The organism is Microbispora sp. NBC_01389 (genome assembly GCF_045040095.1).
Lineage (GTDB): Bacteria > Actinomycetota > Actinomycetes > Streptosporangiales > Streptosporangiaceae > Microbispora.
Genome location: NZ_CP109552.1, coordinates 2,183,929 through 2,238,927, shown reverse-complemented (window position 1 = coordinate 2,238,927; position 54,999 = coordinate 2,183,929). Strand labels below are relative to the sequence as shown.

Annotated in this window: 60 protein-coding genes, 2 tRNA genes and 3 pseudogenes (2 of these 65 cut by a window edge); 44 read left to right on the top strand and 21 right to left on the bottom strand. The window is 69.0% G+C overall.

What is annotated here, in order from left to right; genetic code table 11:
- A protein-coding gene (locus OG344_RS10095; RefSeq protein WP_405087986.1) for a hypothetical protein crosses the window boundary here: on the top strand, positions 1-272 show its 3' portion. 187 nt of this gene lie to the left of the window's left edge; 272 of the gene's 459 nt are visible here — the last part of the coding sequence; its start codon lies off the left edge, out of view; the stop codon is at positions 270-272.
- A 40-nt stretch (positions 273-312) separates the two neighbouring features.
- Here OG344_RS10095 and OG344_RS10090 read toward each other — a convergent pair whose 3' ends face one another.
- Entirely contained in the window at positions 313-684 is a 372-nt protein-coding gene (locus OG344_RS10090; RefSeq protein ID WP_405087985.1) for a winged helix-turn-helix transcriptional regulator, read from the bottom strand.
- A 96-nt stretch (positions 685-780) separates the two neighbouring features.
- On the opposite strand from OG344_RS10090, the gene OG344_RS10085 reads away from it, so the two are divergent.
- The 5 genes from OG344_RS10085 to OG344_RS10065 all read left to right on the top strand — a co-directional run bounded on the left by OG344_RS10085 (position 781) and on the right by OG344_RS10065 (position 4,805).
- Entirely contained in the window at positions 781-1,659 is an 879-nt protein-coding gene (locus OG344_RS10085) for an NAD(P)-dependent oxidoreductase (protein ID WP_405087984.1), read from the top strand.
- A 78-nt stretch (positions 1,660-1,737) separates the two neighbouring features.
- On the top strand, positions 1,738-2,289 hold the full coding sequence (locus tag OG344_RS10080) for an RNA polymerase sigma factor (RefSeq protein ID WP_405087983.1): 552 nt from the start codon (positions 1,738-1,740) through the stop codon (positions 2,287-2,289).
- The gene (locus tag OG344_RS10075) at positions 2,286-3,170 is read left to right on the top strand and encodes a hypothetical protein (protein ID WP_405087982.1); all 885 of its coding nucleotides are present in this window, start codon (positions 2,286-2,288) and stop codon (positions 3,168-3,170) included. The genes OG344_RS10080 and OG344_RS10075 overlap by 4 nt, the downstream gene beginning before the upstream one ends.
- A 151-nt stretch (positions 3,171-3,321) precedes the next feature.
- A complete protein-coding gene (locus OG344_RS10070; RefSeq protein ID WP_405087981.1) occupies positions 3,322-3,618 on the top strand; it encodes a hypothetical protein in 297 nt (98 codons plus the stop codon).
- A 236-nt stretch (positions 3,619-3,854) separates the two neighbouring features.
- Positions 3,855-4,805, top strand: coding sequence for an NBR1-Ig-like domain-containing protein (locus tag OG344_RS10065; RefSeq protein ID WP_405089067.1), 951 nt, complete (start codon positions 3,855-3,857; stop codon positions 4,803-4,805).
- Between the two features lie 26 nt (positions 4,806-4,831).
- On the opposite strand, the gene OG344_RS10060 is transcribed toward OG344_RS10065, so the two are convergent.
- Entirely contained in the window at positions 4,832-5,464 is a 633-nt protein-coding gene (locus OG344_RS10060) for a peptidoglycan DD-metalloendopeptidase family protein (protein ID WP_405087980.1), read from the bottom strand.
- 389 nt (positions 5,465-5,853) lie between these two features.
- Positions 5,854-5,926, bottom strand: a tRNA-Arg gene (locus OG344_RS10055).
- Between the two features lie 334 nt (positions 5,927-6,260).
- Between OG344_RS10055 and OG344_RS10050 the strand changes: the two genes are divergently transcribed.
- A complete protein-coding gene (locus tag OG344_RS10050; RefSeq protein ID WP_405087979.1) occupies positions 6,261-6,383 on the top strand; it encodes a hypothetical protein in 123 nt (40 codons plus the stop codon).
- A gap of 82 nt (positions 6,384-6,465) precedes the next feature.
- On the opposite strand, the gene OG344_RS10045 is transcribed toward OG344_RS10050, so the two are convergent.
- Complete coding sequence (locus tag OG344_RS10045; protein ID WP_405087978.1) at positions 6,466-6,981, bottom strand: DUF4142 domain-containing protein; 516 nt, start codon at positions 6,979-6,981, stop codon at positions 6,466-6,468.
- A gap of 230 nt (positions 6,982-7,211) precedes the next feature.
- Between OG344_RS10045 and OG344_RS10040 the strand changes: the two genes are divergently transcribed.
- The 3 genes from OG344_RS10040 to OG344_RS10030 all read left to right on the top strand — a co-directional run bounded on the left by OG344_RS10040 (position 7,212) and on the right by OG344_RS10030 (position 8,696).
- On the top strand, positions 7,212-7,625 hold the full coding sequence (locus tag OG344_RS10040; protein ID WP_405087977.1) for a ribonuclease domain-containing protein: 414 nt from the start codon (positions 7,212-7,214) through the stop codon (positions 7,623-7,625).
- Between the two features lie 9 nt (positions 7,626-7,634).
- Positions 7,635-8,015: a barstar family protein gene (locus OG344_RS10035; RefSeq protein ID WP_405087976.1), complete on the top strand. Its 381-nt coding sequence runs from the start codon at positions 7,635-7,637 to the stop codon at positions 8,013-8,015.
- A gap of 114 nt (positions 8,016-8,129) precedes the next feature.
- Positions 8,130-8,696: a hypothetical protein gene (locus OG344_RS10030; protein ID WP_405087975.1), complete on the top strand. Its 567-nt coding sequence runs from the start codon at positions 8,130-8,132 to the stop codon at positions 8,694-8,696.
- 44 nt (positions 8,697-8,740) lie between these two features.
- Here OG344_RS10030 and OG344_RS10025 read toward each other — a convergent pair whose 3' ends face one another.
- Positions 8,741-9,088 carry a hypothetical protein gene (locus OG344_RS10025; protein ID WP_405089232.1) on the bottom strand — a complete coding sequence of 116 codons (348 nt, stop codon included), beginning with the start codon at positions 9,086-9,088 and terminating at the stop codon, positions 8,741-8,743.
- Between OG344_RS10025 and OG344_RS10020 the strand changes: the two are divergent.
- Positions 9,002-9,187 (top strand): annotated as a pseudogene (locus tag OG344_RS10020) (hypothetical protein); the annotation flags it as partial. The gene OG344_RS10025 and the pseudogene OG344_RS10020 sit on opposite strands and share 87 nt — an antisense overlap.
- A gap of 685 nt (positions 9,188-9,872) precedes the next feature.
- On the opposite strand, the gene OG344_RS10015 reads toward OG344_RS10020, so the two are convergent.
- Positions 9,873-10,043, bottom strand: coding sequence for a hypothetical protein (locus OG344_RS10015; RefSeq protein ID WP_405087974.1), 171 nt, complete (start codon positions 10,041-10,043; stop codon positions 9,873-9,875).
- Between the two features lie 593 nt (positions 10,044-10,636).
- Between OG344_RS10015 and OG344_RS10010 the strand changes: the two genes are divergently transcribed.
- The 7 genes from OG344_RS10010 (at position 10,637) to OG344_RS09980 (ending at position 16,311) form a co-directional block, all read left to right on the top strand.
- Positions 10,637-11,638, top strand: coding sequence for a hypothetical protein (locus tag OG344_RS10010; RefSeq protein ID WP_405087973.1), 1,002 nt, complete (start codon positions 10,637-10,639; stop codon positions 11,636-11,638).
- 574 nt (positions 11,639-12,212) lie between these two features.
- Positions 12,213-13,055: a helix-turn-helix domain-containing protein gene (locus OG344_RS10005; RefSeq protein WP_405087972.1), complete on the top strand. Its 843-nt coding sequence runs from the start codon at positions 12,213-12,215 to the stop codon at positions 13,053-13,055.
- A 97-nt stretch (positions 13,056-13,152) separates the two neighbouring features.
- Positions 13,153-13,566: an ATP-binding protein gene (locus OG344_RS10000; protein ID WP_405087971.1), complete on the top strand. Its 414-nt coding sequence runs from the start codon at positions 13,153-13,155 to the stop codon at positions 13,564-13,566.
- The gene (locus OG344_RS09995) at positions 13,566-13,841 is read left to right on the top strand and encodes a hypothetical protein (RefSeq protein WP_405087970.1); all 276 of its coding nucleotides are present in this window, start codon (positions 13,566-13,568) and stop codon (positions 13,839-13,841) included. Before OG344_RS10000 ends, OG344_RS09995 begins: the two co-directional genes overlap by 1 nt.
- Before the next feature lie 146 nt (positions 13,842-13,987).
- Positions 13,988-14,827 (top strand): sigma factor-like helix-turn-helix DNA-binding protein, encoded by an 840-nt coding sequence (locus tag OG344_RS09990; protein ID WP_405087969.1) that lies wholly within the window; start codon positions 13,988-13,990, stop codon positions 14,825-14,827.
- 18 nt (positions 14,828-14,845) lie between these two features.
- Positions 14,846-15,664 carry a protein phosphatase 2C domain-containing protein gene (locus OG344_RS09985; RefSeq protein WP_405087968.1) on the top strand — a complete coding sequence of 273 codons (819 nt, stop codon included), beginning with the start codon at positions 14,846-14,848 and terminating at the stop codon, positions 15,662-15,664.
- A 143-nt stretch (positions 15,665-15,807) separates the two neighbouring features.
- Positions 15,808-16,311, top strand: a complete 504-nt coding sequence (locus OG344_RS09980; RefSeq protein ID WP_405087967.1) for a hypothetical protein — start codon at positions 15,808-15,810, stop codon at positions 16,309-16,311.
- A 34-nt stretch (positions 16,312-16,345) separates the two neighbouring features.
- Here the strand turns inward: OG344_RS09980 and OG344_RS09975 are convergent, their stop codons facing one another.
- Complete coding sequence (locus OG344_RS09975; protein WP_405087966.1) at positions 16,346-17,191, bottom strand: IS5 family transposase; 846 nt, start codon at positions 17,189-17,191, stop codon at positions 16,346-16,348.
- A gap of 1,126 nt (positions 17,192-18,317) precedes the next feature.
- On the opposite strand from OG344_RS09975, the gene OG344_RS09970 reads away from it, so the two are divergent.
- The 9 genes and pseudogenes from OG344_RS09970 (at position 18,318) to OG344_RS09930 (ending at position 24,197) form a co-directional block, all read left to right on the top strand.
- On the top strand, positions 18,318-18,731 hold the full coding sequence (locus OG344_RS09970) for a plasmid replication, integration and excision activator (RefSeq protein WP_405087965.1): 414 nt from the start codon (positions 18,318-18,320) through the stop codon (positions 18,729-18,731).
- Positions 18,731-19,000, top strand: a complete 270-nt coding sequence (locus OG344_RS09965; protein WP_405087964.1) for a hypothetical protein — start codon at positions 18,731-18,733, stop codon at positions 18,998-19,000. Before OG344_RS09970 ends, OG344_RS09965 begins: the two co-directional genes overlap by 1 nt.
- Positions 19,000-19,329: a hypothetical protein gene (locus tag OG344_RS09960; protein WP_405087963.1), complete on the top strand. Its 330-nt coding sequence runs from the start codon at positions 19,000-19,002 to the stop codon at positions 19,327-19,329. The genes OG344_RS09965 and OG344_RS09960 overlap by 1 nt, the downstream gene beginning before the upstream one ends.
- An 87-nt stretch (positions 19,330-19,416) precedes the next feature.
- Positions 19,417-20,844, top strand: a complete 1,428-nt coding sequence (locus OG344_RS09955) for an FtsK/SpoIIIE domain-containing protein (protein WP_405087962.1) — start codon at positions 19,417-19,419, stop codon at positions 20,842-20,844.
- Positions 20,841-20,996, top strand: a complete 156-nt coding sequence (locus OG344_RS09950; protein ID WP_405087961.1) for a hypothetical protein — start codon at positions 20,841-20,843, stop codon at positions 20,994-20,996. Before OG344_RS09955 ends, OG344_RS09950 begins: the two co-directional genes overlap by 4 nt.
- Positions 20,945-22,120: pseudogene (locus OG344_RS09945) on the top strand (replication initiator); the annotation flags it as partial. The gene OG344_RS09950 and the pseudogene OG344_RS09945, both read left to right, overlap by 52 nt.
- Positions 22,056-22,430: pseudogene (locus OG344_RS09940) on the top strand (replication initiator); the annotation flags it as partial. The pseudogenes OG344_RS09945 and OG344_RS09940, both read left to right, overlap by 65 nt.
- Positions 22,431-22,671: 241 nt before the next feature.
- Positions 22,672-22,848: a helix-turn-helix domain-containing protein gene (locus OG344_RS09935; RefSeq protein ID WP_117408901.1), complete on the top strand. Its 177-nt coding sequence runs from the start codon at positions 22,672-22,674 to the stop codon at positions 22,846-22,848.
- Positions 22,848-24,197: a tyrosine-type recombinase/integrase gene (locus OG344_RS09930; protein WP_405087960.1), complete on the top strand. Its 1,350-nt coding sequence runs from the start codon at positions 22,848-22,850 to the stop codon at positions 24,195-24,197. Before OG344_RS09935 ends, OG344_RS09930 begins: the two co-directional genes overlap by 1 nt.
- An 88-nt stretch (positions 24,198-24,285) precedes the next feature.
- Here OG344_RS09930 and OG344_RS09925 read toward each other — a convergent pair.
- Positions 24,286-24,375 (bottom strand) — tRNA-Ser (locus OG344_RS09925).
- 312 nt (positions 24,376-24,687) lie between these two features.
- A complete protein-coding gene (locus OG344_RS09920) occupies positions 24,688-25,251 on the bottom strand; it encodes a YceI family protein (protein ID WP_405087959.1) in 564 nt (187 codons plus the stop codon).
- 97 nt (positions 25,252-25,348) lie between these two features.
- On the opposite strand from OG344_RS09920, the gene OG344_RS09915 reads away from it, so the two are divergent.
- Together OG344_RS09915 and OG344_RS09910 are read left to right on the top strand one after the other, a co-directional pair.
- Complete coding sequence (locus OG344_RS09915) at positions 25,349-25,846, top strand: MarR family transcriptional regulator (protein ID WP_327048937.1); 498 nt, start codon at positions 25,349-25,351, stop codon at positions 25,844-25,846.
- Between the two features lie 216 nt (positions 25,847-26,062).
- Entirely contained in the window at positions 26,063-27,034 is a 972-nt protein-coding gene (locus OG344_RS09910; RefSeq protein ID WP_405087958.1) for a thermonuclease family protein, read from the top strand.
- A gap of 28 nt (positions 27,035-27,062) precedes the next feature.
- Here the strand turns inward: OG344_RS09910 and OG344_RS09905 are convergent, their stop codons facing one another.
- Positions 27,063-27,563 carry a SigE family RNA polymerase sigma factor gene (locus OG344_RS09905; RefSeq protein WP_405089066.1) on the bottom strand — a complete coding sequence of 167 codons (501 nt, stop codon included), beginning with the start codon at positions 27,561-27,563 and terminating at the stop codon, positions 27,063-27,065.
- Positions 27,564-27,837: 274 nt separating this feature from the next.
- Here OG344_RS09905 and OG344_RS09900 point away from each other — a divergent pair, with 274 nt between their 5' ends.
- Positions 27,838-28,788, top strand: coding sequence for a hypothetical protein (locus OG344_RS09900; RefSeq protein WP_327048935.1), 951 nt, complete (start codon positions 27,838-27,840; stop codon positions 28,786-28,788).
- A 3-nt stretch (positions 28,789-28,791) separates the two neighbouring features.
- The gene (locus OG344_RS09895; RefSeq protein WP_405087957.1) at positions 28,792-29,679 is read left to right on the top strand and encodes a MauE/DoxX family redox-associated membrane protein; all 888 of its coding nucleotides are present in this window, start codon (positions 28,792-28,794) and stop codon (positions 29,677-29,679) included.
- A 103-nt stretch (positions 29,680-29,782) separates the two neighbouring features.
- Here OG344_RS09895 and OG344_RS09890 read toward each other — a convergent pair whose 3' ends face one another.
- The 6 genes from OG344_RS09890 to OG344_RS09865 form a co-directional block, all read right to left on the bottom strand.
- Positions 29,783-30,964 carry an ATP-binding protein gene (locus tag OG344_RS09890; protein WP_117408895.1) on the bottom strand — a complete coding sequence of 394 codons (1,182 nt, stop codon included), beginning with the start codon at positions 30,962-30,964 and terminating at the stop codon, positions 29,783-29,785.
- 374 nt (positions 30,965-31,338) lie between these two features.
- Entirely contained in the window at positions 31,339-32,307 is a 969-nt protein-coding gene (locus tag OG344_RS09885; protein ID WP_405087956.1) for an ankyrin repeat domain-containing protein, read from the bottom strand.
- Between the two features lie 217 nt (positions 32,308-32,524).
- Positions 32,525-32,974 (bottom strand): hypothetical protein, encoded by a 450-nt coding sequence (locus OG344_RS09880; protein WP_405087955.1) that lies wholly within the window; start codon positions 32,972-32,974, stop codon positions 32,525-32,527.
- A gap of 22 nt (positions 32,975-32,996) precedes the next feature.
- Positions 32,997-34,559 carry a radical SAM protein gene (locus tag OG344_RS09875; RefSeq protein ID WP_405087953.1) on the bottom strand — a complete coding sequence of 521 codons (1,563 nt, stop codon included), beginning with the start codon at positions 34,557-34,559 and terminating at the stop codon, positions 32,997-32,999.
- A gap of 2 nt (positions 34,560-34,561) precedes the next feature.
- Positions 34,562-35,104 carry a hypothetical protein gene (locus tag OG344_RS09870; protein WP_405087952.1) on the bottom strand — a complete coding sequence of 181 codons (543 nt, stop codon included), beginning with the start codon at positions 35,102-35,104 and terminating at the stop codon, positions 34,562-34,564.
- Entirely contained in the window at positions 35,101-35,931 is an 831-nt protein-coding gene (locus OG344_RS09865) for a prolipoprotein diacylglyceryl transferase (RefSeq protein WP_405087951.1), read from the bottom strand. Before OG344_RS09865 ends, OG344_RS09870 begins: the two co-directional genes overlap by 4 nt.
- 176 nt (positions 35,932-36,107) lie before the next feature.
- Between OG344_RS09865 and OG344_RS09860 the strand changes: the two genes are divergently transcribed.
- The 5 genes from OG344_RS09860 (at position 36,108) to OG344_RS09840 (ending at position 41,114) form a co-directional block, all read left to right on the top strand.
- Complete coding sequence (locus tag OG344_RS09860; protein WP_405087950.1) at positions 36,108-36,944, top strand: M15 family metallopeptidase; 837 nt, start codon at positions 36,108-36,110, stop codon at positions 36,942-36,944.
- A gap of 330 nt (positions 36,945-37,274) precedes the next feature.
- On the top strand, positions 37,275-37,502 hold the full coding sequence (locus tag OG344_RS09855) for a hypothetical protein (RefSeq protein WP_150933782.1): 228 nt from the start codon (positions 37,275-37,277) through the stop codon (positions 37,500-37,502).
- 69 nt (positions 37,503-37,571) lie between these two features.
- Positions 37,572-38,447: an NUDIX hydrolase gene (locus OG344_RS09850; protein WP_405087949.1), complete on the top strand. Its 876-nt coding sequence runs from the start codon at positions 37,572-37,574 to the stop codon at positions 38,445-38,447.
- 192 nt (positions 38,448-38,639) lie between these two features.
- Positions 38,640-39,764 carry a calcium:proton antiporter gene (locus OG344_RS09845; protein WP_405087948.1) on the top strand — a complete coding sequence of 375 codons (1,125 nt, stop codon included), beginning with the start codon at positions 38,640-38,642 and terminating at the stop codon, positions 39,762-39,764.
- A gap of 108 nt (positions 39,765-39,872) precedes the next feature.
- A complete protein-coding gene (locus OG344_RS09840) occupies positions 39,873-41,114 on the top strand; it encodes an MFS transporter (protein ID WP_405089065.1) in 1,242 nt (413 codons plus the stop codon).
- Here OG344_RS09840 and OG344_RS09835 read toward each other — a convergent pair.
- Positions 41,011-41,880: an MBL fold metallo-hydrolase gene (locus OG344_RS09835; RefSeq protein WP_405087947.1), complete on the bottom strand. Its 870-nt coding sequence runs from the start codon at positions 41,878-41,880 to the stop codon at positions 41,011-41,013. The genes OG344_RS09840 and OG344_RS09835 overlap by 104 nt on opposite strands.
- Positions 41,881-41,994: 114 nt before the next feature.
- Between OG344_RS09835 and OG344_RS09830 the strand changes: the two genes are divergently transcribed.
- The 4 genes from OG344_RS09830 to OG344_RS09815 all read left to right on the top strand — a co-directional run bounded on the left by OG344_RS09830 (position 41,995) and on the right by OG344_RS09815 (position 46,166).
- Positions 41,995-42,477, top strand: coding sequence for a SigE family RNA polymerase sigma factor (locus OG344_RS09830; RefSeq protein WP_405087946.1), 483 nt, complete (start codon positions 41,995-41,997; stop codon positions 42,475-42,477).
- Positions 42,474-43,856, top strand: coding sequence for a hypothetical protein (locus OG344_RS09825; RefSeq protein WP_405087945.1), 1,383 nt, complete (start codon positions 42,474-42,476; stop codon positions 43,854-43,856). The genes OG344_RS09830 and OG344_RS09825 overlap by 4 nt, the downstream gene beginning before the upstream one ends.
- Positions 43,857-44,053: 197 nt before the next feature.
- Positions 44,054-45,310: an MFS transporter gene (locus OG344_RS09820; RefSeq protein ID WP_405087944.1), complete on the top strand. Its 1,257-nt coding sequence runs from the start codon at positions 44,054-44,056 to the stop codon at positions 45,308-45,310.
- Positions 45,311-45,320: 10 nt separating this feature from the next.
- Positions 45,321-46,166 (top strand): PIG-L family deacetylase, encoded by an 846-nt coding sequence (locus OG344_RS09815; RefSeq protein ID WP_405087943.1) that lies wholly within the window; start codon positions 45,321-45,323, stop codon positions 46,164-46,166.
- Positions 46,167-46,320: 154 nt separating this feature from the next.
- On the opposite strand, the gene OG344_RS09810 is transcribed toward OG344_RS09815, so the two are convergent.
- The 3 genes from OG344_RS09810 to OG344_RS09800 form a co-directional block, all read right to left on the bottom strand.
- Complete coding sequence (locus OG344_RS09810; RefSeq protein ID WP_405087942.1) at positions 46,321-48,201, bottom strand: adenylyl cyclase; 1,881 nt, start codon at positions 48,199-48,201, stop codon at positions 46,321-46,323.
- 383 nt (positions 48,202-48,584) lie between these two features.
- A complete protein-coding gene (locus OG344_RS09805) occupies positions 48,585-48,902 on the bottom strand; it encodes a hypothetical protein (protein ID WP_405087941.1) in 318 nt (105 codons plus the stop codon).
- Between the two features lie 343 nt (positions 48,903-49,245).
- Positions 49,246-50,706 (bottom strand): MDR family MFS transporter, encoded by a 1,461-nt coding sequence (locus tag OG344_RS09800; RefSeq protein ID WP_405087940.1) that lies wholly within the window; start codon positions 50,704-50,706, stop codon positions 49,246-49,248.
- Positions 50,707-50,905: 199 nt separating this feature from the next.
- Between OG344_RS09800 and OG344_RS09795 the strand changes: the two genes are divergently transcribed.
- The 3 genes from OG344_RS09795 to OG344_RS09785 all read left to right on the top strand — a co-directional run bounded on the left by OG344_RS09795 (position 50,906) and on the right by OG344_RS09785 (position 53,557).
- Complete coding sequence (locus tag OG344_RS09795) at positions 50,906-51,409, top strand: lamin tail domain-containing protein (protein ID WP_405087939.1); 504 nt, start codon at positions 50,906-50,908, stop codon at positions 51,407-51,409.
- Positions 51,410-51,992: 583 nt separating this feature from the next.
- Positions 51,993-53,162: an endo-1,4-beta-xylanase gene (locus tag OG344_RS09790; protein ID WP_405087938.1), complete on the top strand. Its 1,170-nt coding sequence runs from the start codon at positions 51,993-51,995 to the stop codon at positions 53,160-53,162.
- A 131-nt stretch (positions 53,163-53,293) separates the two neighbouring features.
- Positions 53,294-53,557 carry a substrate-binding domain-containing protein gene (locus OG344_RS09785; protein ID WP_327048911.1) on the top strand — a complete coding sequence of 88 codons (264 nt, stop codon included), beginning with the start codon at positions 53,294-53,296 and terminating at the stop codon, positions 53,555-53,557.
- 28 nt (positions 53,558-53,585) lie between these two features.
- Here the strand turns inward: OG344_RS09785 and OG344_RS09780 are convergent, their stop codons facing one another.
- Positions 53,586-54,275: an SDR family NAD(P)-dependent oxidoreductase gene (locus tag OG344_RS09780; RefSeq protein WP_327048910.1), complete on the bottom strand. Its 690-nt coding sequence runs from the start codon at positions 54,273-54,275 to the stop codon at positions 53,586-53,588.
- A 128-nt stretch (positions 54,276-54,403) separates the two neighbouring features.
- Between OG344_RS09780 and OG344_RS09775 the strand changes: the two genes are divergently transcribed.
- A protein-coding gene (locus tag OG344_RS09775) for an HD domain-containing protein (protein ID WP_327048909.1) crosses the window boundary here: on the top strand, positions 54,404-54,999 show its 5' portion. It continues 43 nt past the right edge of the window; 596 of the gene's 639 nt are visible here — the first part of the coding sequence; its start codon is at positions 54,404-54,406; its stop codon lies beyond the right edge, outside the window.

The window sequence follows — 54,999 nt, the reverse complement described above, 5'->3', positions numbered from 1 at the left end:
AGCTGGACAATGCCGTACGGCTGCTGCGCCAGGCCGGGCACGACAAGTGGGCCGACCGGATCGAACGCGAGCTCATCGGCCGCAACGTCCTCCAGGGGCGCTGGACCTTCCAGATCGTCGAGGAGTACGACGACGGCTACTACGCGGTCTTCCAGGAGCTGGAGCGACAGGCCCGCGACGAACTGGCCGGTGGCCGCCGCCACCTCTTCGAGGCGGAGCTCAAACAGCAGCGCCGCACTCCCGGGCAGCCCGGCCACGAGGCGACGCCGTAACCGAATCCGGCGAACACCGCTCGCCGCTCGCCGCTCGCCGCTATCCGCGGTCCCCGGTCGTGGAGGGCGCGTGGTGGTCGTCCCGTCCGCCGAGCAGGTGCTCTCGTCCCCACACGCCGAGCGGGGCGAGCGCCTCGTTGAGCGCGACACCGAGCGGAGTCAGGGAGTACTCCACCCGCGGCGGCACCTCGTCGTACACCTCGCGGTGCACGATGCCGTCCGCCTCCATCTCACGCAGGTGCGAGGCGAGCACCTTCTCGGTCACGCCGGGCAGCAGCCTGCGCAGCTCGCCGAAACGGCAGGCGTGTTCGTTCAGCGCCCAGAGGATCGAGCTCTTCCACTTCCCGCCGATCACGTCCATCGCCGCGTCGAGCCCGCAGACGGACGCTCCCGGCCTCCGCGAGATCCGCATGGCCCACCCCTTCCGGCTGCTCGCTCACCCCGGGGTAACCACCCACCCGAAAGTGCGTACTTGATCGACTCGGGGTTCGCGACCAGCCTAACCGGCATGACCCACACCGTTGAGAAGCCCGCACTGTCTCTCCTCGGCCTGGGCGCGATGGGCGGCGCGCTCGCCCGCGCCTGGCTCACGGCCGGCCACCCGCTGACTGTCTGGAACCGCACCGCCACGCGTGCCGAAGCACTCGCCGGCCAGGGTGCCCGCGTCGCCGCGACCCCCGCCGAGGCCGTGGCCGCGAGCGACCTCGTGATCGTCTGCCTGCTCGACCACGCCTCGGCCGGCGAGGTTCTCGACGGCGCCGACCTGTCCGGCAAGGACCTGGTCGACCTCACCACCGGCACCCCGGAGGAGGCCCGCGCCCGCGCCCGGTGGGCCGGCGAACGCGGTGCCCGCTTCCTGGACGGCGGCGTCATGGCGGTCCCGCCCATGATCGGCACGGCGAGCTCCGGGGCGTACGTCTTCTACAGCGGCTCCCGGGCGCTGTTCGAGGACCACGCGGGCACGCTGGCCGTACCCGCCGGAACCGTCTACGCGGGGGAGGACCCTGGGCTCGCCGCCCTCCTCGACGTCGCGCTGCTCAGCGCGATGACCGGGATGTTCGCCGGAGTCGCGCACGCCTTCGCCCTCACCCGGGAGGACGTCGCCCCGAAGGAGTTCGCCGATCTCGTCGTGGGCTGGCTGAGGGCGATGACCCCGTACGCGTACGGCGTCGCCGACCATCTGGACAGCGGCGACTACACGAGGAACGTCACGTCCAGCCTGGCGATGATGGTCCGGGGCAACGCGACCCTGCTGCGTACGGCCGGGGAGCAGAGGGTCAGTCCCGAACTGCTCACCCCGTTCACGACCCTCATGGAGCGCAGACTGGCCGACGGCCATGACGGCGAGGGCACAACGGGGGTGATCGACCTGCTGCGCGTGCCGTGAGCGGCCGGAGCCTGTAACGCGTCCGGGTGAGCCGGACATGTGCGGGGCCGACGACCTCCCCACAGGAAGGACGGCCGCATGGGCCCCCCGGAACGCAGAAGGCTTTTCGAGGAGATCTACGAGGCGCACTACTCCGACCTCCTGACCTATGTATGGCGGCGTACCGGCTCGCCCGACGACGCCGCGGACGCCATCGCCGAGACGTTCACGACGGCGTGGCGCCGCATCGACGAGCTTCCCGAGGGGCGGGAGGCCAGGCTCTGGCTGTACGGCGTGGCCCGGCGGGTGCTCGCGAACCAGCGGCGCGGCGCGTCCCGGCGCACGGCGCTCGCCACCCGGCTCCGGGCGGAGCTCACCGCCTGGCAGGATTCCACCCCCGGCCACGACCGCGACGCCGTCCGCCGGGCGTTCCGCCTGCTCGGACAGCGGGACCGCGAGCTGCTGGCCCTGGTCGGCTGGGAGGGCCTGGACACGGCCGAGATCGCCACTCTGCTGGGCTGCTCCCGCGGCGCGGTGCGCCTCCGCCTCCACCGCGCGCGCCGACGGCTGGCGCGCAATCTGAAACTCGTCGGTTCCGACCTTGCCGCCTACGGCGTACGCGCCGCCGAGCCCGCGAAGGGAACGTCATGAGACGCGACATCGACCACCTGCTCGCGGGAACCGCCCCCGCCCCGGGCCCGGGGATGACCAAGGGCGGCCGGGAACTGTTCGAGGAGATCACCGCGCACGCGGTGGAGGAGCCCGCCGCCGCCGGGGCCGAGCCGGGGCCCGGGAACCCGCGCCGCCGGCGGCGCTGGGGGCTGTCCGTCGTGGCCGCTCTCGTCGCCGCGCTCGGCCTGGCCGGGCCGGGGATCCTCGGCCTCGGCGCGGGCCCCGCCGCCGCGGCGCTCGACATCAGGCAGGAGGGCGGCTACCACGTCGTCATGGTCAGGGACCTCTACGCCAATCCCGAGGTGTACCAGGAACAGCTCCGGGGCCTCGGACTGAACGTCTCGCTGCGCCTGGTCCCCGCGTCGCCGAGCCTGGTCGGCCGGATCTGGGAGGGCGCCGTGCGTAGCGGCGAGCCGACGGCGGAGGGGGGACGTCGCAAGGACGCGATCGAGACCATCGACGGCTGCGTCACAGCGGACTTTCCCTGTGCGATCGGCCTGAGGATCCCCGTCGGCTATTCGAAGAGGATCGACATCACACTCGGACGCCGGGGGCGGGATGGCGAGCAGTACACCATGCTCGCTTCCATCGACGCCCCCGGGGAACCGCTGCACTGCACCGGTTTCCGCGGCGCGCGCGTGGACCGGGTCGTCGCGCTCCTGCGCTCCAGAGGAGTGCCGGACGCAGTCTTCGTCACCGCCGACGGCGATCGCGCCACCGTACCCGGGTCCTGGTACGTCAACGAGGGCGTGCTCAGGTCGGCGGGCAGCGCCCGCCTGCTGGTGGGCCCCACCAGCAGGCGTCCCGACGTCCCCGGTCCCCGCATGCGGAGCGACGACTGCGTGAAGGGCTCACCCTGATCGTCCGGATGACCGCCGGCCCGGCGTCCCCACGACTCCGGGCCCGCGGCCGACGTCAGAAAGGACATCGGCGCGTGATCGTGATTCACCGAGCTATGCGGCCGTGGGATGATCCCTGGGCAAACAGGGCCCAGCTCAGTGGGGAACGTGCATGTCCGCGAAGGCGATTGCGTTCGTTGCTTTTGTGTTGATCGTCTCAGGGCTTCTCACCGGCATGCTTCCCGTCACCGCGCAAGGGCAGGAATGCGGCTCCGCGTTCAGGGGAAGCGCGCTCTCCTCTGACGAGACGCAGACCCTGTCTTACGGGACCCAGCAGGAACTGACAGCGTCCTGTGACGACGTGCGCAACCTCGTGAGGATCCCGGCGATCGTACTTCTCGTGGCGGGTGGCCTCACGATGCTGGCCGCTGCCGGTGCACGCTGGCGAGTCACGGTAGCGCGCTCCTGATCCCGTGGGTTACCGGACCACCCGTGAAGCACGCGGCCGGGGCATCGCAGGCCGGGCTCAGGAATCGCTCACCACCTGGGCCTTCGACAGGTTCCCCAGGCAAGGCCTGGAATCCCTGAGGCTGCTCCACCAGGTGGACAACCACGCGTCGTGCAAGCACCGGAGAGAGCAATGATCGCCACTCTCCGAACTTGAGTGAATACTGTGCGCGCTGTTAGCTTCACCCGGTGGACGACATGCCCGCACGGGCGGAGGCGATCGAGGACTTCGCGGCGGCACTGCGAGCACTTCGCAGATCGGTCGGCAACCCACCTTTCCGAGAAATGTCTGGCCGGTCGGGGGCGATCTCACACACCACGTTGCACGAAGCCTCGAAGGGTAACCGGCTCCCGAGTTGGGAGACCACCGTCGAGTTCGTCAAGGCGTGCGGCGCGGACCCGGCCGTGTACCGCGAACGCTGGGAGAGAGCGAACCTGGCAGTCAGATCGGCGGGCGCCGGACTCGAAGCATTCGCGACGGACGTCGCGGAAGGTCGTACCGCGCACAGTGCCACCGAGTGGCGAGGCCTGCGGTCCGCTGGTGGGATCGCGAGCGACGTCCAACCGGTCCCCTCCGCGCCAGGGGGTCGAGGGCGCTTCCCGCCGGCCCGCCCGGCCGCGCTCGCGGTGGCGGCCGTCGGCGCGGCGACAGTGGTCCTCGTCGTGGTCGCCGTCAATCGTGGTTCCGGGACGGAGGGGCACAGCGTGAACCCGTCCGAGAGCCCCTCGAATTCCGAGTTGTCGGCGGCCGACTGCCCGGTGCGCGCCACCAACCCGCCGTGGAGCCCGCCTGCGCACGAGGGTGATTCGGCGAAGTTCATCGGGGACATCACGCTCCCCGACTGCACGCGCGTCGGTCCCCGCCGGACCGTGACCAAGGTATGGCGGCTCAAGAACGCCGGGACCGTGCCGTGGAGGGGATATTCGTTGCATCGCCTCGACCTCCCGCAGCGAATCGATCAATGTCAGACCGTCCCCGACGTACCGGTCATGGACACGCGACCCGGGGAGACGGTCGACATCCGGACCGACATCACCACGCCGAGGAAGCCGGGTTTGTGCTACGTGCGGTTCAAGATGATGGAGGGGTCGGGGCGGGTCGCGTTCCCCGGAGGCCAGCCGCTCAACTTCCAGGTCATCGTCGGCTGACGCCCGGGGCGCGGGATTCGTCGTCGCTAGCGGACGTTGTAGCCCTGGGAGACCCAGAACGAGGTCGGGTTCGGGTTGCTCAGAGTCGGGTCGCCGACGCTCTTGGCCGCCCGCGTCTGCCGTCCGCGGCGCATCTCGACGTGGGTGTGCGCGGCCCTCCTGGACGACACCCCGTGCCACGCCTCGTTCGCGATCACCTGGCCGCGCGAGATCTGCTGGCCCACGCGCAGCGAGGACAGCGGAGCGGAGTGCAGGTAGATGATCGTCTTGTTCAGCGAGGCGTTGTAGACGGCGATCGTGGAGAGCCCCGAGCCGCCGTCGCGCCCGTGCACGACGTTGATGATCTGACCACTCACCAGGGCGTGGACATCCGAACCGACGCTGCGGGTGATGTCGATGCCCTCGTGCCGGCCGGAGGTGTGGACGTAACCGTCGAAGCCACAGCTGATGTAGCCGCCGCCGGTCTTGTAAAGCGCGTACGACATGTTGACGCGCACCGATGACGACTGGCCGAACTGGTGGGAGGCGTTCTGGTTCGTCAGGCCGGCCTTGAGGTCGCCCTTGGCGCCGGGCGCGAAGTCCTGGTGGACGCTGCCGCCGTAGCCGCCGAGCACCATCGCGGCGGCCGCCGTGGTGAGGATCCTGTCGAGCGTTCCCATGGTGTTCTCCTTCGTGCCTGTGCGGCCTGGGTTTCGGATGGTCAGCCGCGCATGGCGGCGGCTGCATCGTTTCTCCAGGTGGCGAGGGCCGGCAGGTGAGTCCCGCGGCGGATCCACGGTTTCGGATCGCTCACGCCGTCCACAACGAGATCGTGTTGTCAGGCTGTTCGGACGGCTCCCCGTACAGGCGTACGCGCCGCCTGACAGGTGTTTCCATGGCGAGGACGCACGGGCGCCTCAAAGCGAGCGCCTACGGTGGCCATTTCGAGCGCTCTACTGGGGCCGACCGGAACGGGTGGCTCCCACAGACGCGAAAGGCACCGCGTGAAGCCCAAAAACACCAAGGCCCGTTTCCAGGTTGTCCCTGGTCACGGGCCTTCTGTGATGTGCGCGGCCGAGAGGACTCGAACCCCTAACCTTCTGATCCGTAGTCAGATGCTCTATCCATTGAGCTACGGCCGCCTGGCTGCCTGATCACCTGCTGTGCTCGGCAACGCGTGTAACTCTACCAGACCCCTCACCCCTGCTTGTGCCAATAATCCGCCCTGCGCACGGTCAAGCCGCCCGTACGCGGGACCGTTCGCGCCCGGCAGGAGCCGGCGACGAACGGCTGTCTGGAAGTGGCCGCATGGCTACCTTGCCGCGCCGCCGATGCGCACACTGGTCCTTGGGGGATCCTTGCCACGCCGTCACTCTCCGTTATCGTCACACTCTGGTACGCGACGGAAGGGGCGCGTGACCGGGGGTATACGACAGGGCACGCAGGCGGACATCGGGCCGCCCCGCGGGAGGGAACGTGAACGAGCCACCAGGCCCGCCCGGCAGGCGGTACCGCCTTCGCGGACTCGTCGCTGCCGTAATCGCGGGTCTGGCCTTCTGGGCGCTGGTCATCTGGCTGGTCGTGATGCTGTTCCGGTGAGCGCCGTCCCTGCGACGGATCAGAAGCTCAGGGGTGCCGGGGACGTGCCGGCCAGGTGTTCCGTCCCGGCCGGCACCGGCCCTCACCCGCCACGCTGGATGCTCTCCACGAGGTTGAGGTGGCCCTTCACCACCGGTATGGCGTCCCGGGCGAGCTGCCGCACCTTCTCGGAGGAACCGGTCGACGCCTCCTTGTCCAGCGCCGCCAGGGTCGCGCGGTGATCCTCGACCTGCGCCGGAATCCAGGCCCGGTCGAACGCGGTGCCGCTCTTGGCGGCGAACTTCCGCAGTTCGGCCTGCTGTTTCTCCGTCGGCTGACTCGGCAGGTCCACCCCGTACTCGGTGGCGACCTTCCTGACCTGCTCGTCGAGGGCTGTGTGGTCCTTGACGAACCGGCTTCCGGCGTTCTTGACGGCCTGGCTCGCGGCCTGCTTCTCGGCGGTCTGCCCGCCCTGGATCTCCGTGAGATTGTCCTGATGCGCGCTGACCAGGAACGCCTTGTCCTTGTCACTGGCATCCGGTGGTGCGGCGTGTGCGGCGGTGACCCCTGACAGCGTCGCGGCCACAGTCGTGACCGTGGCGATGAGCGATCTCAGCATCGGATCCCCCGATCCTCGCCCGGCGGCGAGCACCGGCTGATCGGTACTCGACCATCCGGGCATACTCGTTATCAGGTGTCATACCCACCCGCCCGTTCACGAGGAACCAAGCGTGTACGGCGACGCGGCCGGGAGTTCACCATACCTTTGGCGATCTTTACCTTGGTTGGACCCGATTTCGGGGTGATGCTGGCGATTGTCCATCCCCCTCGCCTCTGCAAGGAGGTCTCGTGCGGACTCCGCGACGCTTCCGGTCGTCCTGGCCGGCCCGGTTCATCGCCCTGATCGCCGCCGTCGTGTCCCTGACCGCGGTGACCGGCACCGTTCCCGCCCAGGCGGCGGTCTACGGTTCCTGCACCATCTCCCGCTGCGCCGACGCGCGCTCGGTCAACGCGATCTGGGCCGGGAAGGGATACCCGACCAGCGCCGGCTGGTACTCCTGGCCAGACGGCAGGTACAACTACACCGGCGGCCGTTTCTACAACAGAGAGGGCCAGCTGCCCAGCGACGCCACCTACTACGAGTACGACGTGTACTCCCGGGCGCGCGGCGCCGCGCGGGACGCCTACCGGATCGTCGTCAACCGGAGCACCGGCGTGACCTGGTTCTCGCCGAACCACTACACCGACTTCTACCGGCTCTAGGGATCTCTCATGGCCTCCGCCCCGCGTCCGCTGCCCGCATGGCTCACGATCACCACCGGCCGGGCCCCGGCGGTCGTCGACGGGCGAGCCTGCCGTACCCGTGCCGCCTTCTTCGCGGAGGTGGCGCGGGTGCTGCGCCTCCCCGGCTACTTCGGCCACAACTGGGACGCGCTGACCGACTCGCTGCGCGACATCGGGAAGGTCCATCTGGTCGTCGAGCACGCCGAGGACCTGCTCGCCGCCGAACCCGCCGAGCAGTTCGCCACCCTGCTGGCCGTACTGGCCGGGGCGGCCGGAGAGGCAGACACGACCGGGCTGACCCTGACGCTGTGCACCGACTCCGCCCACGAGGCGCCACTCCGCCGGCGTACGGCCGAGGGCCTCGCCTGATCCGTGTGACTCACGCCTCTTCGGGGTCGCGGCCGAGCACCGACCGTCCGCCGTCCAGATGCGGCGCGGGCCGTAGTGGACGGCGAGCGCCCGGGTACCTGTGATCATTTGACCATGGCACATGAAGATCTCGTCGCGCACTACCAGCGTCTGCTTGACGTCGCCCAGTTCCTTGAAACCGGGTTGTCCTGGACGGCCGTCCAGCCACTCGTCGAGCCGATGGGCATCGAAGATGTGGCCGCGTCGGTCGCGGGGCCCGGCTTCGGCATCGAGGAATCCGAGGTGGAGGGCGACGGGGTGTTCATCGACGAGTCAGGCCCGTCGATCATGCTCCTTGACCTTGAGGGTGGGCTCTTCTCCCACTACGAACCCTCGCGATTGGAGCGGCTGAGCGCGGGCGCTCGGGTGTGGCACCTGGAATGGAATGTCAACGGGAACGGCGCTCTCGCCTACGCGGCCGACGGGCGCCTGCGTCTCGTCATGCCCGATCTGCGCCCTGCCGACGTGTACGGGCCGGATCCCCACGCGCTGGATCACCTGCTGCGCAGGTTGCCGGAGCCGTCTGCCCGGTTATCACATGCACGCGCGATGTCACTGGTCGAGGTGGACAGCGGCGCCTACCTGGACCTGGATTGGCTGGACAGCCCGCAATGCAGGGTGGTCTTCCCGGGAGAGGAATAGGAACCGTCGCTCCAGCCCCACCTCCCCCCGGGTAGGTGTTCAGTTCAGGGCGAACGGATCTCGCGGGACCGGGACCGGCTCTTGAAGCCGGGCCGCCCGGCGGGGTGGCCGGGATCGAAGTAGTTGGCCCACGCCTGCCGGTAGGTTCTCAGCACCGCTTGGGCCGCCTGGGCGGGCAGTTGCCCGATCCAGTCGATCTCGCGGCGGGCCGCCCGGATCGCGGCGTCGCAGTCCTTCACCGTCGCCAACCGGCCCTGCCGGAAGGTGCAGTACTCGTGCAGCAGGTTCCACAACGCGCGGGCGGTGTGCGCCTGGCCGTCCAGCACCGCCACCTGGGCGGCACTGAGGTCGAGACGCGCCACGTACGCCCGCGCCTGCCCGGCCACCTCCACACCCGGATCGCACCCCCGGGTTTACGCCACCGTCGCCTCCACGACGCTCGGCACACCGCCGGGACGCTTCTCGTAGAGCAGGGCGTCCACATCCGGGTCGTACAGGAGATCCTCGGCCACGCGCGGGTGACGACCACCGAGCGTTACACCCACATCGCCAGTCCTCAGGTGAAGGACGCGAGCGAGCGCATGGGCGCCGCTCTCTGGGGAGACGACGACTAATTGCAACCCAAACTGCAACCCTCGCGGGTCTGGAGATCAAAAAGCCCCTCTCGTCGGTGAGGACGAGAGGGGCTCTGAACTGCGGAGGCTCGGGGATTTGAACCCCGGATGGGCTGTAGACCCAAACCGCATTAGCAGCTCGGCTCTTGGCCGTCCCGATTCGTTCCACCTGGACCAACACCGCCTGGCGGTCCATCTGGAACCGCCTGGGACGGCGGGGAACTGCAACTAAAACTGCAACTAGAGCGGGCTCGTGACCTGCGCGGACGCGCACGCCTCGCCCTCCGTGCATCCCGTATGCCGTCGACCCACCGCGAAGCGGCAGCGGGCCGGCGACGGAGGGGCAAGCCCGTCTTCGCGTGTACCTTAGCCGGTCGCCGTTCCTCGGCCATTGGACGCCAACGGCCACAGACGGGCTTGAGCCGGAGGAGTCGGTCTGCTGGGCTTGCCTGGGTCGATGGCAGAAGGGATGCGCGGACACCCACCTCAGCCACTCGCGGCGCGCGCTCTCCAACTCGGCGCCATCCCGGAGCCGGAGGCCCCCGCCGGAGGCATGTCTTGGTCAGGCGCGGATGAAGGTCACCTGTCTTGCTGTCAACGGACACGCCATGTAGCCGACGTCGAGCCATACGGCCTGTGTGCGCTTGAGGTCGCTGGCCCACCAGGCTGAGTGCTTATAGGCGCTGGCAGGTAACTCCTCGCCGATGATACGGGCGACCTGGGCGAAGCTCATTTCGACGTGCGCGCGTCCGTCCTGCTAGAGATGACGGGCCAGGCGTTCGTACTGTTCTCGGGCGACCACGCCGTCAGTGTGAAGGTCAATTCGGCGCTTCTTACGAGCGGCCGGACCTGCCGCAGGCCGGGACCGGCCGCCAGGCCGCATGCCCGGCCGGCGAGCAGGCGACGGCCCGCGAGGCGGCGCGCAGCGCCGCCGTCTTGATCCCTGTGAGAGTAATTCGGCAAAATTCTCAGAGCATATGACCCCACCCAACTGGTCCTAGCTGACCCTGGGCGAGTCCGGCACCGCTGCCACCCTCTGAGCCGAGATTTGCATCTGGATTCTTCGAGTCCGACCGTCCGAAAGCTTCAGATTCGATGGCAGAGGTTGAGAGTGAACGTCTGCTCTGTGATCACGACGCCGCTGTCGGCGGCGACCCGCTGCACCGTGAGCAGCTCGATTGAGGGTTGAGGCGATGACCTGTCCGGCGCCCTCGAAAACTAGATCGAAAAGATCCTTAAACCGTACCAATCTAGCCCTTGACAGGCACTCGCGGGGTGGTGACTATATTCTCAAGCCTCTATTTTCCAGCCACCAAAGGATTATCAATGGCACGCTACGCGGTTGCAGCATACGCAATCCGAGTCACCCCCATGGGACAAAACGAAAAATGTATCAATCTAAGCGACCTCAACGGACGAGGCTTAGATCTTTCGCACCTGACCCATGCATTTGTCAAGGATATCCAGAAAAGGCCGTTCAAGAATGAGCAATTTGGCCACTATTTGTCAGTGGAGAGAGTACAAGCCGAAGGAAGATGCATCTCCTTCAGTGCCGAGTATGGTAGGTACGGCGTCGAAGGCAACATAAAAAACGTGCGAACCAATCGCAAGACGCACAAATATGGCGCAGATGAATCGCCAGTCGTAAGTGTTCGTAATATGCTAGTGGTGCCCCCTAACGCCGACGCCGCTATCTTTCTTGCCGAGAGATGCGGTGGGCGCGGTGCGGCCACGGCCTTTCTGGGTCACCTCATCAAGTCCTTCAATCGCCGATTCGCTAATGAGCACCTCGTTTTGAGGAAAGAAGGAATCGCAGACAAAGAGGCTTGGAATAAGTTCGTAGAGAAAGCGCGCCTAACACAAATAAAGGCCATTCGCTACACGCAGGGCCACGACATAGCAGATGGAGTCAATGGCCTTCAAGCCACAAATATTGGCAAGCTGGAGTATACAGTAAAGCCGAAGAGGTCCAGCAGTCTCGCTAAACAGCTTATGTCCATGATTATGGACCAATCAATCAAGCCTGAGACTCAGATTCTCGGACTGCGAGAGGGGTTCGAGGTTGACGAGATCCGCCTTCAATTGACGGACGGTGATCAGCAGAAAGAAGTAATCATGGGGCGGGATGGTTTCCCTACCCTGGTCTATCCAATAAAGGTAGCAGAAGGTGAGCGTCCTTCAGATGAGGTTATATACGATTTCATGGCGGACATCGCGCAACAGCTAGCACAGGGACTCCTCCTGGAGTTACCATCAGACTGGCGTACTGGTTCCTGGGGCCGTAAATCTAAATCGGTCTCCTTCGAAGCGGTGAGAGATGAGTGCTAAATGGTCCGTCCTCCCTCTACTGCAAGACCACTTGCGGACATTTGTAGACCAGCGAACCAATGAGCGGCGGAAGCAGGATCTGCTTTCCTTCTACGCTTTCCCGGTAGCATCAGGAATTGGCTCTTACATAGCAGGATTTCGGATGCAGGACCCTGCGAGCATACTTGCTGGCATCGCCATATTCACAGCATTGCTTTTCGGACTGCTAATTCATGTCTTTAGCCTTGGCCTTCGCGTCACCGATGACCCGCGCACTCCCAGGTTTGGAAGAACTGCGACACTAATAGATCAACTTCAGGCGAATATCAGTTATTCTGTATTGATAGGCATAGTTGCCACAGCCATGCTTATCGTCGCCGCAGCCACCACACCCAAAGACAAGCCAATCGGTACGCTACTTTCTTCTGCAATCGTAGCGATACTCCTTCACCTAATGCTCACAGTGTTTATGGCACTCAAGCGCACGAGGGCCGCATACGAAGCAATGAGGTTCTAGCTTTCTCATGCGAGTCCACGTTTTGACACACATCGCAGCCGGTGCCCTCGAGAGAGTTTCTCTGGTAGAACGATTAGCATGGAGGAGCGGCGGAATCGGCTACGCGAGTTAGGTGAGCTGTTGCGGCGGCTGCGCAAGGATGCGGGGCTGACAGGTAAGGAGCTGGCGCAGCGGGCGGGGGTGGCACAGCCGACGATTTCTCGGGTGGAGACGGGGCGGCTGTTGCCGACGCCGGAGACGGTTGATCGGTTGTCCGCAGCCCTCGACCTCGACCAGGACGCGCGGCGCGGGTTGGACACGCTGCTTGTGCGGCTGCGTGACGAAGTATCCCGGCTGAAGGGCGGTCTTGCTGGTCGGGAGGCAGCAAACGCGGCCCGGGTGCGCTCGTCGAAGTGGTTGGCGGTTTTCTCCTCTGCGATGATTCCGGCGCTGTTGCAGACGGCGGAGTATGCGCGGCTGGCGGTGGCGATCGGCCGGGATGTGGATGAGGATGATGCGGCCAAGGCGGCGGCCGTACGGGTCGATGCTCAGGCGGTCCTGTTTGATGAGGGCCGGCGGTTCGCCTTTGTTCTGACGGAGGGCGCTGTGCGTACCTGGCCGGGGTCGCCATCGTTGATGCTGGCGCAGCTCGACCGGCTAGCCCAGGTGTCGACGCTGCCGCATGTCCGGCTCGGGGTCGTGCCGTGGAAGGTGGAGGCGCCGGGCTTCCCGCTGCACGGGTTCACCGTCTTCGATGGATCCGTGAGCGTGGTCGAAAGCTTGACCGGCGACCTCACCCTCACCGAGGCGGCCGAGGTCGGCGCTCATGAAGAGACGTTCGAGGCGTTCGCGGAGGCCGCCGTGTACGGGGACGAGCTGCGAGCGCTACTGAGCGAGATCGCGGCGGACTTCCGGGAGCTGGCGCACCAGCTCGACCACTGACGCATTTATGCGCTGTATTCCTTGAGATACTTCTAGCGTTGGTCATACGCTCCTGTTCGTAGGCATGTCTAGCCCCCTATACGACGGAGCGTGTCCCATGCTCGCATGGCGCCTGTCCCGGCACTTCCTCGGCCGTCCCGCCTCGGTCACCGAAGCCCGCCGCTTCATCACCACAACCCTCGGCACCTGGCCCGTCATCGAGTCGGCCGAACTCATCGTCAGCGAACTGGCGACCAACGCCGTCCGCCACACCGCATCAGCCCGGTTCGGCGGCAAGTTCACCGTCAGCATCCAGGCCGAACCCGATCAGGTCTGGCTCGGCGTCGTCGACGAGGGCGGCCCCGAAGTTCCGCGGCTGGTGCGACCCAGCGACGACGAAGGCGGCCGCGGCCTGCTGCTGGTCGCCAACCTGGCCGACAACTGGGGCGTGTACGGCAACCACACCGGCCGTACCGTCTGGGCACTGCTCAAAGTCGACCCCATCGCCGCCGCGCAGACGGCCTGCCGGTGATGAGCTGCCTAAGCCCGCACGTCCCCGACCGCCGGCAGCCCGGGTGCGAGAACCTGGCATGGTTCGAACCCTCCGACGGGGCGCGGGTGCGGGTCCTCGCCTGGACCTGCGACTGTCTCGCCATCGTCTACGAGCTGTGCCATGCGGGCGGGCAGGGGTTCATCCGGCGCACCCTCCAGAACGAGGACGCACCCGAAATCCGCGAGACCCACCGCTGGCCCATCCCCCAGGCCCGTGACATCTGGGCCGCCCTGCTGACAGGAATGGCACGGTGAGCCCGCGCGGCGTCCCCAAGCGGCGCTCCGCGATCCGGGCCGTGGACCCAACAACCGGCAAACCAGCCAAAACCGTACTGTCAAGAGGGATAGACGACATTTCGTCTAGGGCCCTAGACTCAGGTGCGCACCACCAAGGAGGAACCGTGCCACCGAGCGACCTGGACAAAATCGCCGCCATCGACGATCCCTATCTGCTGCTCCGGGTCGCCACCGAACGACTCAACGCCGCCCAGCAAGAAGTCACCGAACTGGCCCGGCTGCGCCGCCGCGTCATCCAAGAACTCCACGCTCAAGGCATGTCGTACGCGCAGATCGCCGAGAAGGCCGGCCTGTCCCGCGGGCGTATCCACCAGATCCGCCACACCGGCCCCGCCCCCGAGGGCGCCTTCCTGGGCACGGGTGCGATCACGGTAGCCACGCCTCTCAAGCAAGAGGCCGACAACGCCCGCCCCGTGGTCGCGGTGGAAGACGTCGCCGCCTCCAAGCGACTGGAGGACCTGGCGCGCGGCTTAGGCCTCACCGTCGAGTTGGAACATGTCCCCCTCACCGGCCAGATCGATCTCAACCGGCCGGGGTTGATCGTGATCTGTGGCCCGCGGCTGTCGCCGATCATGGGCGCGCTGTATGAGTCCGATCCCGTTCTGGAGTGGGTCAAAGACGGCGCGTGGACACTGCGCGACAGCCGTACCGGCACCGTCTACCGGTCGGGCTCCGACTCGGCCCCGTCCCGGCCGGTCGACTACGCCTATCTCGGTCGCCTCGCCCGGCCGGACGGGCAGGGCAACGTCCTGGTGTTCACCGGCATCCACCCGCAAGGCACCCTCGGCGTCGTCCATCTGATCAGCACCGAGATCAACACCCTGTGGGGGCAGGTGGCCGACCGCCGTTTCTCCTGTGTCATCGGCGTTGAATACGACCCCCGCACTGGGGAACCGGTGAAAGCGGAACTGGCAAGCCCGCTGTATCGGCACGACGAGGACTGAACGACAGGAGGACCCACCGTGCGCGTCGCCCTCGCCACCGAACCCGCCACCCCCGGCCGCGAGAACGAAGACTTCATCGCCGCGACACCTGACGCGGTGGTCCTCCTCGACGGTTCGGGCACCCCGGCGGGATCGGAGTCGGGATGCACCCACGGCGTGGCCTGGTACGCCCGCACACTCGGTTCGACCCTCCTCACCTCGATGACCCAAAGCGCCGGCTCTTTGAGCGAACTACTCGCCGAGGGCATCAAGGCCACGACATCGCTGCACGACTTCACCTGCGACGTCAGCCACCCCGGGTCCCCCTCGGCGACCGTGGTCATGCTGCGCCGTAGCGGCGACTTCCTCGACTGGCTCGTCCTGGCCGACTCCGTGCTCATCCTCGACACCGGCCAGCCCGAACCCACCGTGATCACTGATGACCGCGAAGCCCAGGTCGGCGCCTCCTACCGGGAACGGATGGACTCCCTCGACTCCACCAGCCCCGAACACGTCGCCGCACACCGCGAGTACGTCGAGACGTTGCGCGACCATCGCAACCGCGACGGCGGCTTCTGGGTCGCCTCCGTCGATCCCCTCGTCGCCGAACAGGCTCTCACCGGCAGCGTGCCGGTTCACGAGGTCCGGGCAGCAGCGCTCCTCAGCGACGGCGCATCCCGCCTCGTCGACCGCTTCCACCTCACCACCTGGCGCGACCTCCTCGGCCTCCTCGGCCAGGCCGGACCCAACGAACTGATCCGCCAGGTCCGAACCGCCGAACAGTCCGACCCGCACGGGCAACGCTGGCCGCGAGGCAAGACCTACGACGATGCGGCCGTCGCCTACTGCCGTCCCTGAGAGCGTGTTTGAGCAGGGCTGATAACGGTCTGCGCATCTCGCTGCTGAGAGCACCGTCGTGTCGCGATCATGGCTTGGTGCCCGAACGCCGCCGCGGCGACCGTGGCCGCTCCAGCCCGTGCAGGATCCCCCGAAGGAGGCAGATGCTCCCGATCGTGCGTCGAATCGCGGTAACGGTAGTGGCCGCACTGATGGTAGCCAGCTGTACATTTGAGCCGGAGCAAGCAAAACCACCTCCTGCGGTCGCGTTAACGTCGGAGATGGCGGAGTCAGTCCTTGTGGAAGTTGTCGCCGGAGTCAGCAAGAACGGCGTCGCCGATTTCTGCTCCAAGTTCGCGCGTAGCACGGGGACATGTGAGACTCTTCTGAAGGATGCCTTGGGGCGGTGCCTGCTGCCTGGAGACAAGCCCATCGTGAAGCACTCGGTGCATCTACCGGCCACGGACAAGTACGAAGAGACGTGGCAGCTGGTGGTTCAGGGTAGAACACTCGATGGCCAGAAGTATGTTTCGGATTTTCCGATCGTCCTATCGGCGGGCGCGCCGAAGGCTGTAATAGGAATCTACTGGACGGGTCAGGGTTACGGCAGGAATATGGACGACCCCCCAGAGTACACGGTCCCCCCGCAAAACGCCTGCCCTCGGTAACAGTGTCACGCCGCCTTGATGATCCTAGAGCGGGTTAGAGCCGGTTTAATTGGCGATTGAGGGTCCGTGCTTGCTGGCGTGTCGCGGCGTGTCCGCGGGTGAGACGCCGCGCCATTCCTGAGATCGCCGCCCATCGGATCATGGCTTCAGCGGTGGCGGGGTGGCGCTCATAGTCCCGGGCCAGACGGCGATGGCTAGTCAGCCAGGCCAGCGACCTTTCGACGACCCACCGCCGTTCGATCACGGCGAACCCGATCTGCCCCGGGGCCTTGCGGACGATGTGCAGCACGGTCCGCAGGATCCGCTGGGTCCAGTCCACCAGCATCCCGGCGAAGCCGGCGTCGGCGAACACGTACCGGACCGGCGTCATCAGATACATGCTGAGCAGAGTGGTCTTCGCTCCGTCGCGGTCTTGGACGGAGGCGGCCATCACGCAGACAACCAGTAGCAACCCGAGGGTGTCGGTGACGATGAACCGTTTGCGCCCGTTGACCTTCTTGCCTGCGTCGTAACCGCGGCTGTCGCGGCCGACGGTGTCGGCGCCCTTGGCGCTCTGGGAGTCGATGATGCCCGCGGTCGGCTCTTCGGCTCGCCCCTGCGCCGTCCGGACCCGGCGCCGCAGTATGGCGAGCATATGCTCGGTGACCTTGGCTTCTTCCCAACGGACGAAGTACCAGTACACGGTCTGCCAGGGCGGGAAGTCGAACGGCAGCTGCCGCCAGGCGCAGCCGGTGCGCACCACGTAGAGGATCGCGTCGACGACGTCCCGGCGGGGGTGCTTTTCCGGCCGTCCGCCCGTGTGCGGCGCGGGGAGTAGCGGCTCGATCAGCGCCCACTGCGCGTCGGTCAGGTCAGAGGGGTAGCGACGCTCGCGTAGCACCGGACCATGCTGGAGATCTTCACGCCGTACGGCCGAACGACACGCCGCCCGTTATCAACCGGTATCACCACTTCTCAAACACGCTCTGAGAGAACTTGCTCACGGCGTCGTCGATGTCCCGTGTAGGGCTCTCGCGCATGCCGAGACCCTGCCGTTGGGCGGGTAGTAGACGCTCGCGACGGGCGGCTGATCACAGTAATCCTTGCCGTGCTGCTGGGAACTCTCAGAGGCTACTGACCCGCATGTCCGCACCTCTTCTCCGACTAATTAGTGCACGGCTTCTGTAAGACACGGAGGTTGCGGGCCTCTCCTCCACTAAAAAGTGGCGATCACCGACAAGAAACAGATAGGCAATCAGGGTCTCAACACCTCAGCCCTCATCGACGCATCTGCATCTCTTCCTCCCCTAATTAGTGCCACATCTTCCGAATAAGCGCAGCTCAGGAAGCATCCACAGCCTGGCGCACCACTAATTAGTGCGCGACGGCTACAGAATGCAGGCGGCAGACACGGACCCTTGTCCGCACCTCAGCACAACACTAAAAAGTCCGCGCCGTAGACCGGCCCAGCATCCCTCTCCCACACCCAAGGCCTTGTCGTCTTTTCAGAGATTGCAAAGGCGTGTGGGGCTCGCTACCCTGCGGCCTAGTCCTTCACGAATGGACTGGTCCTCAAGTGCCTTCAGGCGGAAAGGGATGTACATGCACTGCGGAATTATCCTCCACTCCGGAGGATTCCTCCTCTGGTGGAGCTCCCGGCGACGGAAGCATATGGAGCCTCGCCACCGGGAGCTCAGGGTGGACTGGCGCTAGCCCAGTCTTGTGCGCCGGGTGAAGGGTGGCCCCCCTTCATCCGGCCTAGACGACCAGCCTTTCGTCTCCGTGACCATATCCGCCGGCAAGCCCGACAGAAGGCATAGGAGCCCTAGCCTCAAGGCCATTTGCGGACAGACCTTCCCACGCTGGCGCAAACCCCTTGCGTCACAGGCAGCCCCAACGACCCGCTGATTAGCCCCCTAGACAGAAGTGTGCGGCGTAGGTTATCGTCTTCCGCATAGCCCCCTAGACAGTTCCCGTTGCGGATCGGCCGCACGCGTCTAGGGGGGTCGACAAGGAGGTGGTGAACGATGGCACTGCAAGGACCGATCCCGATCAGCTTCGAGCTGCTGTTCCCGCACGGCTGCTACGTCGTGGGTGAGGTGAGCGCGGCGAAGGACTTCGACGCCAAGCGGGACACCCAGGCCAAGGACAAGCTGACCGGTCTTCCGGTGTGGCAGGTCCCGGTGATGGACGCGGACCCCTCGCTCAAGGCCGCGCAGAAGACGGTGACCGTGAAGATCCTCGCTGAGGTTCAGCCGGTCGTCCCGCCGTCGCTGCCCGGGGTGCCGCTGGCTCCGGCCGAGTTCGACGGGCTGGAGGTCAAGCCGTACGTCCATCAGGCGACGGGACGGCTGGCCTACTCGATCTCGGCTCGGGCGATGCGGGCTCCCCGCACGGGCACGGCCGGCAAGTCCCCCACTGCTGCGAAGGACGCGGCGTGATGGGGCGGCGGGCGGTGCGGCCCTCGGCCGTGATCAGCCTCAACACCGGGGGCGGGGCCTCGGCCAAGGCCCTGCCGTATCCGGCCCGTACCCCGGTGCTGGCGCTGGACTTCGGCGCGACCTCTGTCCTGGTGTCCACCTCCGACAGTGACCAGGTCAGCCCGGCCGATGTCGAGTTCGCCCGGGAGCTCGCCCGTGAGGCGGCCTCGTTCGCCCGGTCGGTCGAGCGGCGGTTTCACGGCCTGGCCAACGGGCGTGGGGTGGCCTGATGGCGCGCGGTCCGTACACCCACGTGTCGATGTCGATCGATCCCGGACGCCGCCCCCGCATCGGCGTCTCGTTCTACACGCCGGTCCTGCGGGCGGGCGCTCGGGTGCTGGAGTCCGGGCGGCCGTACCTGTCGCTGGAGTCCGACGAGGCGGACGTGACGGTCTCGACCACCGGGGCCGGACCGGTCACCGCCGAGGACGTGGAGGTCGCCCGGCAGATCTTCAACGCCACCGCGCGGTACCTGGCCGACTGCGAGCGCCTGCACGCCGACCAGTCGGCCGACTCCGACCAGATCACCACATCCGTCGTCGACGAGACGGCGGCCTGAGATGCAAGCGGGGCCGCAGGAAGCGGCAACTTCCGGCGGCCCCTCAACTCTCCCTGACTGCGAAATCACGAGAGGACACGAAGTCTAATGTTCCGAAAACTACCTGGCGACGAGACGCGTAACCTCGTCTCCACCACCCCCGACACGGCCGTGGTCTTCCGCCCGGCCGTCGTCAAGACTCCCGCCATCGTCACCATCGTGATCTGGCTGTCCCGCCTGGTCGCGGGCCTGGTCCACCTGGTCGTGAGGCATCCAGTCGCGGTCGCCGTCCCCGTCGCCTTCGGCGTCGTATTGACCCTGTACGGCTGGCGCCAAGCTCTCGTCCTGACCGGGTTCCTGCCCTCAGCGGGCCTGTCCTGGGCGCTGCTGGACCGGGCCTCGTTCCTGCGCCTGGTCGGCTGGCGTCTGCTGGCCTTCTGGCGCCGGTTGTGGATCTACCGGCGGCACTGGCAACCCGTGATGATCGTGTCCGGGCTCGGCCGTCACCTCCAGAGTCGCGACTACCTGCCCCGCCTGCTCCGGGTCGAGTGCGACGGCTGGGCCGACCGCGTCACCGTGCACATGCTGTCCGGGCAGGCCGTCAAGGACTGGGCCGACCGCACCGACCACCTCGCCCACGGCTTCGGCTCCCCCTCCTGCCGCGTCACCGTCGCCAAGGCCGGACGGCTCGTGCTCACCTTCCCCCGCCGCGACTCACTCGCCGAACCCCTGCCCGCCGTACCCATCCCCGAGTCGGCAGATGTCGGGCCGGTGGAGATCGGCCAATGTGAGGACGGCACGCCGTACCGGCTCAAGGTCCACGGCACGCACGTCCTGATCGCCGGAGCCACCGGGGCCGGTAAGGGCTCCTGGCTGTGGTCGACAATCCGCGGCCTGCTCCCCGCGATGCGGGCGGGCCTGGTGCAGGTCTGGGCGCTCGACCCCAAGCGGATGGAACTGTCCTTCGGCCGTCCCCTCTTCGGCAGTCGGTACGCGGCCGACCCCAAAGAGTGCGCCGACCTCCTCGACGACGCCGTGAGCGTGATGCAGGAGCGGGCCGACCGGTTCGCCGGCCTCCAACGCTCCCACACACCAACTGTCGCGGACCCGTTCGTCCTGGTGCTCGTCGACGAGGTCGCCTTCCTCACCGCCTACCAGTCCGACAAGCACCTGAGGCAACGCATCACGGCGGCCCTCGCCACCCTCACCACGCAAGGCCGCGCGGTCGGCGTCGGGGTCATGGCCGCACTCCAGGGCCCACGCAAGGAGGTCATGAACATCCGCAACCTGTTCCCCGACAAGATCGCCCTCCGTCTCGACGAGTCCGAACAGGTGGACATGGTCCTCGGCGACGGCGCACGCGACCGGGGCGCACTCGCCGACCACATCTCACCGGTTCCCGAACGCGGCGCGGGAGTCGGCTACATCCGCCTGGAAACCTCCCCCGACCCCGTGCGGGTCCGGGCCGCCTACGTCTCCGACGTCGACATTCGGCAGATGGTCGCCGCGTACAGCGGTCGAAGCGAGGTCGCATGAACGGCGTGGCGCACTTCCTCGACGGGCTGCGCTGCTCGGTCTGCGGCGCGCTCAACGTCCTGTGGCTCGACCCCATCCGCGGCTTGGTCGAGTGCCACGAATGCGGCCAGACCGCCCTCACCATTCCCGAGCCCGGAAGGGAGGACAGTTGACTGACCTCACCGACGCCCGCCAGGCCGGGGGAGACCAGCTGATCTCCCCCGCTCGGCCCAACGACCGGTCCACACCTCGGGCCGTCCGGATGGCTCAACCGCTGGCGCGGGACGTGGTCGAAGAGATCGCCAAGCAGTACGGGGTGTGCATTCGCCCGGTCCCGCTGCGGCGGCAAGACATCGTCACCGGCCAGACCGAGGTCATCGACGTTCCCTGCGGGGCCACGTTGGAGGGCAAGTGCCCGCCGTGTGCCAAGCGCAACCGGCAGCTTCGGCGGGCGCAGTGCCGGGAGGGTTGGCACCTCGACCACGAGCCCGTGAACCTGCCCGACGACGCGGACGAGTATCAGCGTCACCTCGTCGAGCTGCGGGCCGACGTCCAAGCCTGGCGGGACGAGACCGAAAAGGCCGGCGGGGACACCACCGACCTCGACGCCGCGATCGTCGAGCTGGACGAGGAGATCAACGCCGCCGGGATGCGGGGCAACGTCCTCGGTCGCGCCTCCGGCAAGCGGTCGCGTTCGACCAAGCGGCGGCAGGACGCCCCGGACCTGCCCAAGCGGCAGATGGCCAAGACCACCCTCGGGCGGACCTTCACCGGCTCAGACGGCAGAACCTACCGGCCGTCGATGTTCGTCACACTCACGCTGCCCTCCTACGGGCGGGTGATGGAGGGCGCACCGCTGAACCCAGACGCCTACGACTACGCGCGGGCGGCCCGGGATGCGCTGCACTTCTCCAAGCTCGTCGACCGCTTCGTGCAGAACCTCCGCCGGGTGGCGGGCTATGACGTGCAGTACTTCGCCACGGTTGAGCCTCAGAAGCGGCTCGCGCCGCATCTGCACATGGCGATCCGTGGCACGCTCCCGCGTGCGGAGCTGCGGCAGATCATCGCGGCCACGTATCACCAGGTGTGGTGGCCCTCGACGGACACGGTCCGTTTCGAGGGGGAGCGCCTGCCGGTCTGGGAGGACGGGGCCGGCTACCTCGACCCGGACATGGGGGAAGTCCTGCCGACCTGGGAACAGGCCCTCGACGCTCTCGACGCCGACGAGGACGCTGAACCCCTGCACGTCCTGCGCTTCGGCGATCAGATGGACGTCAAAGGCGTGCTCGCCGGAACCCCAGGACGCCGACCAGCTCATCGGGTACCTGTCGAAGTACCTCACCAAGAGCCTCGGCGACGCCCTCGGCACCGACGACCCACGCCGCAAGGCGCACGCCGAACGGCTGCTCGACGCACTGCGGTTCGAACCGTGCTCGCCGACCTGCCCGAACTGGCTGCGCTACGGGGTGCAGCCCAAAGGCGCCAAACCGGGGATGGCTCCGGGCCGGTGCCGGGGCAAGGCGCACAAGCCCGATCACCTCGGCTATGCGGGCCGCCGCGTCCTGGTTTCAAGGAAGTGGTCGAACAAGACCCTCACGGAGCACAAGCAGGACCGCCGTACCTGGGTCCTGGAAGCGCTCGGCGTCGAAGACGAGCCGGTCGACCCCCACCGCTACATCTGGCGACCAGTCAAGCCCAAGTCAAGCCCGGTGATCCCGAGTTGGCCCCCATCGGCGTGCGACTGCTCCGCTCAGTCCACGAACGCCAACGCTGGCGCAACCATCTCGACCGGCTCCAGGCCAAGGCAGACGGCAGAGATTTTTCGGCAACCGAAGGGAGGGCAGCGTGATGGACAGACTCTTCTACCGGCCCAAGGACGCGGCAGTCGTCCTCGGCATGAGCCGTACGGCGGTCTTCCGGCTGATCAAGAGCGGTGAGCTTCGCTCGATCAAGTACGACGGGTACCGCCTCGTCCCGGCTGACGCCCTCCAGGAGTTCGCCCGGCGTCTGAACGAGGCGGCGTGATGGCCGACCGCAAACCGAACGGGCGCTCGTCCATCTACCTGGGCCAGGATGGCTACTGGCATGGCTGGGTGACCGTGGGCATCAAGCCGGATGGCTCCCCTGATCGACGTCACCGGATGGGGAAGTCGGAGGCGGAGGTCACGCGCAAGGTCCAAGAGCTGGAGGGCAAGCGCGGGACTGGGCAGGTAGCCAAGCCGGGCAAGGTCCCGACCGTCGCCGAGTGGATGACGGAATACCTCGACGTGATCTGCGACCGGCTCGTGGCCTCGGGCAAGATGGCGCCTCGGACGCTCGACGACTACCGATCCAAGACCCGGCACTGGATCATTCCGTTGCTCGGCCGTCACCGTCTCGACCGGCTCGCCCCTGAGCACCTCGACAAGGCGTACGCGACGATGCTGGAGCAGGGCCGCTCGTCGAGCACGGTTCTCAAGGTGCATCGCATCCTGTCTCGCGCCCTGAAGATCGCCGTACGGCGGAGCAAGGTCACCAGGAACATCGCCACGCTTGTGGACGCGCCGGTCGCTGCTGACCCTGATCTGGAGCCGCTGACGCGGAACGAGGCGCGCAAGATCCTGGAGGCGGCCAAGTCGCGGCGGAACGCGGCTCGCTGGTCGGTGGCACTGTCCCTCGGCATCCGCCAGGGCGAAGCGCTCGGCCTCCGCTGGTCGTTCGTCGACCTCGGAACCGGCGTGATCAAAGCCTGGTACCAGGCACAGCGGGCACCGTGGAAGCACGGCTGCGACGACCCCCACGAGTGCGGCAAGGAGTGGCACCGCTGGCCGTGCAAGCCGCGGTGCAGGATCCACAAGCACGACCCCGACTGTCCACAGAGCTGCACGAGGCGCGGCCACGTCTGCCCGACGCGGACATGCGCGAAGGACTGCACCGGCCATGCCGACCGATGCCCGAAGCGTACGGGCGGCGGGATCGTCTTTCGGCAACGCAAGGGCCGCAGCAGACTGACCCTCCAGTGCCCGCCGGAACTCCTTCCGATCCTGCGCGAGCACAAGAAGCTCCAGGACGCAGAACGGGCAGAGGCCGGGGAGCTCTGGGAGGATCACGACCTGCTCTTCCCGACGAGGCGGGGCCGGCCGATGGAGCGCAGCGAGGACTACAAGATGTGGAAGGCGCTCCTGCGCCAGGCCGGGGTCAGGGAAGCCCGCCTCCACGACGCCCGCCACACGGCCGGAACGCTCCTCGTCGAGCAAGGCGTCCACATCCGCGTCGTACAGGAGATCCTCGGCCACGCGCGGGTGACGACCACCGAGCGTTACACCCACATCGCCAGTCCCCAGGTGAAGGACGCGAGCGAGCGCATGGGGGCGGCCCTGTGGGGCGAGGACTGAGGGCAACTGCAACTAGAACTGCAACTAGAGGCCCTTTGGAGATCAAAAAGCCCCTCTCGTCGGTGAGGACGAGAGGGGCTCTGAACTGCGGAGGCTCGGGGATTTGAACCCCGGATGGGCTGTAGACCCAAACCGCATTAGCAGTGCGGCGCCATAGACCTGACTAGGCGAAGCCTCCTGGTAGCGCTTGCTCAGCACAGCGTACCGGCGATCGCTCAACGCGGCAAAGCGGATTGCCGGGTGAGGTGTGGTGTCGTCTCGACCACCCGCCGCGGGGCCGCTTCGCGGCACCCAACCAGGTCCGCTAAGGGCGGGCAACGGCGCCGCTGTGCGCGTCGGCTGGCGGCACGCCGGCTCTTGCCGGTGCGTACGCCAGGATGTCCTGCGTTACCCGGTGAGCTGGGGTTTTACAAGGGCACAGCCGTCGTCCACAGGCTGTGGATGACGGCTGTGCACAAGGTGTGGATTTCCGCCGGTGCAGTCCACAGGCTCAGGCCTGACGGACGGCCTCGCCCTCGATCTCGATCTTGACCTTCTTGCCGACGAGGACGCCGCCGGCCTCCAGCGCCTGGTTCCAGGTCAGGCCGAAGTCCTCGCGGTCGATCTCGGTCTCGGCGGAGTAGCCGAAGATCTCCTGGCCCCACGGGTTGTTGGCGGCGCCGTTGAACTCGACCTTGAGCTCGACCTCCTTGGTGACGTCACGCACCGTGAGGTCGCCGACGAGCGTGAACTCGTCGCCGGACAGGCCGGTCACGCGCTTGCTGCGGAAGGTGATCTCGGGGAACTTGTCGGCGCCCAGGAAGTCGTCGCTGCGCAGGTGCCCGTCACGGTCGGCCGCGCCGGTCTCGATCGTGCCGGTCTTGATGACGACCTCGACGGTGGACTCAAGCGGGTTCTCGGCGATGACGATCTTGCCGTCGAAGTCGGCGAAGTGCCCGCGGACCTTGCTGACCATCATGTGCTTGACGACGAAGCCGACGCGCGTGTGCGCCTTGTCGAGCGCGAACTCGCCGGCCGTCGGGACCTTCAGGCCCTCCCACTCACGGATGCTCATGGCTGCTCCCCAGATCGTTGCGGTGCGGATGTCTTACTAAGCAATTTTCTACCGGAGGATATTCCTCGCGTCAACTATCCTGGCGTAGACTCGGACCATGGATCCATTCGACGACCCGCGGCTCACGGCGATGGGCCTGTTCGCGGAGGTCTTCACCGGGGTGGCCGCCAAGACCACCCCCACCCTGGTCGCCGCCGGGTTGTCCGAGGTCGACTTCGAGACCCTGATCCGGCTGGCTCGCTCGCCCGAGCGGCGGCTGCGGATGAGCGACCTCGCGGCCCAGACCTCCCTGTCCACCAGCGGGATCACCCGCGTCGTCGACCGCCTGGAGCGTGAGGGACTCGTCGAGAGGCACGCGTGCGCGAGCGACCGCCGCGCGTCGTACGCGGTGCTGAGCGAGGCGGGGGCGGACCGGTTGCGCACGGTGCTCCCCGAGCACATCAAGGACATCGAGACCTGGTTCACCGGCCTGCTGACCGACGACCGGCTCGCCGACTTCCTGGGCACCCTGCGGGTGATCCGCGACGTCGTGCGGCCCTGCGCGACCGCGGGAGCGGACGGAGCCGGGAGGCCGTCGCGGGCCAGGACGGACTGACCCGAACAGGATCGTGATTCGAGGGAACTGACCGCGGGAGCGGACGGAGCCGGGAGGCCGTCGCGGGCCAGGACGGACTGACCCGAACAGGATCGTGATTCGAGGGAACTGACCGGACGGACTGGCGCAAACGATCGTTTTCTGGTGGACTCCGTAATCCAGGAAACGGCTCCACGAAGCCGACGTGTCCCCCGTACCCCAGCCAATGGAGCACTCGTGCGTTTCCCCTCACACGCACTCGCCGTCCTCGCCACCGCGGTCCTCGCGGTTCCCGTGGCCGCGTCCACCAGCGCCTTCGCCGCCGCGAGCCCGAGTCCGAGTCCCAGTCCGAGCGCGACGCCGACCCCGTCCCCGACTCCGGCCGCGACCCCCAGCCCGAGCGCGAGCGCGACGCCGAGCCCCAGCGCCACCCCGAGCACGACCGCGAAGGCCAGGAAGACCCCCCGGCCGAAGACCGTGCCGAAGGACGCCGTCGAGGTGACGGTGAAGAAGATCGTGGACGGCGACGCCCTCGACGTGGTGACCTCCAGCGGCCGCACCGTACGGATCGGTCTCCTGGAGGCGGACGCGCCGGAGAAGGGCGACTGCTGGTACGAAGGCGCGGTCGCGCGGCTCAAGGCGCTGCTTCCCACCGGCAAGCCGGCCTACGTGCGGGCCGCCGAGCAGGTGACCGAGAACGGCCGCATCCTCGTCTACACGTGGTCGCCCAAGGGCCTGTACGTCAACGGTGACATGGTCCGCAGCGGGTTCGCCCAGGCCGTGCCCTACCTGCCCGGCCACAGCTACACCGACTGGCAGTTCGCCGAGCAGATGCGCGCCCAGGCCGAAGGCCGGGGCATGTGGTCGGGCCCCTGCTGGGCGGCCGACACCTACGACAAGCGCGGCTCGATCCAGGTCCCGCCCGGATCGTCGGGAGACATCGCGGTGGAGCCGGCCGACGGCGCCTCCCCCGCGCCCGGCGCGTCCGCCGGCCCAGACGGGCTGACCGGCGGCACGCCCACCCCGACGCCGACTCCCACGCCGACCCCGACTCCCACCGCGACGGGCGACGACGGCTCGCTCGATCCCCACTTCGGCACCTGCGCGGAGGCCAACAAGGCCGGCTACGGGCCGTACGTCCGGGGCATCGACGTCGAGTACGACTGGTACGACGACCGTGACGGCGACGGCGTGGTCTGCGAGACCTGAGAAGCGCAAGAGGTGAGCCGCGCGGTGGTCAGTTCACCCGTTCCCGGGGATCGGAGACGACCAGATCGCCGCGCAGTTTCGCCATGCCCCGCGAGACCGTGCTCTTGACCGTGCCCACGCTGATCCCCAGGGTCCTGGCGATCTCGGGCTCGGTCATGTCCTCGTAGTAGCGCAGCACGATCGCCGTCCGCTGCCGGGTGGGGAGCCGGTCGAGCGCCTGCTCCAGCTCGTCGTACCGGTGCCGCGCGTCCTGCTGCGCCGGTACGTCGGGAAGTGCCTCGGAGGGATACTCCTCCAGCTTGCGCCGCCGCCACCAGGAGATGTTGATGTTGACCATCGCCCGCCGCACGTAGCCGTCGAGCGACGACCGGTCGCGGATGCGGTCCCAGGCGAGGTAGGTGCGGGCGAGGGCGGTCTGCAGCAGGTCCTCGGCGTCGCTGGGGTTGCCGGTCAGCTGGTTGGCGACCCGGAGCAGCGCCGCCCCGCGGGACTGGACGTACGTGTGGAACTCCTCGTGGTTCACGATCAGTGATCACCAACCCGGGCCAGAGAGGCATCTCGTGCCAGAATCGCAGCCACGCGATCGGATCCGACTGAGCCGGAATTCAGGTTTCGCCCTGGCCTGCGCAAACACCGGACAAGCCGGTAGCGGCCGGACGGACGGACCGTAATCCCGCCCGGGCGGTGGTTTGCCCACGGCGGGTGGCAGCCCTTGCACCGGGAGGAGGAATATTGATCCCGGACGCCACCATCGCCCGGAAAACCGCCCCTCGATCCCGCCCCGGCATGTGAGGCTGGAGGACGTGGAAGGGTCATTACCGCACCGGGCCGGAGCGCGACGGCGCGTGCTGGCCGCTGCGGCGCTCGGGCGCGATCCCGGGCCCGCGCCGCGGTCGCCGGAGGAGGAGGCGCCGTACGACGTGGTCGACGGCGAGGTGATCGACGTCAGCCCGCATCTGATCATCGTGGCGGCCGGCGACGGCCGGCAGCGGCGCCTGGTGATCGCACCGTGGGCGACCGCCTGGCGCGGCGGCGCGGTCGCGCCCGCCGACGTGCCCATCGGGTCGCGGGTGGTCATTCGCGCGCTGCGCTCGGGCACGGTGGCCGAGCGTGTCTGGGCCGACGTCACGCGGATCACCGGTGTCATCCGTGACGTCCGCGGCACCCGGGATCTCACCGTGGACCTCGACTGCGGCCCGCATCGCCGGGAACGCTCCATCGTCGTCCCCTACCGCTCCTCCGGGCGGATCCGGGTGCGGCACCCGAAGCTGGAGCCCGGTTATCTGTTCGACGCCATCGGCCTGCTCGACCAGGGCACGTCGCTGGCGCAACTCCCCGCGACCTCGCAGCCGCCGTACCACGCCGCGGCATCGCCCCCGGCTCCCCCGGCGTACGGAGGAGTCCAGGCCAGCGTCGCGGGCACGGCCGTGTGGGCGGACCTGCCGGAGGACGGGGCGGCCTATCCCGTGCTCGAACCCGGGGACACCGGCTGCGACGACGCGGGCGTCTCCTGCGCGGGCCTGCCGTACCTCGCGCTGGGCTCGCTGCTACGCGTACGGAACGTGTGCGACGGGCGGGCGGACACGCTGCCAATCGTGGCGTGCGGATGCCTCGCCGGGCGGTTCTGCGACCGCTGCCTGGAATGCGGCACCTCCCCGCGCGGGAGGATCGTCGAACTGTCGGCGTCGTCCTACGTCGCGCTCGGGGGAGACTTGACCAAGGGCTGCTTCAACGCCCGCGTCGGATTGGGGTGACCGGTGCTTACGATCATCGCGACGGCCGCGTTGCCGGTCCTCGCCCTGACGCTGACACTGGGCGGCGTCGCCAAGCTGGCCACGTCCGGGCGTGCGGCGTCGCCGGGCGCGCTGACCCGGCTGGGCCCGGTCGCGCTCGCGCCGGAGCGCTTCGCCAGGCCCGCGATGCTCGCCTGCGCGCTGACCGAGTTCGCCCTGGCCGGCGGATCGCTGGTGGTGGACCACCCCGTCACGCGCTGGTCGCCGGTGGTGTTCTTCGCGATAGCGACGTATGTCCTGTGGGACCTGCGCAGGCGGCGGCCCGACGTCGGGTGCGGCTGTTTCGGCGAGGTCAGCGCGGCGCCGGTCGGGCTGCGGTCGATCGGACGGGCCGCCGCGCTGACGGCGATGGCGGTCCTCGTCGCGGTGGGGAACGTCGCGGTGGGGAACGTCGCGGTGGGCAACACCTTGAACACCTCGGCCGGGCTCATGGGGCCGGCCGGCCTGCCGCGGGGGACGGCGGCCTGGGTCGCCGGCGGCCTCGTCCTGGTGCTGCTCGCCCTCTCGCCGGAGGTCGACGAGGTCGTCGCCCGCGTACGGCACCGGGCGCCGTGCGAGCAGCGGCCGCTGCCTCCCGGGCGGGCGCTGTCCCGTCTGCGCGCCAGTGCGGCGTGGCGGGCGCACGCGGGGTCGCTGCTGACGGGTGAGCCGTCCGACATGTGGCGCGAGCTGTGCTGGCGCTTCTTCGTGTTTCCCGCCCAGGAGGGCGCCGAGGTGGTCTTCGCCGTGTATCTGAGCGGACGCCGTCCCGCCGTCCGCGCCGCCGTGGTCGGGGCGGACGGCCGCGTCGCGGCCACCACCGGTGACCGTACGGACGCCTCTCTGCGGGAATCTACCCCTGTATCGGCCTGACGCTATACAGGCGTAGATTCCCGCATCGAGGACTTCACTTCAGCTCTCTACGGCTCTCTAGCTTCCCCTCTAGAAAGCCGTAGAGAGGTCGATGGCGTGCCGCTCAGACCGGCTGGGCACGCAGGAACCTCCCGAAATGGGGGACGGTGAACCCGATCACGCCGCGCTCCGCGCTGTAGATCAGGCCCTTCTTGATCAGGCTGTCGCGGGCCGGGGACAGGCTCGACGGCTTGCGGCCGAGCGCCTCGGCCACCTCGGCCGTCGGCACCGGGTCGTCGCCGAGCTGGGCCATCGCGTGCATGTAGTCGCGCTCGGCGGGGGTGGCCCGTTCGTAGCGGCTGCCGAAGAAGCCGACGGCGAGCTCCTCCTCCGCCTCCGGCGCGGACACCTTGATGTCCTCGGCGGTGATCGGGCTGCGGGGCGCGAGGTCCCAGGCGACCTTCCCGTACGCCTGGACGAAGTAGGGGTAGCCGTCGGCCGCCTCGTACAGCGCGTCGAGCGCGTCGGGCGTGAACTCCACGTCCTCGCGGCCGGCCGGGACGATCAGCGCCAGGTCGGCGGCGTCGCGGTCGAGCCGGTCGATGCGGGCGTACCGGAACAGCCGCTCGGAGTAGCTCTTGCTGGCCGACAGCACGCTCGGCAGGTGCGGCAGGCCGGCGCCGACGACGATCAGCGGGCCGCCGCTCTGCGACAGCTCGTGGCAGGCCGCGCAGAGGGCCGAGACGTCCGGCGCCTGCACGTCCTGCATCTCGTCGATGAACAGCGCGATGCCGACGCCGAGATCGGTCGCCACGCCCGCCGCGTCGACGAACAGCTCGGTCAGGTCGATCTCCAGGTCGCCGGAGTCGGCCCGGCCGCGGGCGGCGGGGACGTCGATGCCGGGCGACCAGTGGGACGTGCCCTTCGCGGCGGCGGGATCGCGCATGGCGAACGCCTTGAGCACGCCGAGGAACTCCTCGATGCGCTCGGGGGCGCGGTGCCGGGGCGCGAGCTCCCTGATGGCCATGTGCATCGCGGCGGCCACCGGGCGGCGGATCGACTGGTCGGGCCTGGCCTCGATCTTCCCGGTGCCCCACAGCCGCTGCATGGCCATGGACTTGAAGGTGTTGAGCAGGACCGTCTTGCCCACACCGCGCAGGCCGGTGAGGACCATGCTCCGCTCCGGGCGGCCCCGGGCCACCCGCTCCAGCACGACCTCGAACTGCTGGAGCTCGCGATCGCGGCCGGCGAGCTCCGGGGGGCGCTGTCCGGCGCCGGGGGCGTAGGGGTTGCGCACGGGGTCCACGCTCTCGGACTTTATGACGGGATATAGCGGCCGTCGTAGATTTCCGTAGAAAGCGCTACGGCGTGTCGCCCGGCGCGGCCCGGGCACGCACCGCACGGCGGCGGGCGGAGCCTGGGCCGGCACGACCGGGACGACGACGGGCGGAGCCGGGGACGGTACGCCGCGATCGAACGCCGCCGGGCCGGCGAGGCCGGAAGCGGGAGTGGGAGCGGGGGCGGCGGACACCGTCGGCACAGCCATCGCACACTCCTCACCTGCCGGGACTCGACCGAACCCGTGTTCGATCCGATGCCCAAGACTGTAGCGCCTCATCGAACATGTGCGCGAGCGTTCGGCGAAAAAGCTCCGCCAAACACCGTCGTTCAGCGTGGTGGTCAGCTCCAGTAGTCGCGTTCGGGGAGCCTCACCCACATGCCGGGCCGTTCGACGGCGTCGGCGTCCGTCAGCCGCAGGCCCACGACCGCGCAGCAGTACGCGATCGCTCGTCCACGGAAGAGGTAGCTGTTGAGGATCTCCTCGGCGGAGTCCTCTGACGATGGGTGGCCACCACCGGGGTGGGTGTCCCACTCCACGATCTCGCCGTCCCGGGTGAAACTGCCCTGGTTACCGCTCTTGGGATTGGCGTACATGGCGTAGCAGACGGTCCCCGCCGACAGGCGCTTCGTGAGGCCGGGGGTGGACGACATGTATCCCCACGGCTGGGTGACGACACAACCGCCGGGCACATCCGTGACGCCGACGATCTCGAGGCTCTCGTCGAAGTTCTCGAAGATGTCGTCTTCGAAGAGCTCTTCGACTTCGGCGCCGTCGACGGGGACGGCCTCCAGGCGGCGTACCGCCTCGGCCGCGGTGACGCCGGCCACACAGGCGAGACTCAGCCCGTCGTAGTAGAAATCGCCCAACGCGTCGACGAGACGCCGAGCCTCCGCCACCGCATTGAGCTCGTCTTCGGAAAGCCCCGTCTGCCCTGCGGGAAGAGCGAACAGGTCAGGGGTCGGCGTGGCCAGGCTCAGCCGTCCGGGCGACCAGCCGTTCATCATCGGCCGCCACGGATCGGCACCGGCCTCGGCCAGGATCCGGGCATTGTCCGGACGGTTGGCGAAAACGGCCTTCCACAGTGCCGTGCGGCCCTCGTGCTCGGCATCCACGTCGTCGACGCGGGGGACCAGATCCGCCACCACATCCGGAGTGCCGCGTTCCGCGGCCGCGTGCAGGGGCCGTCCGTGGAAGAACAGCTCCGAGTTCGGATCGGCGCCCGCGTCGAGCCGGGCACGGATCAGCCGCAGACTCTTCCAGTCGTCCCAGCCGATGCCGGACCAGTCTGCTTTCTGGGCGACAGCCATGATGCTCCCTCGGTGAGTAACTGAGCAGATCATGGCGAAGCCCACCGACAAATTCCGTGGGAAGCGCGGAGCGGCCTTCTCGGGGACCGGAGCTTCCGACCGGCGCGATGACACGTCCACAGCACTTCGGAGCGCGCTTCACCGGGGCCGGAGCGCCCGTCAGGCACAGCGGCGCCGCGAGGTGCCGGCGCCCGAGGCGCTGCGGCCCGAATGCCGGCTAACGCGACACGTGCGGGAGCACGAGGGCCGCGGCGGCGGCCAGGGCGACCAGTCCCAGGTAGGCGAGGACGAGCCGGGTGTCGCGGAGATAGCATTTGCTCCGCGTGAGCCCCGCGCGGCGGGCCCGCCAGTATCCTGCGACGCCCAGGACGGCGAAGGCCAGCACCGCCCACGCTCCGAACAGCCAGGCGAGCAGCGCCACCGTGGCGTAGACGCACAGCTTCAGCGGATCGTACGGCTGCGCCTGCTCCCCCGCCGAACCCTGCCCGTTTGCCGAAGCCTGCCCGTTTGCCGGGGCCTGGCCGGGCGTACGGCCCCGGGCGGCGAGGGCCTGCTCGTAGGCGACGCCGGTGGGGTGATCGTCCGGCCGCTGGTCGTCCGGCCAGCGGTCGTCCGGGCGCTGGTCACCCGGCCGGTCGCCCGCCCGCGGCCCGGTGCCGGGGTTCACGCCGGCCCCGCGACGCGGCGGCTCACGTGATCTCCACGAGCGGCAGCCGTACGCCGGTGTCGGCGGAGGCGACGGCCGACAGGCGCTGACGCGCGAGCGCCGGCCAGGCCTGGACCGCGCAGAACGGCGCGCACTGGTCCTGGTCGGAACGGGTGCCGACGTGTACGCAGCACTGGGTGAGGCGCTCCTCCAGCATGGTGGACATGTCCATGAACGGCTTGATCGTGATCCGCACGACCCGTTCGCCGAGCAGCTTCCGCAGGCGCCGTTGCCGGCCGGGCAGCACCGACGACGCGAGCGTCAGCAGGGTCGTCAGCCCGAGGTCGCAGTTCTCGCAGATGTCGCGCCAGACCTTCCCGATCTCGGGGTGGGACAGCGATGACTGCTCCGACAACAGGCCGAGCAGCGACTCCTGAACAGCCATGCGAAGCTGGCGGGGGATCTCCGGGTCGGCGATCCGGTTCGAGACCAGGCCGAGGTTCTCCTTGAGGCGGTCGTGGCCGATCAGGGCCGTCAGCGAGCGCCACCGGTCGGCGTCGTCCCTGACCATGTAGCCGACCGAGCAGCAGTGCGGGTGCGAGCAGGGCAGCGCGGTGAGGTCGCGCCAGGTGACCAGGCCGTCGGTCTGGGGGCCGAGGCGCTTCAGCACGCCGGTGTGGGTGAGCCGGTCCATGGGGTCGATCGCGCCGGACCGTCCCGAGCCGAACTGCGGCTGGATCGACACGCCGCCGACGTAGGGCGTGTCGAGAGCCAGGCGCACCACGTCGCCGATCTCGCCGTCGTTGACGCCGAGCGCGGCCGTCATCACCAGGGTCGTGAAGATCTCCCGCTCCGACAGCCGGCGCAGCGCCTCCGCCTTCTGCCGCCGCAGATCGCCGCCCCGGTGGTGCCGGGACGCCTCGGCGGACACGCCGTCGTACTGCAGGTAGACCTCGACGCGCTCGCGGTGCTCGGTGAGCAGGTCGAGCAGGGCGTCGTCCCTGCCCACCAGGAGGCCGTTCGTGTTGACGAGGATGCGGGTGATCGGCCGCGCCGCCAGCTCGGCGAGCAACTCGGGCAGATCGGGATGCAGCGTCGGCTCGCCGCCGCTGAGCATGAGCACGTCGATCCGGCCGTTCTCCCGGGACAGCCGCTGGTCGACATTGGCGAGTATCTCCCGGACCGGGACGACTCCCCGCAGGTCGGGCGAGGACTCGGTGAAGCAGGTCGGGCAGCGCAGGTTGCACGCCTCCGCGACGTCCTCCAGGAGGATGCACGTGTGCTGCGTCTGCATCTCCGGCAGACCCCGCAGGTACGCCTCCGGGATCGGGTCGAAGTTGCCCGCGACGTCGGGCAGGTGGGCCTTGGTCGGAGCGGTCCACTCCTCCAGGTAGGCGAGGATCTCCGGGTCCTCGTCGTAGAGGGTCCTGACCATGCCGTGCGCCCGGCAGCCGCGCTCCAGATAGACGCGGCCGTCACGGGCGGCCAGCCAGCCGGACAGCCGCGGCACCTCAGCCAGCGGGCGGTCCGGCCGCTCCTCGTGACAGCGGGGGCAGAACGCGTTGACGTAGCGGAGTATCCGGTCCCCCCGCAGGGGCATTCCCATGGTCACAGTCCGCCGTCCGTGTAGAGCGAGGTGTTGACGCCGGTGCAGAAACCGGCGCTGAGGATCGTCACGAGCGCCCACCCGATCATCAGGCCGAGCCCGAGCCCCCGTGACCACGGCTGCCGGCGGCGGATCAGCAGCGTCCCGCCGCCGAAGACGATCGCCGCCAGGATCACGGCCCCGCCCACGACCGCTATCTCCTTGTGAGCGCCGAGGCTGTCGGCGGCCGCCAGGGTGGCGACGGCGAGAATCGAGTTGACGATCACTTCGAGCACGACGCCCGCGAACGTCAGCGCGATCACCACTCCGGTGGTGTTCTCCTGCCGCGGCGGCGGTGGCGGCCACGCGTAGGGCGCCCCGCCGTCCGGGCCGTACGGCCCGCCGGGGCCGGAACCACCACCCGGACCATATGACCCTCCGGGACCGGGTGCGCCACCCTGGGCTTCGCCGGGAGGTGGGGGCTGGTCGGGGGGTGAGGGTGGGTCGCCCGGACGGGGGTCCTGGGGCCGCTCGGGCCGCTCGGGCGGCTCGGGGGGTGTGCTCATCTGTCCTCCTCGCCGACGGGCGAAAGCCGTACTCCCGTTAAGAGCGGCCGCTCACCCCGCCCCGGGAGCAGCCTGTCGTAGAACCCCTTGCGACAGCCATACGCCAGCCGGACGGCGAGCAGCGCCAGGCCCGGCATCAGGAACCACTGCGGGCGGGTCAGGTCGAGCCAGACCGTCTCGTTCGCCCTGGTGAACTCGACCAGGAACCGGAACACGGCGTACGCGCCCAGATAGAGGGTGAACAGCTCGCCCGGCCGGTCGAGGCGGCCGCGCGCCCACAGCAGCGCGCCGAAGGCGGCGAGCTGGAAGACGACCTCGTAGAGGAATGAGGGGTGCATGGCCTGCCCGGCCAGGCATCCGGGGCACTCGGGGACGGTCGCGGGCGCGTGGACTCCCCAGGGAAGAGTGGTGGGACGGCCGGGGGCCTCGGTGAGGAAGCAGCCGACGCGGCCGACGGCCATGCCGATCGCGACGGCGGGAGCGAACAGGTCGCCGGTCCGCTCCCGGTAGCCGATCAGCCGCTTCGCCACCAGCACGCCGACGTAAGCGCCGGTCAGCCCGCCGAGGATGCTCCGGGCGCCGAACATCCACGCCTCGACGATCCCGGGGTTCAGCGCGGGGTCGAGGTGCTCGGCCCAGCCGGACAGCCGCATGCCCACCGCTCCGCCGACGAGCGCGCCGGTGACCGCCACCAGCGACTCCTCACGCAGCGCTCCCCTGCGGCGCGCCTCCAGGACGAACACCACACTGGCGAGGACCACGCCGAGGCCCACGAAGAAAGCGTGGGCCGGCACGCTCACCCCGCCGAAGCGCAGTTCCTCGATCACGCACGCCACCCTAGCGGCGGCTTCCGACGTTTCCGATCCTCGGTTTCCGGGCCGGGCCGGGTACGCACGCCTGGGAGTCTCCCATCCGAGAAGGCGGGTGAGCATTTCGGGGGCGGGTTATCCACAGGTTGTGCACAACCGTCGGCGCATCCTGCGGCCGCGAGTACTCTGCGCCTATGGGCTTATTGAAGAACCGCAGGTCAGCGGTGATGATAGCGACGCTGGTGGGCGTGACCGGCTGTGGCGGCGCGGCAGGCCCCGAGGCCGGAGGCGCCGCCTCCGCACCCGCCCGGACGTCGACGCCCGTCGCCGTCACGTCACCGGCGGCGCCGCTCTCCCCGGCCGCCGTCACGCCCGTGTCCACCGACCCCGTGTCCGCGACGCCCCCGGCCACGCCCGCCCCGTCCGCTCCGGAGGACGGCGGCACACCGAGCCCGAGCGGCCCGCCCGCCTTCTCCTCGAAAATCGAGAAGGTGTCCCGGGACGAGTTGCGGCACTCCTGGCGGCCCGGCTGCCCGGTGGCGCCGAGCGGTCTGCGGAAGATCACGATGACCTACTGGGGCTTCGACGACAAGGCGCACACCGGCATGCTCGTGGTCGGCAAATCGGTGGCCGAGGACGTCGCGTCGGTCTTCGGAAAGCTGTACGACATGCGTTATCCCATCCGGCGGATGGAGCCCGTCGACGTCTACAAGGGCAGCGACTTCGACTCCATCGAGGCGGACAACACCTCGGCCTTCAACTGCCGCAACGCCACGGGATCGGGCAGCTGGTCCAACCACGCGTACGGGCTGGCGGTGGACCTGAACCCGCGCGAGAACCCGTACGTGGAGGCGGACGGGAGCAACGCGCACCGCAACGCGGACGCGTTCGTGGACAGACCGCTGAAGAAGCCCGGCGTGATCAACAGGGGCGACCGCGTGGTGCGCGCCTTCGCGAGCATCGGCTGGGGCTGGGGCGGCACCTGGTCGGGCGCCCGCGACTACCAGCACTTCTCCGTCAACGGCCGATGACGGCACCGACGATCAACGGGAACGAGCTGGGATGAGCTTGGGATGAGGGGTGGGCGATGGGTGGAGGACAACGCCCGCTTCTCCGGCCGCAGAAGCGGGCGTCTCTCCAGATATGACATCTCCCGATCCTCCCGACAAAGGGGGATCGCGAGTGAGGGCACAAACGCTAACGGGCTATGGACTCCGGCTTGGGAAGGATCGCTTACCACTTAATAACGATCGGCCTACGACGCCGTCACGCTGTGGCGATCACCCGCACCCGACCGGTCAACTGCTTGTTCTCAACGGCGAGACAGGAGAGACATGTCCATTTGGCAGCAATCTGTGCCTTTGCCCCCTCTGTGGCCTCCTGACCGGTTCGAGGTCCGTTCCGCCCGGCCGGTTCCCGGCGGGGGCCGCGCGGCCGACCGCTACCACTTCCCGCGCCGGGCGCACGAGGCCGCCATCCGCCTTCGCGGCCTGCGCTTCGCGACGCAGATCCAGGTGATCCGCCTCGCCGACGGCGTGACCCTCTTCGACCTGTCCGCCGGGGTGGAGGTGCCCGTCGACCACTGGTGACACCGGAGCGGCGAACACCGCTCCGCACCGCGCGACCAGGGCTTTCCCGGGCTGCGCCAAAATAGGGGCATGGCGGCGATGGACGGCGACGGCTGGGCCCTGTGCTCGCTGGGACACCAGCACTGGGGACTGCACGGCGCCGCAGGCCTGCTCGCCGTCCACCACACGCTGGACGGCATGCCGTACGTGCTCCTGCAGAAACGGGCCTGGTGGAGCCATCACGGCGGCACCTGGGGCCTGCCCGGCGGGGCCCGCGACAGTCACGAGGACGCCGTCACCGGCGCGCTGCGCGAGGCTCGGGAAGAGGCGGCCCTCCGCGCCGATCTCGTCCGGGTACGCGGACTCTACGTCGACGACCACGGCGGCTGGTCGTTCCAGACGGTGATCGCTGAGGCGGACGGGCTGCTCGACGCCGCGCCCGCGAACGGCGAGAGCCTCGACCTGCGGTGGGTGGCCGCGGACGAGGTCACCGCCAGGCAGTTGCATCCCGGCTTCGCCGGCTCCTGGCCGCTGATCCGGGCCGCGCTGAGCCCGGTCGTGGTCGTCCTCGACATGGCCAACATCATCGGGGCGCGGGCCGAGCACGGCTGGTGGAAGGACCGCGCGGGCGCCGCGAACCGCCTGCTCAACGAGCTGATCGCGCTGACCGTGCGGGGCGTCGGCGACATGCCGCAAGGAGTGCCGGCGCTCACGCGGTGGTTCCCCCGGATGTTCGCGGTGCTGGAGGGCGCCGCGGCCAAAGCCGCCGACCCCGGGCCGGTGAACGGGGACATGACGGTCGTGCTGGCCGGGGGCAGCGGGGACGACGCGATCGTGGAGACGGTGCGCGGTGTGCGGCCGTGGGAGACGGCACTCGTCGTCACCGCCGACCGCGGGCTGCGCGAACGGGTAACGGCACTCGGCGCCCTCGTCATCGGGCCACGCTGGCTGCTCGGCCAGCTCTGAGACCACACAGCTCTGACACCGCACACTCTGATCCGCACCGCCGTACGGCGCGGGTCGGCACGGCCGTGAGTCCGGGCCGGCACGGCACCCGCCCGCACCGGCGGCGGCGGCGGCGGACCAGTCTTCAGAGCCCCACATCAGACACAAATGAGCGAATCATCGTAAATCGCCCTATTTGGGCAGGATGAAGGCGTGAATCTGTTCTTCCGCCGACTGGCCACCTCCTGGACGACGACCGCTCCGATCCTCGCCGTGATCGTGCTCGCCCTGGCGTGGGGCCGGACGATTCCTCCCCTCGTCGTCACGATCGCGGCGGTCTTCCTGGCGGCCGCGGTGCTCGCGGCCGTGCATCACGCGGAGGTCATCGCACACCGGGTCGGCGAACCGTTCGGGTCGCTGATCCTCGCGGTGGCGGTGACGGTGATCGAAGTGGCGCTGATCATCAGTCTCACCGTGTCCGGCGGCCCGGCCGCGTCGTCACTCGCCCGCGACACCGTGTTCGCCGCCGTGATGATCACCTGCAACGGCATCGTCGGCCTCTCGCTGCTGATGGCCGCGCTGCGGCGGCGGGTGGCGGTCTTCAACGCCGAGGGAACCGGCGGAGCCCTGGCCACCGTCGCCACGCTCGCGACGCTGAGCCTCGTGCTGCCCGCCTTCACCACGACCGTGTCGGGCCCCGCCTTCGCCCCCGCCCAGCTCGCGTTCGCCGCGGTCGCCTCGATCACGTTGTACGGTCTGTTCGTCCTCACCCAGACGATCAGGCACCGCGAATACTTCCTGCCCGTCGAGACCACCGGCGAGCGCGGCGGCAAGCAGGGGGGCAGGCACGGGGGCAAGGCGGAGCACGCGGATCTCTCCTCCAACCGCGCGGCCATGGTCAGCCTGGCGCTGCTGCTGGCGGCGCTCATCGCGGTGGTCGGGCTGGCGAAGATCGAGGCGCCCGCCATCGAGGCGGTCGTGCGTACGGCCCGGCTTCCGCAGGCCGCGGTGGGCGTGGCGATCGCGCTGCTGGTGCTGCTCCCGGAGACCCTCGCCGCCGTACGCGCGGCGCGGCGGGCGCGGGTCCAGGTCAGCCTGAACCTGGCGTTCGGGTCGGCCATGGCGAGCATCGGCCTGACCATCCCGACGATCGCCGCGGCGTCGCTGTGGCTGGAGGGGCCCCTGCTGCTCGGTCTCGGTCCGACGCACATCGTGCTGCTCGGTCTCACGGTCGTCGTGGCCACCCTGACCGTGGTGCCCGGCCGGGCCACCCTGCTGCAGGCCGGCGTGCATCTCGCGTTGTTCGCCGCGTTCCTGCTCCTGGCCGTCAGCCCGTAAGCGGATCGCGCGCCGGAAAACCCGATGCGGAGCGGATCCGCATGGCCTTAGGGTGCCTGCATGACCTGGCGACATTGACGCTCACCCGAACGGGCCCTCGCGGCCCGGCTGTACGCCTACGCGTTCCTCGAGGACTTCGTCGTCCTCTATCCGGTGTACGCCCTGCTGTTCGCCGAGAACGGGCTGTCGCCCGCCCAGATCTCCTCGCTGTTCGTGATCTGGTCCGTCACCGGCTTCGTGCTGGAGATCCCGTCCGGTGTGTGGGCCGACCTCGTCTCGCGCCGGGCGCTGCTCACCGCCGCGCCCCTCCTCACGGGCGCGGGGTACGCCCTGTGGACGTTCGTCCCCTCCTACTGGTCGTTCGCGCTGGGCTTCGTGCTGTGGGGGGCGGGGGGCTCGCTGCGCTCGGGCACCGTCCAGGCCCTTGTGTACGAGGAACTCGGGCGATGTGGCAGGCCGGACCGCTACCCGGTGCTCGTCGGCCGGTCGGCCGCCGTCGGCGCCACGGCGATCGCGGCCGCCGGCGCGCTCGCGGCGCCCGTGCTCGCCGCGGGCGGTCTCCGCGCGGCGGGTCTGGCCAGTGTTCTGGTGACACCGCTCTGCGCCGCCGTGGCGCTGACGTTCCCCGAGTCGCGCCGTCACCGCGAGATCCCCGACATTACGAACCCTCTGGGCGTCCTGCGGGAGGGCCTCGCCCAGGTGCGCGAGGGGCCGGCGATCCGCCGCGCGATCACAGTCCTGTCGGTGATGTCGGTCATCGGGGCGATGGAGGAGTATGTGCCCCTGCTCGCCCAGGCCACCGGGGTGTCCGCCGGGACGGTGCCGCTGCTCGTGCTGCTGGTGAGTGTCGGTGGCATGGCCGGCGGGTGGTTCGCCGGCCGCGGACAGGGCGCGCTCGCACCGGCCCTGGTGCTCGCCGCCGTCTGCCTGTCCGCCGGGGCCGCGGGAGCCGCGGCGCGCCACCCCGCGGCGGTCACGCTGGTGGCCGTCTCCTTCGGCCTGGTCCAGTGGGCCTCGGCGACGCTGGACGCGCGACTCCAGGAGGAGATCTCGGACGGCGCGCGGGCCACGGTCACCTCGATGGCCGGAGTCGGCGTCGAGATCGTCTGCCTGGCGGTCTACGGCGGCTACGCCGCCGGATCGGTGTGGGCCGGCCCCGGGCCGCTCTTCGCCGTCGCGGCCGTGCCGTACCTGGGCTCGCCTTCGCCGTACGCCGTCCCAAGCGCAGGTGAGACCCGCCGCGCGCTCAGCCGTACGGCGGGCCGGCGCTCCGGCCGGGACCGGTCACCGGGCGGTGCGGGCGCAGGCCGGCCTGCCGTACGGGCAGACGGTAGGTCTCGCCGCGCATGATGTAGTGCACAAGGTGGGACAGTCCCGTCCGGCGGACGTGCTGCTGGAAGTCCCTGAGCGGCGAGGCGAACGCCTCGTAGTCGTCGTAGTGCACGGGCAGGGCCGACTCCGGCTGCATCAGCCGCAGCCACTCCGCGCCCTGGAGACCGTCCATCGTCACCGTGACGCCGAAGATCCGGGTGCCGCCGAGGTGCACGACGCCCACGTCGATGTCCGGGAAGCGGCGCGGTATCTCGGCCAGGCACGGGTCCATGATCGTGTCACCGCTGATGTGCATGCGCAGGTCCACCTCCCCGGCGTTCGCGAAGTCGAGCACGCTGCCCATGACCGGCGGCATCAACCTCTCGACGGGGCCCGGGGCGTGCCGGGCGGGTGTGGCGGTGACTGTCAGCGTGGCGTCGTGGCGGCGCATGAAGTGGTACTCCCAGGGGTCCAGGGCGACGGCCCGGTGGAACCCCTGGCGCCTCAGCCGGTGCGCGGCGTGACGGGTGGTGACGATCGGCAGGTCCCTGTCGAGGCCGTGGCGGGCGATGTCGTCCCAGTGGTCGCCGTGCATGTGCGACAGGACGACCAGGTCCACAGGTGGCAGCTGCGTGACCTCCATCGCCGGCTCGGTACGGCGTCGGGTGCGCAGGCCGTAGCCGAGACGGGCCCACTGGCCCCGGTGCAAGAAGTTCGGATCCGTCAGCAGGGTGAACCCGTGAGATCTGATGATCATGGTGGCGTTGCCCACGAAGAACACGGTCGCGTCCGCTGGATCGGGCATGGTGTCTCCCCTCTCCCAGAACTTCAGGCTACGTAAACCACCACAAATCACCCGAAAGTGGGGGGTGCTTGACGGGCCGTGCAACGTACGGACGGGCCCGTACGTCCCTGGAACGTGGACGACACCTTTCACGATTTCGTCCGGGCGCGCGGCGGGGCGCTGTACCGCTACGCGTACGTGCTGACCGGCGACGCGGACGACGCGGCGGACCTCGTGCAGGAGGCCTTGCTGCGCCTCGGCGACGCCTGGCACCGGGTGGTGCGCAGGGACGATCCCGAGGGATACGTCCGCACGATCATGGCGCGCCAGCACATCAGCTGGTGGCGGCGACGGCGGCGCGAGCGGCTGACGGCGGAGGCGCCCGAGATCGCGTACACCGACGTGCGCCTCGACGGCGACACGGGACTGTGGGCCGAGGTCACCGGCCTGCCGCCGAAACAGCGGGCGGTGCTGGTGCTGCGTTACTACGAGGATCTGCCCGATGCGGAGATCGCCCGAATCCTCGGCATCTCGCCGGGGACGGTGCGCAGTCAGGCCGCCAGGGCCCTGGACAAACTACGCGTACGGCGCCGTACGACCGACATGGAGGAAGTGTGAGAAGCGAGGCGGATCTCACGGCCGCGCTGCGGCAGGCGGCGGACGGCGCGCCCGAGCCGGTGGACCTCCTGGCGGGGCTCGGCGAGCGGCGCAGGCGGCGGACCCGGCAGCGCTACCGTACGGCGCTGGCGGTGGCGGGTGTGGTCGCCGTCGCCGTGGGCGGCACCACGGTGGTCAGGAGCGTGGGACCGAGGGCCACGATCGGCGACCGGCCGGCCACCACAGCCACGACCACAGCCACGACCGCGACCACCCCGACGGCGAAGACGCCGATCCGGGAACCGGAGGACCCGGCGCCGGGGAAGCGGGCGAGACCGGCGAGCGAGGTGTGGCCGCAGGCGGTCTTCACGATGCCGAAGAAGACGGCCGACGGCTTCACGTACCGCCCGGTAACCGCGCTGAGCCCGACCGAGATCCTCGTGGCGGCGGAGGTGTCGTTCGAGAAGACCGGCCGCCTGGAGGTCTACGACCTCGCGACCGGGACGAGCAGGGTGCTGGCCGAGATGCCCCTGCATGTCGAGGACTACTTCATGCAGGGCGCCGAAGCCGGGCCGCACCACGTGGTCTGGTACGGCGCCCGCCCCAACAGCGGGGAGGCGTGGGCGGACTTCTGGGCGGTGCCCGTCGAGGGTGGCCGGCCGGTCCGCGTCGGAGAGGTCACCGGGGCCCTTTCCGCGGTCGCGATGATCGGTGTGACCGACTCCCACGTGGTGTGGTCGCCGGAGTCCGGCGGCCTCTACCGCGTACCCCTCACCGGGGGCACGCCCGAGAAGATCCCGGGCACCGACGGACTGTGGCTGCAGTCGTGGCCGTGGGCAACCGATGTGGTGACGCGGCGGTGGGACGAGGTCAGGGACGGCGACCCGGACCAGCGCCTGCTGGTGAACCTGGAGACCGGCGAGCGCCGCACGCTCACCGCGCCCAAGGGGGTGCACGCCCTCCACTGCCGCCTGCAGTGGTGCCTCGGCAGATCCGGCGGTTCCATCGTGGCGGTGCGTCCCGACGGCTCGGATGAGCGGAAGCTGCCCAGCCGCGCGGCCGATCCAGCGGTCCACGGCGACCGCTTCGTGTCGATGGACGGTGGCCGCGGGCCGCAACTGTACGACATCGAGACCGGGCGGACGGCGACGATCGGGGTGGGGAGCGAAGACGGCAAGAACTGGTCGGTAGGACAGGGCACGTCGTTCTCCCCGAGCCTGGTCTACTACTGGAACGCCGCTCCGCTGAAGGAACGTAGGGCCTGCCGGCCTCTCCAGGCCGACGAGCTGAAGAATCTGCCCTCCTCCCCGACCCCGGGCGCGCGGGTCTGCCAGAAGAACCTGGTCGAGCCGGGGAACGAGTTGCGGGTGTTGAACCTCGCGGCGATCCCACGGGAGTGACCCTCTGGCCGGGAAGGCCCTCGCGGACGCGACGCGCTTCGCCGAGAGGGCGGACACCATAACCACCCATAAGCCCCTTCAATGCTGATGGGTGTGCCAAGTAGCATGTTCGCCGCAACGGGATCACCGGTGCTCACGGACCGATGCTCCCGCGCCGCGGGTGGTCGGCAGGCTGCTCGTCAATCGCGGGAGGTCGGGTGTCCGCACTGCGGCGTGAATCGTGGGTGCCGGTCGCCCTCGCCTACGCCACCTTCGTCCTGGTCGGCCTGAGCGCGGGCGTGGGCGCGGTGCTGCTGCCCGCGCAGATCGACGACTACGGCCTCGACAAGGCCACCGTCGGCACCCAGTTCTTCACCTTCTCGGCCGGGTTCATGCTGGCGGGGTCGACCGCCGGCTGGCTCATCCACCGGTTCGGGGTGCGCACCTCGCTCGTCGTCGGCAGCGGCGTGTTCGCCCTGGCCGGCCTCTACACCGCCGTACGCCCGCCGTTCGCGGCCTTTGTGGCGGTGCAGATTCTGGCCGGGTACGGCACGGGCATCCTCGAATCGGTGCTCAACGCCTATCTCACCGACCGGCCCGGGGCGACGACGCTGCTCAACCGCCTGCACGCGTTCTTCGGCGTCGGCGCGCTGCTCGGGCCGCTGCTGGCCACCTGGATCCTGACCTTCCTGCCGTGGACGGCCGTGTGGCTGGTCCTCGCCCTGGTGAGCCTGCCGCTGCTGGCCGGGTTCCATCTGACCCTGCCCGCCCGCGACATCCCGTTGGCCGCGCCGGACGGGGAGCAGGCCGACAGGGAGCAGGCGCGGCGTCCCGGCCTGCTGACCGCCGTCATACGGCAGCCCGCCGTCCTGCTGGGCACCGTGTTCCTGGCCGTGTACGTCGGCCTGGAGATCAGCGTGGGCAACTGGGGGTTCACCTTCCTGGTTGAGGAGCACGGGCAGGGCGAACAGATCGCCGGATACACCGTCTCCGGCTACTGGCTCGGGCTCGCCCTCGGCCGCTTCCTCATCAGCCCGGCCGCGACCAGGCTCGGCATGACCGCGACCGGGATGACCTACGTGTGCCTGGCCGGCATCACCGTGAGCACGGTGCTGGCCTGGATCGCGCCGGGCGCCGCCGTGGCCGGCGTGAGCTTCGTGCTGCTCGGCTTCTGGCTCGGGCCGGTGTTCCCCACGACGATGGCCGTGGCGCACCGGCTCACCGTGCCCCGGCTGGTGCCCACGGCGATCGGGCTGCTGAACGGCGTGTCGGTGGTCGGCGGAGGCGTGTTCCCCTGGCTGGCCGGGGCGATCGCGCAGGGCGCCGGCGTCTGGACCCTGCCGCCCTTCGCCGTGGCGCTGGCCCTGGCGCTGCTCCTCGTCTGGTGGCTCGTGGCGGGCCGCATGACCCCGGTCTCCCACCCCGCCACCGCTGAGCCGGTTCGCCCCCGCCCTGAGGATCAAGTCGGGATATAGGGTCGTCCAGGTGACGGTAAACGACACCACGGGGGATGGAATGGACTCGGAGCTCACCCTGATGGCCGTGCACGCCCACCCCGACGACGAGGTGATGGGCACCGGCGGCGTCCTGGCGAAGTACACCCAGGAGGGCATCCGTACGGTTCTGGTGACCTGCACCAACGGCGAGCAGGGCGACGGGCCCGGCGGCGTGAAACCGGGCGAGCCCGGGCACGACGACGCGGCGGTGGCCGAGCAGCGGCTGGCCGAACTGCGCGAGTCGGTCGCCCACCTCGGCATCGACCATCTCGAACTGCTCGGCTACCGCGACTCCGGCATGGTCGGCTGGGAGGGCAACGGCCACGCCGACGCGTTCGCCAACGTCCCGGTCGAGACGGCCGCCGCCCGGCTCGCGGCGCTCATGGAGCGCTACCGGCCCCAGGTGATCGTCACGTATGACGAGAACGGCAACTACGGGCATCCCGACCACATCCAGGCCTACCGCATCGCGGTCGCCGCGGCGGAAATGACCGGCATCCCGGACAAGCTGTACTACATCGCCGTGCCGCGTGAGCGGATCCAGCGAATGTTCGAGTTCCTCCAGGAGAGCGGCATGGCCCCGGAGGACTTCGAGATCCCCGACGACTTCGGCACCCCCGAGGAGCTGATCACCTCCGTCGTCGAGGTCTCGCCGTACGTGGAGAGCAAGATGAAGGCCCTGCGGGCGCACGCGAGCCAGGGCGAGAACATCCCCATGCTGCAGATGTCGCCCGAGGCCCAGCAGCAGGCCTTCTCGCACGAGTTCTTCATCAGGAAGACGTCCCGGGTGGCCACCCCCGACCAGGAGGACGACCTCTTCGCCGGCCTCCGCTGAACCCGGCTCGGCGGGAGTCAGGCGTCGGGGTGGGCGGGGCGCGGCCTGGCGTTGGCCTCGGCGATGGACGCGCGGAGTTCGGTCAGCAGGGTGATCATGCCCGCGTGAGGTGCGGACCGCGTACGGCCCGCACCTGCCCGCTGTTCTTCGTGCCTTACGGGGCCGGGTAGTCCGTGACGTACACCGGCGCACCGACCTTGGTCGTGTCGGCCGCGTCACCCACGCCGTTGACGACGTGGTCGATCGTGCCCGCGCTGAGGTTGACCGTCATGATGTGGTGCAGCCGCACGCCCGGGGTCCGCGGCACCTCGAAGCCGTTCTCGGTGTGGATCGACGGGTTGTTCTGGTTGAAGACGTAGACACCGCCGCCGTACAGGCGATGCGCCCGCACCCGGTCGCCGACCTTGTAACCGGCGTACCCCCTGACCTTGCCGTTCATCCAGTCGGCCTGGGCCGGCGGGTCGTACGGCAGCTCGTTCTGGTAGAGGATCGTCGTGCCGTCGTCGCCGTTCCAGACCGTGTTGTAGCGCTGGAAGTGCTCGACGAACAGGCCGGTCGCCGTCACGTGGTCGCCGTTGACGACGACGCCGTAGCGGCCGATGTTCGTCTTCCAGCGCTGCGTGTCGGTGAAACCCTCGACTCCGTGGTCGGCGCGCCACACCCACGTGTGGTCGATGAGCACGTCGTCGCTGTCAACCTGCAGCGCGACCTCGGCCTTGCCGACGTGCGGTCCGCCGACCCGGAAGTACACGTCGGAGAGGGTCGTCGGGTCGTTCGCCGAGGTCCGGTGCCCGCCGTGCTCCTTGCCCACGCGCAGCAGGACCGGCGACTTCTCCGTTCCGGCGTCGATGGTCACGCCTGCGACGACGACGCCGGGGACGTCCGCGACGTCGATCGGGGTCGAGCCGTGGACGGCGGTGAGCGTGGCGTGCCCGAGGCCGAGGACCACCGTGCCGGGACGCCTGACCTCGATGCTCCGCGCGATGTCGTACACGCCCGGCGTGAGCAGCAGGTGCCTGCCCCGGGCGAGCTGGCTGTTGATGGTCTGCACGGAGTCCGACGGCCTGGCGACGAAGAAGTCGCCGATCGGCAGCGTACGGCCGGGGGTCAGGCCGTTCGCCCAGGAGACACCCCGGGTGTTCTTCCGCGCGGCGGGCACCCGCACGTTGTACCTGCCCTGCGCGTCCGTGAACAGGTACGGCTTCTCACGGCTGACCGGCGTGGCGTCGAGCGTCGTGTACGGCGGATTGGGGAAGCCGCTCTCGTCCGGCGCTCCGACGACCCCGGAGAAGACCTGGTTCCACACGCCGTTGGACCAGCCGGCGATCTCGGTGTTGCGGGTCAGCCACTGCTGCTGGGAGCCGTTCGTGACCGACGGCAGCTTGGAGTCGGCGATGAAACCGCCGCTGGCGTACTGCGGGCCGGCGGTGCAGTAGTCCATCAGCGACAACGTGCCGCCGGTGACGTTGAGACGGCGCATCGAGACGGCCTGGGAGACGGCCCAGAAGTTCGCCCCCTTCCGGCAGTCGTCCTGCCCGGCCCCGTTGACGTTGATCGACAGGTTGGACAGCGTGCGCCAGAAGTTGACGAGCGCGAGGCAGTTGCCGGTGCCGTTGTTCTCCAGGCAGCGGTTGTAGACCTCGACCTTGCCGTTGATGACGACGTCCCCGGGGGAGGCGCCGAGACCGGCGATCTCGGTGTAGTAGCCGACCTTGATCTGCAGGGGGTGCTCCGCCGTGCCGTACGTACCGGGCCTGAAGAGATAGGCGTGCCGGGACGTGCCCATCTCGTTGTCGACCTGGGCGGCGTTGGCCGCGTCGAGAGTGGCCTGGATGTCGGCGACCGGCATGCCCGGGTCGAAGACGGTGACGTTCGGGCCCAGATTCGTGGCACCCGGGTTGTGCGCGGCGGCACCCGGGTTGTGGGGGGTGGCCACGGCGGCCGGGGGTGTCACGGACATCGCGGCGGCGGTGATCAGCAGGCCAGCGGAGAACACGAGGCCGATCCGGCGGCGGCCGGAAGGCTGGGGCGTCATGCGGTCCGTCCTTCCCGCTCCATGCGGTACGCGGAGGACATGGGGGTGGACGGCGGGTAGGAGGACACCGCGTGGAGGGTCCCTCGACGGGCGCGGTGGCCCGTTCGGGTGCCGGGGTGGCTCACGATCGTCATCGACCTGCCTACTCAGGGGGGTGGACGGCCTGACACCCCCGCCCTCCTGCGGAAGCCTCGTGAGAGCGCTCTCTCAGACGGGCGGCTTGTATCAAGCCGCGAAAAATGTGTTGGGTCGTTTGTACCCCGCCAACCCCTTGCGGCGCTATCTCCACCGCCGCCCCTCTTGCCCGCGCGAGGCGCCATGCCGGGCGCGGCCCCGTCCCGCTGCCACGCTCGACGGATGCCGTGAGCGACCGGAAGCCGCGATCAGTCCCGTGTCTGAATCACCGACAGGACTTTCTCCGTCGCCGCCATCCACATCGCGAAGGCGGCGCAGCCGCTCTCGAATGCGACGAGGCGCGAATACCATTTCTGGTCCGTCCCTTCGGCCTGCACCACCGTACGGAGCAGTAACAGGCCACCGGCGAGATTACCCAACCCCCAAACAAGGTTCACCGCCGGACCGGAATTCCTGCCGAACGGTGTCAGGTGCCGGCGTCCCGTCACCGCCGTGCCCAGATGAGGAGCGCTGTTACTCACCAGCAGTCCGGCGGTGAACGCCCGGGCGTTGGGAGAAAATCCCATCAGTCCTCCGTCCCGGCCACATTCACATAGCCGGTCCATCCGTTGTGGAAAGCACTGTCCGTACGGAAATCATCCGTACGGACAGAATGCCGGACAGGGTCTTTTCCGGCGAGCCTTTCGGAACCGCAACGCGTTTCCGGGCGTAAACGCCGTTCAGCACTCCGCGTACGACGGCTGAAGCGGAAGACCTGGGCCAGGCCGTCTCATGGACCGGTCGTGCAGAAACTCACGGTCACCACGAGGAGCCCGGTGAAGGCGAGGCCGGCGCCCCCTGAGCTGCCGCTTGCCGGGCGGGCAGGACCCGCCCGGCACGATTCCGCTCCCGCCGTCGCCTGGCCCGGTCTCAGTGGCCGTGTCCCTGGAACTCGGCTCCGGCGTCCGCCCGGGCAGGCAGGAGCACGGCGGTGACCACCACGGCCAGGGACAGCACCGCGCCGATGACGAAGGCCAGCCGCATTCCGCCGAGGTTGGCGAGCACCTCCGTCGTTCCCGCGGACCTCAGGGCATCGGCTCGCGCGCCCATCACGGTGATCACGAGCGCGGTGCCAAAGGCCGCGGCGACCTGCTGCAACGTGCTCAGGATCGAACTGCCGTGGGAGTACAGGTGCGGGGGAACCGCGCCGAGCCCCAGGGTGAACACGGGGGTGAAGGTCGCGGCCAGGCTCACCATCAGCAGCGCGTGCAGGCCCAGGAGCTGCCAGAACGGCATGGTCATCGTGACCTGGGTGAAGCCGGCGAGCGCGAACATGATGCCGACCGCGCCGGGGACGACCAGAACCCGGCCGCCGAACCGGTCGAACAGGCGGCCGACGGTCGGCCCGAGGAGCCCCATCGCGAGACCGCCCGGCATCACGAGAAGCCCGGTCTCCAGGGGGCTGAGCTGCCGGACGTTCTGCAGGTACAGCGGCAGCAGGATCATCGCACCGAGCATCGCCATAAAGGAGACCGACATGAGGATCAGCGCGATCGTGTAGGTGCGGTGCCGCAGGGTGCGCAGGTCCATCAGCGGCACGCCGCGCTTCTGCAACGACAGCTGGCGGACGACGAACACGGCGATGGCGACCAGGCCCGCCGCCACGATCGAGGCGGCCACGCGCACGTCGCCGCCCTCGAACCGGCTGAGCCCGTAGACCAGGCCGCCGAAGCCGGCGGCGGCGGTCACCACGCTCAGCCAGTCGATGGCGCTGGCCTGGGGCTCCCCGACGTTCTTGAGCTGTCGCAGGCCGCTCCACGTGATCAACGCGGCGATGGGGAGCACCACGGCGAACAGCAGCCGCCAGGACCCGAACTGGAGGATCACTCCCGAGACCGCCGGGCCCATGGCGGGCGCGACCGAGATGGCCAGCGTGACGTTGCCCATCACACGGCCGCGGTCCGACTCAGGCACAACCTGCATCAACGTCGTCATCAGCAGCGGCATCATCACGGCCGTCCCGGACGCCTGGATGATGCGGGCGCCCAGCAGCAGCTCGAACGACGGCGCGACGGCGGCCAGCGTCGTGCCGAGCAGGAACAATGCCATCGCGGTGGCGTACGCACCACGAGTGGACACCCGTTGCAGGAACCACCCGGTGATCGGGATGACGGCTGCCATGGTCAGCATGAATGCGGTCGACAACCACTGCGCCGTCTGTTCCGTGATCTGCAGTGCGCCCATCAGCCGCGGAATCGCGTTGATCAGGAGCGTCTCATTGAGGATCACCACGAACGTGGCGAGCACCAGCAGCCGGATCACAGCCGGGGTGCGCCCCGAAGCGGCCGGGGCCACAGGCTTGGCGGGGGAATCAGTCTGTGCGATTGACACGGTACCTCGATCAGGATCGTCGGAACATGACGCGGGCATGGCTGGGGGCTCAGCCCTGAGCCCCGCAAGAAGTTGCGTTCATGGAAAGCCTGACGGACACCACCGACAAAACTCATCGCCCATGCCAGAGTTACGGCACCTGCCATGAAATGTCACATGGTTTTCACCCGAGACGCCGACGCCGACCCGCTGCCGGTTCTTGGCGCAGCCGCCCCGGCGCGCAGTCCGGATCACCAAGATCTACTACGACTCGCCCGGCTCGCCGGACACCGGCTCCAACAGCAGCCTGAACGGCGAGTACGTACAGATCAGGAGCACCACCCGGAAGGCCGTCAGCCTCAAGGGGTGGACCATGCGCGACAAGACGAAGCAGGCCAGCCACGTCTACACGTTCGGCGCGTTCACCCTCAAGGCCGGAAAGACGGTCACCCTACCGCACCGGCAAGGGCAAGAGCACCTCCACCACCCTCTACTGGGGCCGGAGCGGCGGCGGCACCTTCGCCTACATCTGGAACCAGGACAAGGACACCGCCTACCTGCGCGACGCCGGCGGCAAGCTCATCGACTCCTGCTCGTACAACAACCCCAAGACGGCCTACGTCGACAACGCCCGTGGGAGACCTTTCGTCGGCCATGCGGCCGCATCCTGGGAGGACAAGCAGCGCACCGTCGCCCGTCTCGACCTGGTGCACATCCAGCCTGAGGTTCCATCAGAGGTACGGGATGCGCTGATACGTGTCACGGTCTTCGAGACAGCCGAGGCCGGTGCCCTACGCGTGGTCACCGCGATCGACGAGCCCGGGCTTCAGGGACTCGGCTTTCGACCAGCGTGCGGCGGCGGCTTTGAAATTTACACCAGCAGCGCTGGATCACCACCGGGCTCCACGTCCGCCTGAGGCCATGATCCCGCATACGGCCCGCCTGAGCGGCTTCTTTCGAGTGCCCCCCACGACACCGCGGTGGCCCCGGCGACATGCCATACCGCGTCTCTCCAGCCAGGGCAGAGAACCCCGAAAAGTTTCGAAAAACCCGCCATCGGCTTGGACACAGGCGGAGAGCCGACTCTCGCACATCCACGCCCTGCAGCGTCCATGAGCCGCGAAGCCACTGGTGATCGGATCTCTTGACGTACCACCGGCAACTTCCTATGGTCTGGATTACTTTCGTAACAACCCCGAAATTTTCGGTCGGCCTGCCGACCGGTGACGGCCCGAATCCGCCCGCCCGGCGGGGCTGACCTGATCCACAGAGCCATCACATCCCTGTTCTCAACCCGAGGAGTTCCTGTGGTTCGTTCCGCACTGTCCATCGGCGTCCTGAGCGCCACGGTCCTGCTGGGCGGGGTGGCTCTCACCAGCTCGGCCTCGGCCGAGCCGGGCGCCACCGCCGCCGCACCGCCCAAGGCCGTCCGCTACCCGGCGGACTCGCTGCGCGCCCTCGGCGACAAGGTCGGTCTGCGCTTCGGCACCGCCGTGAACATGGACGAGCTCGGCAGCAACACCGACTACACCCGGATCACGGCCGAGCAGTTCTCCAGCGTCACCCCCGAGAACGTGATGAAGTGGCAGCTGGTGGAGCCCACCCGCGGCACCTACGACTGGGCGCCGGCCGACCGGCTGGTCGCCTTCGCGAAGGCCAACAAGCAGTTGGTCCGCGGCCACACGCTGGTGTGGCACAGCCAGCTGCCCACCTGGCTCTCCTCGGACGGCTACACCACCACCCTGTCCAACAACGAGCTGAAGGCCCTGCTCAAGAAGCACGTCCAGGACCAGGCGAAGCACTTCAAGGGCGACATCTGGCAGTGGGACGTCGTCAACGAGGCGTTCGACGACGACGGGAAGCCCCGCCAGACCGTCTGGTACAAGGCGTGGGGCGGCCTCGGCTACATCGCCGACGCCTTCCGGTGGGCACATGAGGCCGACCCCAAGGCTCTGCTGTTCTACAACGACTACAACCTCGAGTTCACCGGGCCGAAGAGCAACGCGGTGTACGACTTCGTCAAGACCCTGAAGGCCCAGCGCGTGCCCATCGACGGCGTCGGCTTCCAGGGCCACCTCGACACGCAGTACGGCTTCCCGGACCTACAGAACAACCTGCAGCGCTTCGCCGACCTCGGCCTGAAGGTGGCCGAGACCGAGGTGGACGTCCGCACGTTCACGCAGGCCGCGCCGAACGTGAACACCCCGACCAGCCCGCTGGCCTCGTACGCCCAGGAGAGCTACTGGTCCCGCGCCCTCAAGGCCTGCCTGGCGGTGCGCGAGTGCATCTCGTTCACCCCGTGGGGCTTCGGCGACACGTACTCCTGGATCCCGGGCTGGTTCAACAACCCGCAGGAGGGCGCCGCGCTGCTGTACGACGCGGACCTGAAGCCCAAGTCGCAGTACTACGTGATCCAGCAGGACCTGGCACTCGCCGCGGGCGCCCCGCGCCGGACCGGCCCCGGCGCCGGTCACTGACCGAACCGACAGACCTGGGGCCGCCTCCACAAGGGCGGCCCCAACGCCATACTCCTTTGGAGAACTCCTTCGCGAGCTGAGCATCGACCGCGGCCCGCGAGCTGCTGTCCGGCGACCAGGACCTGGACGCTGTGTTCGCCACCTTGGACGAGCCTGCGATCGGCGCGATGGAAGCGACGCGTGAGAAGGGGCTGCGGGTGCCGGAAGACCTGGCGGTCGTCGGCTTCGGCGACATCCACGCCGCCTCCTGCACGACCCCGGCGTTCACCACCGTCCGGGTGCCCGCCGCGGACCAGGCCCTGGCCCTGGCGCGACTGCTCCTGTCCCGCCTCGACGGCCGCCACACCAGCTCCGTCGTCCTCCCCGCGCGCCTGGTGGTCCGCGCCGCGACCTGACACCCTCCCGGCCCTCACGGCGGAGGATCTACCAGGGGATCGGGCCCTCCTCCGAGCTGAACGTGCCGGTCGGGCCGCCGGGCGGAAGGGTCGCCATCCGCACGGCCACCGCCGCGCCCTCGGCCGCCGTACGGGTGCCGGTGTGGCCGGTCAGGTCAGTGGCGCAGTGGCCCGGGTCCACCGCGTTGACGAGGATGCCAGCCCCGGCCAGCTCGTTCGCGTAGAGCACGGTGAGCGCGTTGAGCGCGCTCTTCGCCGAGTTGTAGGCCAGCATGGCCCACCCCACGTTGAAGTCGTCCTTCGCCTGGGTGAGGGTGAGGGAGGCCAGCTGGGTGGTCATGTTGACGATCCTGGCCTCGCCGGCCGCCCGCAGCAGCGGGATCATCGCGCGGGTGACGGTGACCACCCCGAACACGCCCACCTCGTAGGTGGCGCGCATGTGGTCCGCCGTCGCGTCCGCCGGGCTGACGCCGTAGTCGCCGCAGACCGCGGCGTTGTTGACCAGCACGTCGAGCCGCCCGAACTCCTCTCCCACGAGCTTGGCCGCGTTCCCGACCATCGCGTCGTCGGTGACGTCGAGCAGCACGGGACGGGTGCCTTCGGGGGCGTGGCTCTCGTCGCGTACCCCGGCGATCACCGTCATGCCGCGCCCGGCGAGCTGCCGCGCGATCTCCCTGCCAATTCCGCGTCCCGCTCCCGTGACCAGTGCGACTTTCATCTGACTGTCCTCCTTCTGCGTCCAGAGCGCCCAGTCTCGGAGCGATCACTTGGAGCCGCCTGAGAGCTCACTTGGACCAGTCAAGGGAACGCTCCGGGGGACTGAGTAACGCATGAGGAGGGGCTGTCATGAGCGAGACCATCGCCGGAGTCGCCGTTCCCGACTCGACGCTCGCCACCGAGGCGACCGAGCTGGTGCGGGAGGCGGCGCCCCCGCTCCTCTACCACCACTCGCGCCGGGTGTTCCTGTTCGGGTCGTTGCGGGGCCGGCGGCTTGGGCTGCGGGCCGATCCCGAGCTGCTCTACGTCGGGGCGATGTTCCACGACCTCGGGCTCACCGAGCGATATCGGCGTACGGACCAGCGGTTCGAGATCGACGGCGCCGACGAGGCGCGCCGGTTCCTTGCCTCCCACGGCGTGCCCGAGGACGACGTACGCAAGGTGTGGGAGGGCATCGCCCTGCACACCACACCGGAGATTCCTTACCGGCTGGAGCCCGAGGTGGCCCTGGTGACCGCCGGGGTGGAGGCCGACGTGCTCGGCATCGGGTACGCCGACCTGGCCCCCGAGGACATCGCCGCGGTCATCGCGGCCCATCCGCGTCCCGGCTTCAAGCGGCAGATCCTGGCGGCGTTCACCGAGGGGTTCAAGGATCGTCCCGACACCACGTTCGGCACCGTCAACGCCGACGTGCTGGAGCACTTCGTGCCCGGGTTCCGGCGCAT

Excerpts from the sequence above, each read along its gene's own strand:
- OG344_RS10090 (WP_405087985.1), bottom strand. The coding sequence starts at position 684 with ATGCGGATCTCGCGGAGGCCGGGAGCGTCCGTCTGCGGGCTCGACGCG.
- OG344_RS10085 (WP_405087984.1), top strand. The coding sequence starts at position 781 with ATGACCCACACCGTTGAGAAGCCCGCACTGTCTCTCCTCGGCCTGGGC.
- OG344_RS10080 (WP_405087983.1), top strand. The coding sequence starts at position 1,738 with ATGGGCCCCCCGGAACGCAGAAGGCTTTTCGAGGAGATCTACGAGGCG.
- OG344_RS10075 (WP_405087982.1), top strand. The coding sequence starts at position 2,286 with ATGAGACGCGACATCGACCACCTGCTCGCGGGAACCGCCCCCGCCCCG.
- OG344_RS10070 (WP_405087981.1), top strand. The coding sequence starts at position 3,322 with ATGTCCGCGAAGGCGATTGCGTTCGTTGCTTTTGTGTTGATCGTCTCA.
- OG344_RS10065 (WP_405089067.1), top strand. The coding sequence starts at position 3,855 with ATGCCCGCACGGGCGGAGGCGATCGAGGACTTCGCGGCGGCACTGCGA.
- OG344_RS10060 (WP_405087980.1), bottom strand. The coding sequence starts at position 5,464 with ATGGGAACGCTCGACAGGATCCTCACCACGGCGGCCGCCGCGATGGTG.
- OG344_RS10045 (WP_405087978.1), bottom strand. The coding sequence starts at position 6,981 with ATGCTGAGATCGCTCATCGCCACGGTCACGACTGTGGCCGCGACGCTG.
- OG344_RS10035 (WP_405087976.1), top strand. The coding sequence starts at position 7,635 with ATGGCCTCCGCCCCGCGTCCGCTGCCCGCATGGCTCACGATCACCACC.
- OG344_RS10030 (WP_405087975.1), top strand. The coding sequence starts at position 8,130 with ATGGCACATGAAGATCTCGTCGCGCACTACCAGCGTCTGCTTGACGTC.
- OG344_RS10015 (WP_405087974.1), bottom strand. The coding sequence starts at position 10,043 with ATGAGCTTCGCCCAGGTCGCCCGTATCATCGGCGAGGAGTTACCTGCC.
- OG344_RS10010 (WP_405087973.1), top strand. The coding sequence starts at position 10,637 with ATGGCACGCTACGCGGTTGCAGCATACGCAATCCGAGTCACCCCCATG.
- OG344_RS10005 (WP_405087972.1), top strand. The coding sequence starts at position 12,213 with ATGGAGGAGCGGCGGAATCGGCTACGCGAGTTAGGTGAGCTGTTGCGG.
- OG344_RS10000 (WP_405087971.1), top strand. The coding sequence starts at position 13,153 with ATGCTCGCATGGCGCCTGTCCCGGCACTTCCTCGGCCGTCCCGCCTCG.
- OG344_RS09995 (WP_405087970.1), top strand. The coding sequence starts at position 13,566 with ATGAGCTGCCTAAGCCCGCACGTCCCCGACCGCCGGCAGCCCGGGTGC.
- OG344_RS09980 (WP_405087967.1), top strand. The coding sequence starts at position 15,808 with ATGCTCCCGATCGTGCGTCGAATCGCGGTAACGGTAGTGGCCGCACTG.
- OG344_RS09970 (WP_405087965.1), top strand. The coding sequence starts at position 18,318 with ATGGCACTGCAAGGACCGATCCCGATCAGCTTCGAGCTGCTGTTCCCG.
- OG344_RS09965 (WP_405087964.1), top strand. The coding sequence starts at position 18,731 with ATGGGGCGGCGGGCGGTGCGGCCCTCGGCCGTGATCAGCCTCAACACC.
- OG344_RS09960 (WP_405087963.1), top strand. The coding sequence starts at position 19,000 with ATGGCGCGCGGTCCGTACACCCACGTGTCGATGTCGATCGATCCCGGA.
- OG344_RS09955 (WP_405087962.1), top strand. The coding sequence starts at position 19,417 with ATGTTCCGAAAACTACCTGGCGACGAGACGCGTAACCTCGTCTCCACC.
- OG344_RS09950 (WP_405087961.1), top strand. The coding sequence starts at position 20,841 with ATGAACGGCGTGGCGCACTTCCTCGACGGGCTGCGCTGCTCGGTCTGC.
- OG344_RS09935 (WP_117408901.1), top strand. The coding sequence starts at position 22,672 with ATGGACAGACTCTTCTACCGGCCCAAGGACGCGGCAGTCGTCCTCGGC.
- OG344_RS09930 (WP_405087960.1), top strand. The coding sequence starts at position 22,848 with ATGGCCGACCGCAAACCGAACGGGCGCTCGTCCATCTACCTGGGCCAG.
- OG344_RS09920 (WP_405087959.1), bottom strand. The coding sequence starts at position 25,251 with ATGAGCATCCGTGAGTGGGAGGGCCTGAAGGTCCCGACGGCCGGCGAG.
- OG344_RS09915 (WP_327048937.1), top strand. The coding sequence starts at position 25,349 with ATGGATCCATTCGACGACCCGCGGCTCACGGCGATGGGCCTGTTCGCG.
- OG344_RS09885 (WP_405087956.1), bottom strand. The coding sequence starts at position 32,307 with ATGGCTGTCGCCCAGAAAGCAGACTGGTCCGGCATCGGCTGGGACGAC.
- OG344_RS09875 (WP_405087953.1), bottom strand. The coding sequence starts at position 34,559 with ATGGGAATGCCCCTGCGGGGGGACCGGATACTCCGCTACGTCAACGCG.
- OG344_RS09870 (WP_405087952.1), bottom strand. The coding sequence starts at position 35,104 with ATGAGCACACCCCCCGAGCCGCCCGAGCGGCCCGAGCGGCCCCAGGAC.
- OG344_RS09860 (WP_405087950.1), top strand. The coding sequence starts at position 36,108 with ATGGGCTTATTGAAGAACCGCAGGTCAGCGGTGATGATAGCGACGCTG.
- OG344_RS09850 (WP_405087949.1), top strand. The coding sequence starts at position 37,572 with ATGGCGGCGATGGACGGCGACGGCTGGGCCCTGTGCTCGCTGGGACAC.
- OG344_RS09835 (WP_405087947.1), bottom strand. The coding sequence starts at position 41,880 with ATGCCCGATCCAGCGGACGCGACCGTGTTCTTCGTGGGCAACGCCACC.
- OG344_RS09810 (WP_405087942.1), bottom strand. The coding sequence starts at position 48,201 with ATGACGCCCCAGCCTTCCGGCCGCCGCCGGATCGGCCTCGTGTTCTCC.
- OG344_RS09805 (WP_405087941.1), bottom strand. The coding sequence starts at position 48,902 with ATGGGATTTTCTCCCAACGCCCGGGCGTTCACCGCCGGACTGCTGGTG.
- OG344_RS09780 (WP_327048910.1), bottom strand. The coding sequence starts at position 54,275 with ATGAAAGTCGCACTGGTCACGGGAGCGGGACGCGGAATTGGCAGGGAG.